At 56.8% G+C, this 57,671-nt stretch carries 46 protein-coding genes (1 of these 46 running past the window's edge); 26 read left to right on the forward strand and 20 right to left on the reverse strand.

Annotated elements, in window-relative coordinates; translation table 11 throughout:
* On the reverse strand, positions 1-1,592 hold a 1,592-nt coding region (locus tag KQI65_08130; protein ID MCB2204702.1), incomplete at its 3' end, for a hypothetical protein.
* Between the two features lie 210 nt (positions 1,593-1,802).
* Between KQI65_08130 and KQI65_08135 the strand changes: the two genes are divergently transcribed.
* Entirely contained in the window at positions 1,803-4,358 is a 2,556-nt protein-coding gene (locus KQI65_08135) for a T9SS type A sorting domain-containing protein (GenBank protein MCB2204703.1), read from the forward strand.
* A 369-nt stretch (positions 4,359-4,727) separates the two neighbouring features.
* Positions 4,728-5,216 (forward strand): 5-(carboxyamino)imidazole ribonucleotide mutase, encoded by a 489-nt coding sequence (gene purE / locus KQI65_08140; GenBank protein MCB2204704.1) that lies wholly within the window; start codon positions 4,728-4,730, stop codon positions 5,214-5,216.
* 145 nt (positions 5,217-5,361) lie between these two features.
* On the opposite strand, the gene KQI65_08145 is transcribed toward purE, so the two are convergent.
* Positions 5,362-5,553, reverse strand: a complete 192-nt coding sequence (locus KQI65_08145) for a 2-hydroxymuconate tautomerase family protein (protein ID MCB2204705.1) — start codon at positions 5,551-5,553, stop codon at positions 5,362-5,364.
* 139 nt (positions 5,554-5,692) lie between these two features.
* Here KQI65_08145 and KQI65_08150 point away from each other — a divergent pair, with 139 nt between their 5' ends.
* From KQI65_08150 to KQI65_08180, 7 genes are all read left to right on the forward strand, one after another.
* Positions 5,693-8,932, forward strand: a complete 3,240-nt coding sequence (locus KQI65_08150) for a T9SS type A sorting domain-containing protein (GenBank protein MCB2204706.1) — start codon at positions 5,693-5,695, stop codon at positions 8,930-8,932.
* A 34-nt stretch (positions 8,933-8,966) separates the two neighbouring features.
* Positions 8,967-11,900: a serine hydrolase gene (locus KQI65_08155; GenBank protein ID MCB2204707.1), complete on the forward strand. Its 2,934-nt coding sequence runs from the start codon at positions 8,967-8,969 to the stop codon at positions 11,898-11,900.
* Between the two features lie 94 nt (positions 11,901-11,994).
* Positions 11,995-12,552, forward strand: a complete 558-nt coding sequence (locus KQI65_08160; protein MCB2204708.1) for a DUF4287 domain-containing protein — start codon at positions 11,995-11,997, stop codon at positions 12,550-12,552.
* Between the two features lie 76 nt (positions 12,553-12,628).
* Positions 12,629-13,444: a M48 family metallopeptidase gene (locus KQI65_08165; protein ID MCB2204709.1), complete on the forward strand. Its 816-nt coding sequence runs from the start codon at positions 12,629-12,631 to the stop codon at positions 13,442-13,444.
* Between the two features lie 5 nt (positions 13,445-13,449).
* Positions 13,450-13,938 carry a hypothetical protein gene (locus KQI65_08170; protein MCB2204710.1) on the forward strand — a complete coding sequence of 163 codons (489 nt, stop codon included), beginning with the start codon at positions 13,450-13,452 and terminating at the stop codon, positions 13,936-13,938.
* A gap of 70 nt (positions 13,939-14,008) precedes the next feature.
* The gene (locus tag KQI65_08175) at positions 14,009-16,132 is read left to right on the forward strand and encodes a S46 family peptidase (protein MCB2204711.1); all 2,124 of its coding nucleotides are present in this window, start codon (positions 14,009-14,011) and stop codon (positions 16,130-16,132) included.
* Positions 16,133-16,178: 46 nt separating this feature from the next.
* Positions 16,179-16,700 (forward strand): hypothetical protein, encoded by a 522-nt coding sequence (locus KQI65_08180; GenBank protein MCB2204712.1) that lies wholly within the window; start codon positions 16,179-16,181, stop codon positions 16,698-16,700.
* A 69-nt stretch (positions 16,701-16,769) separates the two neighbouring features.
* Here the strand turns inward: KQI65_08180 and KQI65_08185 are convergent, their stop codons facing one another.
* Positions 16,770-18,893, reverse strand: a complete 2,124-nt coding sequence (locus tag KQI65_08185) for a thioredoxin domain-containing protein (protein MCB2204713.1) — start codon at positions 18,891-18,893, stop codon at positions 16,770-16,772.
* A gap of 144 nt (positions 18,894-19,037) precedes the next feature.
* On the opposite strand from KQI65_08185, the gene KQI65_08190 reads away from it, so the two are divergent.
* Together KQI65_08190 and KQI65_08195 are read left to right on the forward strand one after the other, a co-directional pair.
* Positions 19,038-20,297, forward strand: coding sequence for a DUF445 domain-containing protein (locus KQI65_08190; protein ID MCB2204714.1), 1,260 nt, complete (start codon positions 19,038-19,040; stop codon positions 20,295-20,297).
* A gap of 7 nt (positions 20,298-20,304) precedes the next feature.
* Complete coding sequence (locus KQI65_08195) at positions 20,305-21,117, forward strand: RNA methyltransferase (protein ID MCB2204715.1); 813 nt, start codon at positions 20,305-20,307, stop codon at positions 21,115-21,117.
* A 34-nt stretch (positions 21,118-21,151) separates the two neighbouring features.
* On the opposite strand, the gene KQI65_08200 is transcribed toward KQI65_08195, so the two are convergent.
* The 7 genes from KQI65_08200 to uvrA all read right to left on the reverse strand — a co-directional run bounded on the left by KQI65_08200 (position 21,152) and on the right by uvrA (position 28,695).
* On the reverse strand, positions 21,152-22,219 hold the full coding sequence (locus KQI65_08200) for an Omp28-related outer membrane protein (protein ID MCB2204716.1): 1,068 nt from the start codon (positions 22,217-22,219) through the stop codon (positions 21,152-21,154).
* 37 nt (positions 22,220-22,256) lie between these two features.
* Positions 22,257-23,162: a DUF58 domain-containing protein gene (locus tag KQI65_08205; GenBank protein ID MCB2204717.1), complete on the reverse strand. Its 906-nt coding sequence runs from the start codon at positions 23,160-23,162 to the stop codon at positions 22,257-22,259.
* Positions 23,163-23,171: 9 nt separating this feature from the next.
* A complete protein-coding gene (locus tag KQI65_08210) occupies positions 23,172-23,672 on the reverse strand; it encodes a tetratricopeptide repeat protein (protein ID MCB2204718.1) in 501 nt (166 codons plus the stop codon).
* Between the two features lie 82 nt (positions 23,673-23,754).
* Complete coding sequence (locus KQI65_08215; GenBank protein ID MCB2204719.1) at positions 23,755-24,462, reverse strand: TSUP family transporter; 708 nt, start codon at positions 24,460-24,462, stop codon at positions 23,755-23,757.
* A gap of 82 nt (positions 24,463-24,544) precedes the next feature.
* Positions 24,545-25,435, reverse strand: coding sequence for a DMT family transporter (locus tag KQI65_08220; GenBank protein ID MCB2204720.1), 891 nt, complete (start codon positions 25,433-25,435; stop codon positions 24,545-24,547).
* Positions 25,436-25,450: 15 nt separating this feature from the next.
* Complete coding sequence (locus KQI65_08225) at positions 25,451-25,822, reverse strand: VOC family protein (GenBank protein MCB2204721.1); 372 nt, start codon at positions 25,820-25,822, stop codon at positions 25,451-25,453.
* Between the two features lie 41 nt (positions 25,823-25,863).
* The gene (gene uvrA / locus KQI65_08230; protein ID MCB2204722.1) at positions 25,864-28,695 is read right to left on the reverse strand and encodes an excinuclease ABC subunit UvrA; all 2,832 of its coding nucleotides are present in this window, start codon (positions 28,693-28,695) and stop codon (positions 25,864-25,866) included.
* A gap of 31 nt (positions 28,696-28,726) precedes the next feature.
* Here uvrA and KQI65_08235 point away from each other — a divergent pair, with 31 nt between their 5' ends.
* Together KQI65_08235 and KQI65_08240 are read left to right on the forward strand one after the other, a co-directional pair.
* On the forward strand, positions 28,727-30,028 hold the full coding sequence (locus KQI65_08235) for a hypothetical protein (protein ID MCB2204723.1): 1,302 nt from the start codon (positions 28,727-28,729) through the stop codon (positions 30,026-30,028).
* Positions 30,029-30,040: 12 nt separating this feature from the next.
* On the forward strand, positions 30,041-30,679 hold the full coding sequence (locus tag KQI65_08240; protein ID MCB2204724.1) for a NusG domain II-containing protein: 639 nt from the start codon (positions 30,041-30,043) through the stop codon (positions 30,677-30,679).
* A gap of 53 nt (positions 30,680-30,732) precedes the next feature.
* Here the strand turns inward: KQI65_08240 and KQI65_08245 are convergent, their stop codons facing one another.
* Together KQI65_08245 and KQI65_08250 are read right to left on the reverse strand one after the other, a co-directional pair.
* Complete coding sequence (locus KQI65_08245; protein MCB2204725.1) at positions 30,733-31,611, reverse strand: Spx/MgsR family RNA polymerase-binding regulatory protein; 879 nt, start codon at positions 31,609-31,611, stop codon at positions 30,733-30,735.
* Positions 31,612-31,661: 50 nt separating this feature from the next.
* Complete coding sequence (locus KQI65_08250; protein ID MCB2204726.1) at positions 31,662-32,483, reverse strand: 3'-5' exonuclease; 822 nt, start codon at positions 32,481-32,483, stop codon at positions 31,662-31,664.
* 171 nt (positions 32,484-32,654) lie between these two features.
* On the opposite strand from KQI65_08250, the gene corA reads away from it, so the two are divergent.
* The 3 genes from corA (at position 32,655) to KQI65_08265 (ending at position 35,711) form a co-directional block, all read left to right on the forward strand.
* Positions 32,655-33,746, forward strand: coding sequence for a magnesium/cobalt transporter CorA (gene corA, locus KQI65_08255; protein ID MCB2204727.1), 1,092 nt, complete (start codon positions 32,655-32,657; stop codon positions 33,744-33,746).
* 74 nt (positions 33,747-33,820) lie between these two features.
* Complete coding sequence (locus tag KQI65_08260) at positions 33,821-34,117, forward strand: isoamylase early set domain-containing protein (protein MCB2204728.1); 297 nt, start codon at positions 33,821-33,823, stop codon at positions 34,115-34,117.
* Positions 34,118-34,325: 208 nt separating this feature from the next.
* Positions 34,326-35,711: a tetrathionate reductase family octaheme c-type cytochrome gene (locus tag KQI65_08265; protein ID MCB2204729.1), complete on the forward strand. Its 1,386-nt coding sequence runs from the start codon at positions 34,326-34,328 to the stop codon at positions 35,709-35,711.
* A gap of 90 nt (positions 35,712-35,801) precedes the next feature.
* Here the strand turns inward: KQI65_08265 and KQI65_08270 are convergent, their stop codons facing one another.
* A complete protein-coding gene (locus KQI65_08270; protein ID MCB2204730.1) occupies positions 35,802-36,335 on the reverse strand; it encodes a peroxiredoxin in 534 nt (177 codons plus the stop codon).
* A gap of 249 nt (positions 36,336-36,584) precedes the next feature.
* On the opposite strand from KQI65_08270, the gene htpG reads away from it, so the two are divergent.
* Complete coding sequence (htpG, locus tag KQI65_08275) at positions 36,585-38,465, forward strand: molecular chaperone HtpG (GenBank protein ID MCB2204731.1); 1,881 nt, start codon at positions 36,585-36,587, stop codon at positions 38,463-38,465.
* 203 nt (positions 38,466-38,668) lie between these two features.
* Here htpG and KQI65_08280 read toward each other — a convergent pair whose 3' ends face one another.
* From KQI65_08280 to KQI65_08300, 5 genes are all read right to left on the reverse strand, one after another.
* Complete coding sequence (locus KQI65_08280; protein ID MCB2204732.1) at positions 38,669-39,880, reverse strand: VWA domain-containing protein; 1,212 nt, start codon at positions 39,878-39,880, stop codon at positions 38,669-38,671.
* Between the two features lie 78 nt (positions 39,881-39,958).
* The gene (locus KQI65_08285) at positions 39,959-40,702 is read right to left on the reverse strand and encodes a VWA domain-containing protein (protein MCB2204733.1); all 744 of its coding nucleotides are present in this window, start codon (positions 40,700-40,702) and stop codon (positions 39,959-39,961) included.
* On the reverse strand, positions 40,692-41,837 hold the full coding sequence (locus KQI65_08290) for a hypothetical protein (protein MCB2204734.1): 1,146 nt from the start codon (positions 41,835-41,837) through the stop codon (positions 40,692-40,694). The genes KQI65_08285 and KQI65_08290 overlap by 11 nt, the downstream gene beginning before the upstream one ends.
* Positions 41,838-41,903: 66 nt before the next feature.
* A complete protein-coding gene (locus tag KQI65_08295; protein ID MCB2204735.1) occupies positions 41,904-42,464 on the reverse strand; it encodes an RNA polymerase sigma factor in 561 nt (186 codons plus the stop codon).
* 39 nt (positions 42,465-42,503) lie between these two features.
* A complete protein-coding gene (locus KQI65_08300; protein MCB2204736.1) occupies positions 42,504-42,818 on the reverse strand; it encodes a hypothetical protein in 315 nt (104 codons plus the stop codon).
* Positions 42,819-42,897: 79 nt separating this feature from the next.
* Between KQI65_08300 and KQI65_08305 the strand changes: the two genes are divergently transcribed.
* The 6 genes from KQI65_08305 (at position 42,898) to KQI65_08330 (ending at position 50,431) form a co-directional block, all read left to right on the forward strand.
* A complete protein-coding gene (locus KQI65_08305) occupies positions 42,898-44,364 on the forward strand; it encodes an FAD-binding protein (GenBank protein MCB2204737.1) in 1,467 nt (488 codons plus the stop codon).
* A gap of 33 nt (positions 44,365-44,397) precedes the next feature.
* Complete coding sequence (locus tag KQI65_08310; protein MCB2204738.1) at positions 44,398-44,904, forward strand: gluconate 2-dehydrogenase subunit 3 family protein; 507 nt, start codon at positions 44,398-44,400, stop codon at positions 44,902-44,904.
* The gene (locus KQI65_08315) at positions 44,901-46,355 is read left to right on the forward strand and encodes a GMC family oxidoreductase (protein ID MCB2204739.1); all 1,455 of its coding nucleotides are present in this window, start codon (positions 44,901-44,903) and stop codon (positions 46,353-46,355) included. Before KQI65_08310 ends, KQI65_08315 begins: the two co-directional genes overlap by 4 nt.
* 10 nt (positions 46,356-46,365) lie before the next feature.
* Positions 46,366-47,820, forward strand: coding sequence for a hypothetical protein (locus KQI65_08320; protein MCB2204740.1), 1,455 nt, complete (start codon positions 46,366-46,368; stop codon positions 47,818-47,820).
* Between the two features lie 56 nt (positions 47,821-47,876).
* On the forward strand, positions 47,877-48,614 hold the full coding sequence (locus KQI65_08325; protein ID MCB2204741.1) for a hypothetical protein: 738 nt from the start codon (positions 47,877-47,879) through the stop codon (positions 48,612-48,614).
* Positions 48,615-48,742: 128 nt separating this feature from the next.
* Positions 48,743-50,431 (forward strand): M2 family metallopeptidase, encoded by a 1,689-nt coding sequence (locus KQI65_08330; protein MCB2204742.1) that lies wholly within the window; start codon positions 48,743-48,745, stop codon positions 50,429-50,431.
* Between the two features lie 83 nt (positions 50,432-50,514).
* Here the strand turns inward: KQI65_08330 and KQI65_08335 are convergent, their stop codons facing one another.
* The gene (locus KQI65_08335; GenBank protein ID MCB2204743.1) at positions 50,515-52,356 is read right to left on the reverse strand and encodes an alpha/beta fold hydrolase; all 1,842 of its coding nucleotides are present in this window, start codon (positions 52,354-52,356) and stop codon (positions 50,515-50,517) included.
* A 167-nt stretch (positions 52,357-52,523) separates the two neighbouring features.
* Between KQI65_08335 and KQI65_08340 the strand changes: the two genes are divergently transcribed.
* Positions 52,524-54,656 carry a S46 family peptidase gene (locus KQI65_08340; protein MCB2204744.1) on the forward strand — a complete coding sequence of 711 codons (2,133 nt, stop codon included), beginning with the start codon at positions 52,524-52,526 and terminating at the stop codon, positions 54,654-54,656.
* Positions 54,657-54,724: 68 nt separating this feature from the next.
* The gene (locus KQI65_08345) at positions 54,725-55,501 is read left to right on the forward strand and encodes an MBL fold metallo-hydrolase (GenBank protein MCB2204745.1); all 777 of its coding nucleotides are present in this window, start codon (positions 54,725-54,727) and stop codon (positions 55,499-55,501) included.
* Positions 55,502-55,557: 56 nt separating this feature from the next.
* On the opposite strand, the gene KQI65_08350 is transcribed toward KQI65_08345, so the two are convergent.
* Positions 55,558-56,394 (reverse strand): energy transducer TonB, encoded by an 837-nt coding sequence (locus KQI65_08350; protein ID MCB2204746.1) that lies wholly within the window; start codon positions 56,392-56,394, stop codon positions 55,558-55,560.
* Between the two features lie 317 nt (positions 56,395-56,711).
* Here KQI65_08350 and KQI65_08355 point away from each other — a divergent pair, with 317 nt between their 5' ends.
* Positions 56,712-57,671, forward strand: the 5' portion of a protein-coding gene (locus tag KQI65_08355) for a hypothetical protein (GenBank protein MCB2204747.1). It continues 108 nt past the right edge of the window; only the first 960 of its 1,068 coding nucleotides appear in the window; the start codon lies at positions 56,712-56,714; its stop codon lies beyond the right edge, outside the window.

Consider the following 57,671-nt stretch of genomic DNA (forward strand, 5'->3'; position numbering starts at 1 on the left):
CCGGAGCCGTCGCCCCCGTTGCCGTTTCCATTCCCGCCGTTATTGTTGTTTCCGTTGCCGGAGCCGTCACCCCCGTTATTATTCCCATTCCCGCCGTTATTGTTGTTTCCGTTGCCGGAGCCGTCGCCCCCGTTGCCGTTCCCATTCCCACCGTCATTGCCGTTGTTGGTCAGTCCGGCATCGGCGAAGGTGTTGTCGTCGCCTGTCTTGATGGTGGTGGCGTCAGGATAGTAGCCCTGTTGCTCGGCGAAAATGCCGATGTCTTTTTCATCGGTGCCTTCCGGGAGCGTGAGTACGTACTTCCCGGTTTCGGGATCGGGTTTGGCGCTGGCGATGATGTCACCGGTTTTGAGATCCTGGGCGATGATGTTTGCATCAGGAAGGGGATTGCCGTCCTGGTCCACAGCATCACCGGTCACGACAGCGACGGATTCCTGCGGACGCACGGCTTTCGGCAGCGTAATCTGGTAGATGTCGTTTTCGCCCAGGCCGTCGGCCTGATTGGAGGTTGAGAAGAACGCGTACTTGCCGTCCGGGGTAACTCGGTAGCCCCAGTCGTCGTCGCTGCCGTTGACGTCCTTCCCGAGATTGATCGGTTCGCTCCACTCAGTCCATGTGCGCGTGTTGGTCCGGACGGATTTGAAGACATCCATTTTTCCGAGTCCGGGGTGTCCGTCAGAGCTGAAATACAATGTCTTTCCATCGGGGTGCAGGAAGGCGGAGCGCTCGGCGTAGGGTGTGTTGATGGTCGGACCGAGGTTGATCGGGGGCTGCCAGTACACGCCCTGGCGCACGGCGACGAAGATGTCGGTGTTGCCTGCGACGCTGCCATGGTAGCGCGTGTTTTTCGGGACGCGTTCGCCGACGACGCCTTCGCGGTCGGATGTAAAGAGTACGGCGAAGCCATCTGCAGTCAGGAAGGCATCGGAGTCGTAATACTTGCTGTTGACCATGCGCGGGAAGTGCTTGATCTCCGACCAGCCGTCTTTTGTCTTTTCGAAATAGTAATTATCCCCGCTGCCGACATGTCCCTTGAACCCGCCGTAAAGGAGAATAGTCGTCCCGTCGAAGGAGAGTCCGTTAATTGTCTCATGATCCGGTGTGTTGATGCGCGGACCGAGATTCACCGCCGGCTGCCATTTGCCATCCTTGTACTCGGAGACATAGATATCGAGTTTGCCCTCGCCGCCTTCACGGTCACTGGCGAAATACAGTCGTGTGCCGTCGACGGTAATCGAAGGTTTGATATCATCACCGGGGGAATTGACTCCGCTGCCGAGATTCTTGATTTCGATATCGAAGGAAGGCTGTTCAAGAATGCCGATAATGGCGTCGAAACGCTTTTCCATGCCCGGGAAGCGGGAGCGATAGCGTTTGAAGACGTCGATGGCTGCGGGCCAGTCCTTACTGTCGATCGCCGGTTTCGCCAGGCGCTGCACGGCGACGAAGGCATCCTCCGACGGAGCCCATTTTTCTATGTATGCTTGATAGTCATCGGAATCCTCCATTTTGAAGATGTCCTTCGAAAGGGAGCAGGCGGAGAGCAGCACTGCCCCCGCGATCAGGAGGATGGTGATTCGGAATTGGCGCATGGAAATGCTCATTCTGATATACGGTATTCGAAAAACAAAAGTACGAGGGCTTTTGCTCCCGATGCAAGGTGAAGTGACGTGCAGTCATCGGTGCATCTCCGTGCCGGGGAGGATGGGGATCACAGCTGTCATTGTCTGGAAACGCACAATTCAGTAGGTTTTGCAGACTGCGACCGTCCGCGTTTCCTACCACCACACGCAGATACCGACATGAAACGATTGCTGCTTTTTCTCCTGTTCCTGACTGTTTCGCCACTTTACGCCCAGCAGAAAGATGACGTCACGTTCATCGACAAGGATCCTGCCGGCTGCTGTTTCGATTTTATGATCGTGAACACGCATGAACCGGAGTCCCCTATTGATAAAATCCGCGTACGCTCCATCACTCCGGGTGTGTCCATTCTCTCCGGATCCACGGGTCCCTGGCAGGTCGGTGATGAGGGACCAGTGGCTGTGGAATTCGAATCAGGCGGGATCGATCTCGAGGTTGGCAACATGCTCGAGGGTTTTACGCTGTGTTTCGAGCGTATTCTCGGCGTAGGACAGCAGTTTCGCGTTGTGTGGGAAACCGAGCTCGCGGGACAGCTTGCCAGCAGTGACACCGTGGAACTCGAATGCGAACCCCTGCAGTCGTTCTGTGACAGTATTCTGGTCGTACCGGTTTCCCAGCCGGGACAGCCTGTCGGCAGCTGCTGCTACGACATTACCATTCAGAATCGCCGGACCCCGCAGCGCGCGATTGACGGACTCACGCTGCTGCCTTTTGATGCAGGAATTGAATTCGTCGGAAGCGCAAGTGGTCCGTGGGACGTCAGCACGCAGTCTGCGGGACGCGTCAGTTTCGTGGCGCAGAACGATTCGCTGAATCCCGGTCAGGATCTCGGTGGTTTTCGCGTCTGCGTCAAGCGCACGGACGGACAACCGGGTCCCGCACGCCTGCTCTGGCGCACGCTCTCGGGACAGTTGATTCGCTGCGAAGGACTGGCGACCACGTTCTGTCAGCCGCATGAGGAAGATGCGCCGGATGATTTCCTGCACACGGACCTCGGGGATTGCCGCCACCTGTTCGGCTTCCGCAACACCCATGTCCCGCGTTCGACAATAGATGGGTACAGGATCAGCGTCCTCACCACGGGTGCCCGCATTGATTCCACCTTCAGTATTACCGGCTGGAAACACGATTCACGCACATCCACGACTGTGCAGTTCAAAAAGAATGACGCGCCACTGGCATCCGGTGATTCCGCCATCGGCTTCCGCGTGCTGTTCACGCCGCCGTCGTCCGGCAGTTTTCAGATTTCACGCTGCACGCTGAGCGGTTCGACGGAAATCACCTGTGACACACTCACGCTTCAATGCACGCCGGTGGTGGAAACGCGCTGTGACTCGCTGTTCATCGATGCGGACGAAGCGGCCTGCAGCTATGAGCTGGGCCTGGTCAACCTGCATCAACCCGCGACCTCGATCAGCGATTTCACCCTGCGTCTTCAGACGCCTGGCGCGAAACTCGTTTCAACCGCCGTTCCTTTTGAATGGTTTATCGTCGACAGCACAGCAACCGAAATTCAGTTCGCCACTTCAACTGCCATCGTACCGGCAGACGGCATGGTCAGCGGTTTCCAGGTTCACGTGACTCAGCCCGCCAATGCGAGTGCCGTGCAGTTCGAATGGTGCACGGGATGGAAAGATTCCGTGCTGTGCTGCGGCGTGGACAGCGTGCGCTGCACTCCTCCGGATGCACGCGGCGACAGCGTGGTGTTTGCATCCGCGCAGGATTACTGCAGCTATGATTTCTCGGTCACCAACCAGCACATCCCGCAATCGCGTATCGACGCGTTTACCGTCACACTTGAAGATCCCGCAACACTGCTGCTCAACGCGGAAGCGCCTGGAGGCTGGACCATTGATACGCTCTCCGAAGCACAGGTGCGTTTCATGGCTACAACAGGGGGAATCGACTTCGGCGAAGAGGCTTCCGGCTTTGTGCTGCATCTGCTGCCCACCTGGGATGAGACGCGCATTCCTTTTACCTGGTGTACGGAGTACGACGGCAGTGCCGTCTCCTGCGATACCGGCAGCGTTTCCTGCGAACCCCAGGTTGTGTCCTGCGATGTCGTCGACCCGGTTTCCAATGCCGAGCGTCCCTGCTGCTTTGAATTCCGCGTCGAGAACGAACATCTTCCACAGAGCAGCATCAATGGTTTCAATCTTGAGATTCTCACCCCGGATGTGACCTTCTTCGCTTCGACCGTGGAAGACGCCGAAGACTGGACGCATACGATCTCGGGCAACCGTATAATCTGGCGCAATCCTTCGGGAAGCGTTCTTCCGGGTGAAATTCTAGAAGGACTCCTCGTATGCTTCGACAACAATGCCATTGACAACGGTGATTTCACGGTACTCTGGCAGACGGTGTCGAACGGACTCGTGCTCTGTGAGGATACGCTGACGGTCAAATGCGACCGCACGCTTTCGGTAGAGCGCAATGACGGCGTGCTTCCGGGCTCGCTCAAGCTTTATCAGAACTATCCGAATCCATTTAATCCCACCACGACCATCAGGATTGACGTCCCGCGTCCCTCCGACCTCACGCTCAGTCTGTATGACGCCACCGGTCGCCTGGTGATGGACCTCGGTTCGGGACATTATCTCGCCGGAAGTTACACGATTCGGCTCGATGCCTCGGAACTGCGCAGCGGAACGTATTATTATCAGCTCCGCAGCGAGAAAAATGTACGCACGCGTCCCATGCTTCTCCTGAAATAAGCAATTATTTTCTTTAGCCTTAGAGGGCTCCCCACATCGGGGAGCCCATTTTTTTTGAAAAAAGTTGAATTAATTTTGTCCACCCCGGGCATTCCGTCGGTAATATATGATGAGGAAAGGGAGGGGACAGGCGGGAGCGGTCAACGCGGGAGAGGGAAGAAGCTGGTGAGGGAGTCACCGAGGGGGAAAAGGGAAAGGAGGGCCCGCGACAGTGTAGGGAGGTGGCGTTTCGGCTTTGCCTGTATACGTGCCTGCTTGTCGCGGGCGCTTTTTTTTGTCGAAAATTGGTTTTCGGAGAACGATTTAGCCGTTTTCCGGCGTTATTCTTTTTTCAAGGAATATCGCACACTCATCTCGGAGGTTACCCTCATGTCTGACCAGCAACCGAAAGTCATCGTTCTCATGGGCAGCAAATCTGACTGGGACATCATGCAGCACGCTGACGAAACGCTTTCAAAATTCAACGTACCGCATCTCTGTCGCGCCCTTTCGGCGCATCGCACACCCGGCGCAGTGATGGAGCTGGTTTCCGCAGCGGAGGGAAATGGAACGGAAGTGATCATCGCCGCAGCCGGTGGTGCAGCACATCTTGCGGGCGTCGTCGCCGCGCACACGCTGCTGCCGGTTCTTGGCGTTCCCATGAAAAGCGCTCTCGACGGCATCGATTCCCTGCTTTCCACCGTCCAGATGCCTGCAGGCATTCCCGTCGGCACACTGGCCATCGGGAAGGCTGGCGCCATCAATGCCGCACTGCTTGCCGTTGCCATCCTGGCCAGGAAGGATGCGGATCTGCGTGAGCAGCTGCAGAAGTTCCGTGATGAACAGACAGAAAAGGTGCTGAACACGACTCTGCCCTGATACGCGGCTTCAACGGGCGAAAATATGCAGAAAGCGGGTACGCGTTTCCATGCGCATACCCGCTTTCTGCATATTCTGCAAGCAGCCGCTGTCTTTTGCCGCGGCGCAGGCACCTGGCTCGATGCTGTCACGAAGGATTTCCTGATCAGCGGCCCAGTTCTTTGGCCGTCTTCCCGCCGATACCATACTCTTCCTTTCCCATTTCCTGAAGAATCACCCGAACCGATTCTTTCGGGACCTTCAGGGTTTCGACCACGGTGTCGGTGAGATTGCGAATGAGCAGGCGTTTCAGCTCGTCGTCTCTTCCCTCAAGGATGTGTGCCATGATAATGGGCATGCCGATTTCCTCCGTGTCATAGCAGATCTTTTTGTTTTCGGACAGCTTTCCCGTCCGTTACCTGTTGAATATAGGTAATTTGTGTTGTACAATTGAAGTACAGCTTGAATCCCTGTCTCCACCATCTTCTGCAGTCACCATGAGATCATTCCTGCTGTCTTTTCTTACCGGCATGTTGCTGTGCGCGATGTCATTGTCCGCACAGCCTGTACTGAGTGTTTCCATTGATATCCCTGATATCAGCGTCGATCCGAATACCCAGGCCTACACGCCGCTGCCTCTGGAAGTAACGGCGACGATTTACAATACAGGGCAAAGTGCGTCACAGCAGCTGAGTGCGCGTGTTGTGCTCACGCCGGGACTCTCCCTCGATACGTCCGAGCAGGATGCGAGTATCAAGGCGCCGGTCCCGGATATTGTCGCTGCCGGGGATTCCGCGAAAGTGGCCTGGAAGATTGTCTATCCTCCCGCATTCTCACCCGAGAACTACAGGGTGTTCGTGTGGCTGAAATCGTCACCGAACGACAGCGCGGTGACTTCCGAATTGTTCACGGTGCCTGCAATTGCTCCTCCTGATCTCCGTCTCACAGCATCGGGCATTCCCGCGCTCAGCGTCCGCGTCGATTCGCTGGGATACGACGGAAACCCTTTCGATGTGTATTACCGCTTTTCCAATGCCGGCGGTACCGCAGCAGACAGTGTCTCGGTCGAATTGCTGCTGCCGCCGGGATACGAGCTGGATCCGCCGTCACAGGATAATCCCATGCGCCTGGCGCAGCCACTTGAACCCGAAGCGCAGGGGGGACAGAAGCTTTATGAACACTGGAGTGTGCGATACACGGCAGCAACCCGCAGTGTGCGCAATGATACGTTTGTGATTCGTGCGCGGGGGAAAGATCTCGCCGGTGGCTGGCTGCAGTCGCTCGACAGCAGCGGTATTCAGGTACCGGGCATGAACCCGACCGTCACCATCAGCTGGCATGGACCGGGCAGTCTGCAATACGACACGGCGTCCATTTATCATCCTCTGCCATACCCGCTCATTCTGCGCCTGACCAATCCGAGTGAGCAGTGGACGCTGCTCGGAAGCGCACTTCTCGATATTGCGGGGGAAGGCTGGTCGTGCACCGACCCATTCTCGCGCCTTCTTCCAGCGCTTGCCCCGAACAGCTATCTCGAGTTTACATGGGACGTCGATGTGGAGCGCCGTTCTGCTCCGCGTGAGCTTGATGTGCATGTTGATGTGACGGACGATGAAGGGTATACGCATCGTGGACAGCGTTCGGTGCAGATTCCCGGGAAACCGTATGCTCTTTCCGTGGAGGAACTGCAGCTGCCCGATTCGCTGCCGCGGTCACCTGACGGAACGCAGCTGCTGTCCGATGAAATACCAGTGCGCTTTCGCGTGCGAAATGATGCCTGGTACAACACGCGCTTCGTGTACAGCAAACTGCAGACGCAGGGCACGGGCATCGTTTCCGCGCCATGGAAGGAGCAGCAGCATGCGGATTTCCTTCTGCCGGGAGGCAGCAGTCCTGCTGCGAGGGATACCTTCATCGTTGAACCCGCACTGAAAGACAGGGTAGTGGGCGTGCACCTGCTCGCCGTCAGCGATCGCGGAGATACCGCGCGAGCGAGCGGCAGTGTGCGCATTCCCGGTCTGCAGCCTGTGCTCGAACTGCGGCGCCGTGGTCCCGATGCATTGCAGTATCAGCCTGGCGGTACATACACCCCGAATCCCTTTTCACAGGAGTACATTCTTTACAACAGGGGCTATGTGAAGGTGCGTGTCGATTCCCTCATCCTGCGCTATCCGATGGACGGTGTGAGTACGCCGCAGCCGCTGCGCAGGGATATCGGCTTCGACCTTGTTCCCGGCGACAGTCTGCTCACGCGCTGGGATTTCTCGGCGTATGTTCGCGACACGCTGCGGCGCATCCCGATGCACGTGACCGCGTATGCGAGCAGCGAGTATGCCGAGGCCCTGCAGCATATTGTGGAAATACCGGCACTGTTCCCTGTGCTGGAAACGGAAGTGCGCGGTCCCGATACACTCGCGTATGACCCCGACAGCTTGTACACCCCCAATCCATTCACGCGCACGCTGCACGTGCACAACGGCGGTACCGCCGATCTGCAGCTCGACAGCGTGCGGCTCGAATGGGATGATGCGCTTCTGCATGCCGTCTCACCTACGCTGTGGAATGCGGGGGCCGTCCTGCCACCGGACAGCAGCCTGGCAATCCCCTTCACTCTGCGGGCGGATGCGCATGAGGTGGAAAAGACGGCGACGCTGGAATTCACCATCCACCACGGTGGATCGAAGAGTGACGTCTCCACTGCCACGGTCTTCTTTGCCGCCCTGCGGCCAGGACTCGATGTCACTGTCCTTGGCAACGCGCAGCTGCTGAAAGACGCTTCCAGCATTTATCGTCCCGATCCGTTCCTGAAAACAGTACGCGTGGCCAACAACGGCACCGCGGATCTGCAGCTCGATTCCATCGCCGTCTCCATCACCGATCCGCTGCTCAGTGTGATCGAAGGCAGGGTGCAGGCGACGCCTGTTGTCATCGCGCCCGGCGCATCAGAGGAAGTGGAATGGCACTTTCACGCGGCTCCCCATGCCTCCAGCGGGAAGGTGGTCATCCGTTTCACCGTATTTCACAGCGGCGGAGATGCACTGCCTGTGCAGGACGACATCTTCATTCCCGGAGAGCTGTTCTCCTTCGATCTTCAGGATGTGCATATACCGGATCGCCTGGTTTCGCGGGCGGATGGACAGGGATACGAAGACAATCCGGTTGTCATCGATTTCAAGGTTGAGAATGCCGCATGGTTCTCATCGCTCTTCTCCAACGTCCTGGTGCGTGTGGAAGGAGAAGGTGCCGACATGCTGACCGCGCAGCCACGAAATCCTGCGCTCGCGCTTAATCCCCAGGCTTTTTCTCCCGTTATGCGTGATTCCTTCTTCGTGTTTCCGGCGACGTATGATCGCGTACTGCGCGTGTCCATCCTTGTGGAGAACAACAGGGGCCTGGTGGATAGCATCGCGCAGGAAATCTTTGTCCCACGCGTGACGTCCACCTCCGCGGATTCTCCGCCGGTGGCAGGCGCGCTTGCGCTGAAGGCGCTGTATCCGAATCCGCTCTCTCTGAACGGTGCGCGCGTGCTGCACGCGACACTGACCAGCAGGGAATATTTCCAGTGGGAAATCTATGATCTGCTGGGACGACGGTTTCTTGCCTCGCCGGCGCTTCCACCCGCTCCGCGGGAAACAACATTGCGCGTGCCACTACAGAATCTGCCGGCAGGGACATACGTGTTCCGACTCACGACGCCGAGCCGTCAGGTTTCGTCCTGTTTCGTAATTCTTGACTGAGAACGCTGCACAACATGAGACACGACGTCGCCTGATGTTCCGTCGACTCCATATTCTCGCGCTTCTCTTCCTGTTCGCCACAGGATGTTCGCTGCTGTCGAAAGCGCCGCAGAAGGCCACATCTCCGGGTACTGTTCCCGCACCGCCGGATTCAGTCACGGTCGAGCAGCATATCGCGGTACCGCCGGACAGCCTGCTTCAGGACATTCCCGTGCGTGGCTATCCCGTCTCGCGCTCAGCGTGGATCGATCAGACGCTGGCGCGGCTCACTCCCCGTGAACGAATTGCCCAGCTCCTCGTCCCATTTTCCTTTACCAATCTTGAAGAAAAAACGCTGCGTACGCTCAGGCATGCGGTGCGTGATCAGGGGGTAGGCGGTGTGCTTCTTTCACGAGGCACCGCGGAGGACGCACGCGCGCTCGTGGATTCCCTGCAGCAGTGGAGTGCGGTACCACTGCTGATCTCCGCCGATTTCGAAAATGGTCCGGGAATGCGGCTCAAAGGTGCGCTGGAGTTTCCTTCGATGATGGGACTCGGTGCCACGCGCAGTCCTGATCTCGCATACCGCGCAGGCAAGGCTGTTGCCGAAGAGGCGCTGGATCTCGGTTTCCAGATGAATTATGCGCCCGTCGCCGATATCAACAGCAATCCCGCGAATCCTGTGATCAACATCCGCTCTTTTGGTGGTGACCGCGAGCTGGTGGCCGATATGGCGGAGGCCTATATGCGTGGCATGCAGGACGGCGGACTTATCGCTACCGCCAAACATTTCCCGGGTCATGGAGACACGGATACCGATTCGCATACCGGATTGCCGCTCACCGGAGCTGCGCGCGAGCGGCTCGACAGCCTTGAGCTGTTCCCGTTCCGTCGCCTCGTGCATGCCGGCGTGCTCGGTGTGATGACGGCGCATATCGCTGTGCCCGCGGTGACCGGCGACAGCACACTGCCTGCGACGCTGTCGCGTATCGTGCTCGACTCACTGCTGCGAACGACAATGCAGTTTCGCGGGCTCGTCGTGACCGACGCGATGAACATGAAAGCGCTGACGCGAACCGGTATCCCGAATCTTCCCGCCGCGGCACTGCGCGCAGGCGCGGATGTGCTTCTCATTCCCGGCGACATTGACGAGAGCATTGACTCGATTGGTGCCGCAATGGCTCGAGGTGAACTCGACAGCATGCTCGTCATGCGTTCGGTGCGCCGCGTGCTGGGCTTCAAGCAATGGGCGCAGAAGCACCGCATGCCTGTCGATTCCACTCGTACACGTCTCGAACGCCGCGCGCGCAACAGGCGTCTTGCGGAACGCATCGCTGAACGCGCTGCCACGCTGCTACGCAACGATGACGGACTCCTGCCCCAGTCACTTGCGGGCAAACATATCGGCGTCATCAGCGTCGTGCGGCGCAGTGAACCAGCGGCAGCGGCTGTGCTGCGAAGGGAACTCGAGGCACGCGGCGCCATGGTGAGCAGTGTCCTTCTGCCCAATCGCAAGGCAAAGGAAGCCGCCACCTGGATGCGCGATTCCCTTTCACAGATGGATCTGCTGCTGGTCTCTTCCTACATTACCGTCGCCGAAGGCAGCGGGAGTATCGGGTACTCCGATGAGCAGCAGGAACTGCTGCAGAAGGAAGCATTGCGCCAAAAACCTGCGGTGCTTCTCGCCTTTGGTTCTCCGTATATCGTCGCCATGTCCGACGTCTTTCCGGCACAGTTGCTCCTGTATGGTGATGACGCGCCTTCGGTCCGCGCTGCCGTGAAAGCGCTGAGCGGAGAGATCGAAGCGACCGGACAACTGCCCGTGCATATCCCGGCGCGCTTTGCGCTTGGCAGCGGACTCCATATGGACGTCGTTCCCGCGCGTGCAAGCACGGATGCTGCATTTGCGGGCGTGGATGCACTTGTGCGCGATAAAATTGCGGAACATGCGTTTCCGGGTGCGCAGCTTGCGGTGATCTGTGGCAGCCGGGTGCTGTATTCCCGTAATTACGGCGCACTGACGTATGACAGCGCTTCCCCACCCGTCACATCGGAGACGCTGTACGATCTCGCCTCCCTTACGAAAGTTGTGGCGACGAGCGCGGCCGTCATGCGGCTGGTTGATGAAGGACGTCTCGCACTCGACAGCTGTGTAGCGTATTATCTTCCCGAATTCGGCGCACATGGGAAGGAACATATCACCATTCGCAATCTGCTTCTGCACAACAGCGGACTCGAGGCGTACAGGTTGTTCTATCAGCATACGTCGTCAGGGGAAGTGGTGCTGGACAGCATCATGCAGGCTGCGCCCGTGTATGCAACGGGCAGCCGCACGGTGTACAGTGATCTCGGTATGATCACCCTCGGCAAAGTCATCGAACGTATCACCGGTTCTTCACTTGATCGCTATGTGCGGGAGCAGTTCTGGCAGCCCCTCGGGATGCAGCACACCATGTTTCTTCCCCCTGATTCCCTTCGTGCGCAATGCGCCCCGACCGAGGTGGATGATTACTGGCGGAAGCGTCTCGTACAGGGGGAAGTGCATGACGAGAACGCGGCATTGCTCGGGGGCGTGGCGGGACATGCGGGCGTGTTCTCCAATGCCGGGGATCTCTCCCGCTACGTACGTATGCTCATGAACGGTGGATCGTTCGATGGCGTGCGCTATTTTGACGAAGCCACTGTGCGGCAGTTTACGACCAGACAGTCGACCGCGAGCACGCGAGCACTGGGGTGGGATACCCGATCCGTGTCGGGTTCATCTTCCGGCCACTATTTTTCCATGAAGTCGTACGGGCACACGGGTTTTACCGGAACCTCGATCTGGGTCGATCCGGTTGCCAACATGGCAGTCATTTTCCTCACCAACCGCGTCTATCCCACACGCAGTAACAAGAAGCTCCCCCGCTTTCGCTCTGTGCTGCATGATGCCGTACGCGAAGCCATGCAGGAAATGGATGCGGATTGTACCACCGGCAGCACGCCGTAAGCTGAACGAGCGCCTGCGCACGCGGACGGCCACAGGTTGGCATTTTCCCGCACCGCATTGTACTTTGTCCTGTCCCTCACAAGACCTGTTGCAGATGAAAAACAAGCGTGGAATATCGCCCACGATCAGCGACGACGCTGTTCTGAAAAGCACGGGAAAGTCCTGGAAGCAGTGGTTCGCCATACTCGACGCCGCCGGTGCGCAGCTGTGTTCGCATAAGGAAATCGTTGCTTTGCTGCGCGAAGAGGGCGGACTGAACGGATGGTGGCAGCAAATGGTCACCGTCAGTTATGAGCAGGCACGGGGCATGCGGGAAAAGCATGAGAAAACGGACGGATTTCAGATCGGGGTCAGCAAAACCATTGCAGTACCCGTCGCGAAGGTCTATGGTGCCTGGGCGGATGGCAGGACACGGAAACGTTGGCTGCCTGAGACCATTACCATTCGTAAAAAAACGGAAAACAGCAGCCTTCGCATTACGTGGACAGACGGCAGTTCTTCGCTCGATGTCATGTGTTATGCGAAGGGTGAGCAGAAAAGTCAGGTGACGGTCAATCATGGCCGTTTGCCGGATGCGGAGGCAGCGGAGATGGCGAAAGCAGAATGGCGCGCGCGCCTGACCAGGCTCAAAGACATGCTCGAAAAGAAATAGATGCCAGCATGGAAACCTGAATGCCTGCATCGCGGTTGAATGAGTATATACATTTTCACCTGAAGGGAGCCTTCCCATGATTCGCACACGTTTGCTGATACCCGTCAGCCTTCTCCTTGTCTCGGTATTCTTCCTGTCCGCCTGCGGTACCGTTCCGGTAACCGGACGCCGGCAGCTCAACCTGATCCCCTCCTCTACCATGCTGTCCATGAGCGCGTCGCAATACGGCGAATTCATGCAGTCGCACCGCCAGAGCGGTGACATGAGCAAAGTGCAGATGGTACGGCGGGTCGGGACTGGAATCAAGAACGCCGTAGAACGCTATTTCGCGCAGAAAGGAATGTCGGATGAACTTTCCGGGTACAAGTGGGAATTCAACCTCGTCGAGAGTCCGGAAGTCAATGCCTGGTGTATGCCCGGCGGAAAAGTCGTCGTCTACACAGGCATTCTTCCCATCACGAGGGACGAAACTGGACTGGCAGTGGTGATGGGACATGAAATTGCCCACGCCATCGCCGAGCATGGAAATGAACGCATGAGCCAGGGTTTGCTGACACAGCTTGGCGGCATGGCCCTGTCTGAAGCGCTCTCGGAGAAACCGGAGCAGACGCGCGCACTCTGGATGACGGCGTTCGGCGTCGGCGCCCAGGTCGGGGTTCTGCTGCCGTTCAGTCGTCTGCAGGAGAGCGAAGCAGATGAGCTGGGACTGATTTTCATGGCCATGGCGGGATATAACCCGAATGAGGCCGTCGGATTCTGGCAGCGCATGGCGGCGATGAAAAACGGTTCTGCTCCGCCGGAATTTCTCAGCACGCATCCTTCCGACGAGACGCGTATCAGGGATATCCAGAAGGCGCTGCCGGAAGCCATGAAGTATTACCGTAAGCACTGATTTCGATGCTCGCGTTCCGCATTGTGATACTGCAGCGGGTTGCTCTTGGCATCCCGCTGCTTCTGTTTCTCTTCAGTCATGCCCGGGCGCAATGCGAGATCGATGCATTGCAGTGGATGGCAGGGAGCTGGGAGCTGGAGGGGAAGGCTGAGACGGAGGAACACTGGACATCGGCTGCGGGGGGCATGATGCTCGGAATGCACAGGGATGTGAAGGGATCCCGCAGTTTTTTCGAGTATCTGCGTATTGAACAGCGCGCTGACAGCGTTTTCTATATCGCCGCGCCAATGGGGGGCAAGACGACGGAATTTCTGCTGGTCGAGTGCAGTCCTACTTTCGTCCGCTTTGAAAATCACGCACATGATTATCCCGTGCGCATTGAATACGAACGGCACGGCAGGGGCGGACTCACAGCCCGGATATCCGGGGTGAATGGGAGGGACGCTAGAAGCTGGCGTTTCGTGCGTCGCAAGAAAGGCCTGCTTCAGGACTGACATTTCGCCCGGGCATTGCGTATTTTCTTTGTTCCACACCTTGTCGTTTCACAATCGACGGATACCATCCATGTCGCTGCGCCGCTGCATCCTTCCCCTGATTTTCATTCTTGCATTCACTTCCCAACTCCTTGCCCAGGAACAATCCGAGTTCGTTCTGGAAAACGGAACGATGTGGACGTTTGATCGTCCACCTGTCGAATATTTCACCCAGACCTATGGCTTTACGCCCGAGGCATCCTGGTTTGAGGATGTCCGCATGTCCGCCCTGCGATTTGCGAACCATTGTTCCGCATCCTTCGTCAGTAACAGCGGACTCGTGATGACAAACTATCACTGCGGCATCGATGCGGTAATTTCCGTCTCGAAACCGGGAGAGGATTTGCGCAAAGACGGTTTCTATGCTGCGCGTCAGGAGGATGAACGCCGGGTTGACGGACTGTATGTCGACCAGCTCGTGGAAATCATCGATGTCACGGAGGAAGTCGCCGGCGCGATGGCCGCCGGGGAAAGCGCGGAACAGGCTTTTCAGCTGCGCGACAGTAAAATCGGCGAAATCGAGGAACGGCTCAAAGGCGATGACATGTATTGCCAGGTGGTCACGTTTTACAGCGGAGCGCGTTACTCCGCGTATCGCTATCGCCGCTACGACGATGTGCGCCTGGTGTTTTCAAGCGAACTTTCCTTCGCCTTCTTCGGCGGGATCTACGATTTCTGGTCCTACCCCCGCTATAGCTTCGACTGTGACCTGTTTCGTGTCTACGAGAACGGCAAGCCGCTCAAACCCAAACATTATTTTCGCTGGAGCAGGGAAGGTGCGGCACCGGGTGACCCCATTTTCGTCGTCGGGAATCCGGGACGTACAGGCCGCCTCGTCACCGCGGATATGCTGACATTCGAGCGCGATATTCGCGTGCCCTACCTCGTGCAGCTGCTGACCGATCGCAAGGAGATCCTCGAGCAGTGGATCAAAGCGCATCCGGAAGATGCCGCCGGATATTTCGATGAATTTTTCGGTGTGGTCAATGGACAGGAGGCGTATTACGGCCGTCTGTTGGGACTGCAGGATGATGAGCTGATTCAGCGGCGCCGGGATTTCGATACGCGTTTCCGGGCGGCTGTCATGAAGGATGCCGCCATGGCGGATGAGTTCGGCGACCTCTGGACAGAGATTGCTGACAACACCGCGAAGCGTCGCACTGTCGGACGCGACCTGCTTGCGATGCGCACGAACGGACTTGGCGTAAGCGCGCACGTCGCACGTGCAGCACAGCTTGTGATGTATCTCGAACAGATGAAGCTGCCCGAGGAGGAGCGCCAGGAAATGTACCGCGGCAACTCCGCGACACTTATTCGCCGTAAACTGGCACAGCCCCTGGAAACCGTTGCGCAGATAGAGCGCATGACGTTGCAGCGTCAGCTCGCGCTCATGCAGCATACGCTCGACGAAACCGATCCCCTGATGAGCGAAGTACTCGGTGGATTGACGCCGGAGCAGGCGGCAGACCGTCTCCTTGAAGCGAGCGTGCTTGACGACAGCGCAGCGGTTGCAGCGCTGCTTGAGGATGAACAGGCCTTCAGTTCCGACCCGTTTCTCCCGCTTGCCGCAGAGATGCTTCGCCGTGCAAAGACTGCGGCCGCGACGAGTGCGCCGCTGGCAACGCGTCTCGAGGAACTGCGCGGCGACATGGGACGCGCCCTTTACGCAGTGTACGGCGACCATGTGCCGCCCGATGCCACGTTCACCCTTCGCATCTCCGACGGTGTGGTCAGGGGTTATGTATACAACGGTACCATCGCTCCCCCGATCACAACCTTCCACGGGATGTTCGACCGCAACATTTCTTTCGCGCAGTCGGATCTGGCATGGGATGCCATGATGAATGGCAACGCTTTCGATCTTCCGCCAAAGTGGAAAAACGTACCCGGGGATTTCGACGCGGACACGCCGATGAACTTTGTGTCCACCTGTGATATCATCGGAGGGAATTCCGGGAGTCCTGTCATCAACGTCAATCGAGAGATCGTCGGACTCGCATTCGACGGAAATATTGAATCCCTGCCCGGTGAATTCATCTTTGCGCCGGATAAAGGGAATCGCACCATCTCAGTGCATTCAGCTGGAATCCTGGAAAGCCTCCGGCATGTGTATAAGGCCGATCGCATCGTGAGTGAGATCGAGTCCAGCCGCTGATGCTTTCATGGCAGATCAATCTATCGAAGAGGTGTCTATGAAATACATGAAACCCGGCATTACGTTACTGCTCGCATTTATCTGCGTGGCCTCTCTGCAGGCGCAGGAACTGGACAAGGAACTGCGCGTGTTCGAACCCATGGTTGGAAAAACCTGGAAGGGGAAACTCAGTGAAGATGGAGCGGAAAAGGAAGCATGGGATGTCTCACGCTGGGAGCGCGCGCTCAACGGAAAAGCCATCCGCATTCTCCACTCGGTCAACGACGGAGAATACGGGGGCGAAACCATGCTGTACTGGAATCGTGAGAAAGAGGAACTGCAGTTTTATTACTTCACCACTGCCGGTTTCATGACGCATGGCACGATCGTGGCCAATGAAGATGGTTATACCGCGCATGAAAAGGTCACGGGTAATCAGAATGGCATCACGGAGGTGCGCAGCCGAAGTGTGCTGCAGGAGGATGGATCCATGCTCGGGACGAGCGAGTATCTCAAGAACGGAGAATGGGTACCGGGTCACTCCATCCACTATCATGAAGATGCGTCAGCCGAAGTGAAGTTTCGCTGACCGGTTCTGCGTTCCGCACACGCCTGCCGGACAGTTCACGCGGATCATTGGCGGAGTGCATGCATAGGATCACTTCCTCAGGCGTGGACCGAGTGCGGTGGCGCGCTGCACCGGAAGATCGCAGGCAAAATTTCTGCACACCCAGGCCGTCGGCACATTGTCGACGGCCTTCATGTCTGCGACAAACGGAACCAGTGCGCTGAGAGCATCGCCTTCCTCATCCGTACGCAGAAGGATGACGCTGTTCGGTAGGAAATGTTCACGGACCACAGAGAGCAGCTCTGCTGCCGCCTCTCGCGTAGGGGCAGCGAGGACGATCTCCTTTCCCGCGGCGCGGGCGAAATCCCAGGCCATGAGCATGACGGTACTGCCGGTGGGTGTGCGGGAGATCTGTGCGCCGAATGCGTGCACGATGCCCTCGGCCCGCGCTTCAAAATCACTGCGTCCCGTCATGCGCGCGAGGCGCAGCAGGCTCAACGCCGCGACACTGTTGCCAGAGGGCAGCGCGCCATCCTGCGCATCCATACTTCGTACCAGCAGCCTCTCGGCATTGTCCGCAGTAAAGAACAGGGCCGCACTCTCTTCATCACTGAACCTGCGCAGCATTTGCTCCGCAAGTTCCACGGCGGTGCGCAGCCAGCGTACTTCAAACGTCGCCTCATACAGGTCGATCATTCCTGCACAGAGAAACGCATAGTCCTCCAGGAAGCCGTCGATGCCCGCGCTGTCTCCACGCAGCCTGCGCAGCAGGGTTCCGTCATCCCGCAGCATGTGTGACACGAGTGCGTCCGCTGCCCTGCGCGCCATCTCCGTCATGCGCGCATCATCGAAGGCACTGCCAGCCTGTGCGAGCGCGGAGATCATGAGTCCATTCCACGCCGTGAGGATTTTATCATCGAGCGAGGGGTGGACGCGTCGGGATCGATACGCGAAGAGGCGGGATTTCGCGGCGTCGACCCGAGCCAAACCTTCCTCAAAAGAAATGTCATGCCGCTGCGCCCATTCGTATGGATCGACAGCGATATGCAGGATGTTCTGTCCCTGTTCGAAATTCCCTGCAGCTTCCACCCCGAAATATTCCGCAAGCATTTCCGCATCCGCCCCGGCGATGCCGTCGAATTCCGCCTTCGTGAACACGTAGAATTTTCCTTCGACCCCTTCGCTGTCGGCGTTTTCGGCAGAGTAGAACATGCCGCGTGTGTCTGTCATATCGCGTTCGATATAGGTGACGAGTTCTTCGGCAATCTGCCGGTAGGCGTCCTTTCGCGTCACCCGCCATGCATCGGTATAGGCGGAGAGCAGAAGCGCATTATCGTACAGCATCTTTTCAAAATGCGGAACCAGCCATTTGCTGTCGGTGGAATATCTGCAGAAGCCGCCACCGAGATGATCCCAGAGTCCCCCGCGATACATGCGCAGCAGCGTTTCCTCCACCATGCCCAGAAGCTCCGCATCATTGTCGGCCGACGCACGGCGCAGCAGGAAGCTGAGCGTGTGCCCCATGGGAAATTTGGGCGCAGCACCGAATCCACCCCAGCGGCTGTCGTAATTGGATCGGAATCCGTTGACGGCGCGTTCGAGAATATCGTCCCCGATTTCATCGGCTGTGGGACGCAGAGCGTCACGCAGCTGTGATTGCAGCTGCGCACCGATACCGAGTATTTTCTGTCTGTCGTTTTCCCACGCGTCGCTGAGGGACTGTATGACACGCATGAAGCCGGGCCTTCCGAAACGATCTTCCGGCGGATAGTACGTTCCGGCGAAGAACGGCTGCTTGTCCGGTGTGAGAAACACCGTCAGCGGCCATCCGCCCGCACCTGTCATCGCCTGGCAGACTGTCATGTAGATATCGTCGATATCCGGCCGTTCCTCCCGGTCGACCTTGATGGAAATGAAATGTTCGGCGAGATAGGCGGCAACGCGCGGGTCTTCGAACGACTCATGTTCCATGACATGGCACCAGTGGCAGGTGGAGTAGCCGATGGAAAGGAATACGGGTTTATCCTCACGCTGCGCGCGCTCGAAGGCTTCATCGCCCCAGGGATACCACTGTACGGGATTCCGCGCGTGCTGCAGCAGGTAGGGACTGGAGGTGAAGACCAGGCGGTTGAATTCCTTTCCCCCATCCGGTGGAAGGGTCGAGAGATCGGGGAAATCAAACACTCCGTCGCGAATCTTGCCTGTCTGCGTCATAGCTCTCCTTTGTGTGTTCTCTTTATGCAACATCTGCATATTGTTGAGGATTCCCCGGCGTTGCGCTGCCCGGCGCTGCACTGCCCGGCGCTTGCCAGCGGGAAGGGACTGCAGTATGTTGTCAGAGATTACTGTGGATAGTATATGAAACGCACGACACTGCTCGCACCGGTGTCGCTTCTCACCGCGACACTGCTTTTTTTTATCACGCTGCCATTCGAACAGGCGTTCCTGGGCGGACTGCTGCATGCGTTCGCCGAGGCTGCGATGATCGGGGGACTGGCTGACTGGTTTGCCGTCGTCGCGCTGTTTCGTCATCCCTTCGGTCTTCGCATTCCCCATACGGCCATCATCCCCAAGCATCGCGCCAAGCTGACCGGGGGCATCATCGACATGGTGCAGAACCGCTGGCTCACCAAGGAAACCATACTCGAGCATTTTTCTTCCTGGAGCATCTCCTCGGCACTGCTCAGGGCTCTTGAACGCGAGGAAAACCGGGCCTCGCTGCTGCGCTTTCTACGCGGCGTTCTTGCCGAGCTGCTGCGTGATGTTGAGGACGAGCGCCTGGCACGAAACATCGGCGCCATGCTGCGCACACACGTCCAGACCGACGATCTGCTCCGCTGGATGCGTGCCGCTGCGACGCGCGGCATCGAAGGCGGTTGGCACCGTGCACTGTTCACGCATGCCATCGGACAGGCAGCGAGCTGGCTGGAGACGCCGGATGTGCGCCGCGTCATCATCACGCAGCTGCGCAGGGTGGCGGAGGACTATGCGGACAATCCTCTTCGTCGCCTCGGCAAGTGGATGGCCGAGAGTACGAACACCCTCAACTATGACGATCTTGCCGAAGCCATCGTTGCCACGCTGAACGAGGAGCTGCGCCGCATGCAGGAAGATGAGGCGCATCCGGCGCGCGCTGATTTCGAGCGCTGGCTGACCGGCGCTGTCGCGACGCTGGAAGACAACGGCCTGCTGCGCGAGCATGTGCATGCATGGCGCATGGAAATGTTCGAGGGAGAACAGGCGACGGAACTGCTGCGGGCACCGATTGCACGTGTGCGCGACTGGCTGCTGCGCGATATCGAGGCGGAACACTCCATCATCATGCAGCAGATCGCCGCTGCGATGGACCGTGGACTCCAGCGCTTTGGATCCAATCCCGATGCGCAGGCGCGGGTGGATACATGGTTGCGTGAGCGGGCGGCGGATATCGTCGAGCGCTATCATGGAGAAATCGGCGCTATTGTCGAACGCAACCTCGCCCGTCTCGACGACGAACAGCTGGTGCGGCAGATAGAAGAAAAGGTCGGCGGAGACCTCCAGTTCATCCGTGTCAACGGCGCCGTGGTCGGGGGAATGGTGGGTGCGATCATTTATCTTTTCAAATATTTCGTGATGTAGGAAGCACATGCAGCTGCAGCACATCGATACACTCGACCTCCCGGAACTGGAACCCTACCGCACCCTGCGCGAGCGCACGCAGCACTGGAAAGGCGATCATGTCGTCGCCGAAGGAGAAAAAGCTGTGCGCGCACTGCTGCAATCCGAGCTCGTGCCGATTTCGCTGTTGATGAACCAATCATGGCTGCATGCGCTCGAACCTCTGCTGCAGGATCAGCGCTACGCCGCCACGACAGTGTATCTCGGTGATGACGCGCTGCTCGATGGCATCGTCGGCTTTTCCCTGCATCAGAGACTGCTTGCCGCCGCGCCGCAGCCTCCGAATCCCACACTCGAGGATCTGCGCGGTGGCGCACACGGCAGGAAGGTTCACGTGGCGCTGGAGGGACTGGCGGATGCGGAAAATATGGGGATGATACTGCGGAATTGTGCGGCGTTCGGCGTCGGCAGCATGGTGGTGGGAAGTGACAGCTGCAGTCCCTATTTGCGGCGTAGCGTGCGCGTATCGCTGGGCAATGTGTTCTCGCTGCGCATTCACCGCTGTGAACATCTGCTCGAAACGCTGCAGCGCTGCAGGGAGGAACTCGGCTGGCGCATTGTCGGGACAACACCGCGGGGTGGTGCGCACGTTCTGCGTGAGCAGCGGGAGATGGGTGGAGAAATCTGTCTGCTGTTCGGGAGCGAGGCGGAAGGACTGACCCCTGAAGCGCTGGCGTTGTGCGATGAACAATTCACCATTCCCATGCGCGGCGGGGTTGACAGCATCAATGTCGCCAATGCCGTCGCCGTGTCGCTGTATGAAGCGACACGGCACGGCTGACGAATTTCAGGGAAATGATTCGGGGGAGGGGAAATCAGAGTTCGAGCTTTGCGGCCTGCAGCACTTCCTTGCTGCCCTTGCTCTGGAGAAAGACGACGGCTTCGAGATGATCCGCATTCCATTCGTCATCAATGGTAATGCTGCGCTGGAAGGTCGACAGCTGTCCGTTTCCGATGGTTACGGTTTCACCCTGGGCGTCAGGATACATGCGACGCATAACTTCATAGTGAATATTCTCGGCGTTTCCGTCGTTGTATTCTATCTCGCTCTCCGTCACCGCAGTATGCAGGCGCAGATCGGAATATCCGGACGTACTGATTCCCGTTACTCGAATGGTCAGGGAAATGACATTTCCTTCTTTTGAACTCTCGAGCTCGATCTTCGCGCCGGCAGGTTTCTGCATATCCACGTCGGTGGAAGAAATCCAGTTTGACGCTCTGTTCGAAATCATTTCTCCACCGACCCAGCCGTTCGGTGCACCGTACTGCGCAGGCGGAATGGGATCGAAGAGATAATCCACGCGCGGCTTCGACCACTCCGAGCTGTGATGCCACAGCTCGTCGGTGGAACGCGGCCACCAGACGTGATACTTGATGGTGGCGACACGTTCCCTGTACACTGCTGACTGCATGGCGGTATGCCAGGTTTCATTCTGGGGTGCACAGGGACCGCAATTGGCACTGGTGACGATTTCCATCAGGGACATGCGTGGCACTTCTTCGACCTGTGTATCACCTTTTTTAAGGGTCAGCTTGGTCTGCCCCATATTGCCGGCGGCGTCGTAGGCAACGGCCTTCAATTCATGGCTGCCTTCGGATAGCGGTTCTGCCTCGAAGCTGCTCTGCCAGGGTTCGCCGGTCAGTGTGGCGAACACTGTGCCGTCGAGGGAAATCTCGACTTTCTGTACAGCATCATTGTCCGAGACGGTGACAATGACGTCCACCGTTCCGACGGAAAGGGAATCCGCACTTGTCGGGGTGGTGAAACCGATGGTGGGAGCCTGGATGTCTTGACCCGGTTCGTTTACGGCTTTCACGTCGCAGCCCTGCAGCGCCATGGCGAGCAGGAAGACGGTGAGAACGGGGTAGCGGAAATATTTCATGGGAGGTACCTCTGTAGCAGATTCAACGGGAGAACGGTTATCCCCCTATTTTGCGTCGTTTGTTCAGGTATTCAAACAGGGCGGTATCGAACGGGGTTGCGGTATCGAGCAGGACGTAGTCAATGCGCTGCTCGCGGCATTCCTTCTTGTAGCGGGCGATGAAATCACGCATGGCTTCCTGGTAAGCACGCTGTATCTGGTAGGGCTGCGTCATCATCTCTTCATTGTTTTCCATATCCCGGAAAATCGCGTCACGTCCGAAATCGAAATTCCGTTCCCGCGGATCAAGGATGTGGAAAAGGATAACTTCGTGCTGGTTGTAGCGGAAATGTTTGAGTGCGCTCAGCACCTGGTCGGGATCGTCGAAGAGATCGCTGAAAATCATGACGAGTCCGCGGCGGTTCAGCCGTTCGGCAGCCATGTTCAACGCGCGTCCCGTACCCGTGGCATGTGCCGCCTGCAGCTTTTCAAGTTCGAGAAGAATGGTCTGCAGGTAGACTTTCGTGGAATGCGGCGGCATGAATTTCTGCAGCTGCTCGTCATAGGTGAGCAGTCCCACCGCATCCTGCTGCCGCATCATCAGGTATGACAGGGCGGCGGCGAGGTAGGAGGCGTATTGCAGCTTCGTGATGTTGCCTTCGGACTTGAACTCCATCGAACGGCTGGTGTCGAGAACGAGATAGCTCTTGAGATTCGTCTCTTCCTCGAACTGTTTGATGTAGTACCGGTCGGTACGACCGTACACCTTCCAGTCGATACGGCGAATTTCGTCGCCTGGCATATACTGCCGGTGTTCGGCGAATTCGACACTGAAGCCGTGATAGGGACTTTTATGCAGGCCCGTGATGAATCCTTCCACCACCAGGCGTGCCCGCATCTCCATGGTGGAAAGGCGGGAGACAACATCGGGACGCAGATATGTGCTTCTGTTGTCCTGTCTCATGGGCAATGGTTATTCAGAGGCCTGCGGCGAAGAGTTCTGCAGGGATTCGAGCAGCTCTTCCGGCGTTTTCCCGAGGTTTTCGAGTTCGAAACGCGCGGTTTCCGCCATGGAACTGTCCGGATACTGCTGCAGATATTTTTCATACGCCACGCGCGCGCGCTCGTAATTCCCGAGCTCGTTTGCATACGTGAAGCCGGCTATGAAAAGCCCGCGATGCGCAAACGTGCTCTGCGGATATTTTTCAGCGACCAGCTCGTACGTCGTCGCGGCCTTGAGTTTGTCTTTCTGTTCGTTGTAATACAGTGCTGCGGAACGGAACAGCGCCTCCGGTGCTTCTTCTGCATCCGGTGTGTCCTTGACGATTTGCTCGTACAGAGCGAGTGCGTCAGTTGCCTTCCCGTCTTCCTCGAGACCGCGTGCCTTGGAGAACATGTCACCACTGTCACTGCCTGAGGAGCAGGCAGCGAAAAGCACGGCGGTGATGGCAAGAAGAGAAAGTACAGTTTTCATGCTTGTGCCAAAGGTTGTGAAGCAAAACAACTTATCACTTGGTGTGGCAACAAGCAAGGTAGCTGGACGTCGCCCCACCGCGTCAGAAAAAGACAATTTTTACCAGCAATCCCATGAGAACAGCGCCAAATACAGGTTTGATTACCTTGCTGCCGCCGCGGATCGCAAGTCCCGCTCCCGTCCATGCGCCGGTGAGATTCGCCACGCCCATGGGCAGCGCGATATGCCAGTACAGCTCCCCGCCGACCACGAAAGCCAGGATGGCGGCATAGTTGCTGGCGAGGTTGAGGAGTTTCGCATGCGCCGTGGCCCGCAGAAAACCGAAGCGGAAAATAAGCACGAAGCCGAAAGCGAGGAAAGAGCCGGTTCCAGGACCGAAGAACCCGTCGTAAAAGCCGAGTACAAAAGCGAACAGTCCCGCGATAAGGTAATGCATGCGACGAAGGTCCCGCTTCTCGTCTTTCATCCCGAAATCCCTGCGAAGGAAGGTTACCGCAGCAACGATGACGATGAGAATGGGTATGATGGCGTTGAGCGAGGAGGCCGGGACACGCAGTACCGTCCACGCGCCTGAGTAGCTGCCCGCAAAAGAACACGCGAAGCCCAGGATCCCGAGGCGCAGAAGGACGTATCCGCTGCGAATGTATCGCAATGTGCTTACCGTGGTTCCGATGGCGCTCTGAACCTTATTGGTCGCAAGTGCGATATGTGGCGGCACACCCGCCGCGAGCAGGGAGGGCAGTGTTATCAACCCGCCTCCTCCGGCCATGGAATCCACGAGTCCGCCCATGAACCCGGCGGCGATGAGAAACAGGTATGTCAGCCAGTCGGGAGTCGTTGTATTCTCCTGTCAGTATTTCCAGGAAACCGGTTCAGCGAAGGAAAAGGACGGCCACACCAGCCACCGCGACGACGGCGCCTCCGATGGCGCGCAGGCTCAATTTTTCATGGTAGAAGTACCGCACAAGGGGAAGCATGATGATGGGTGGCAGTGCCATGATGGTCGTTGCCACCGCAACTTCAGTATACGCGATGGCGATGAAGCTGAAGGTGATGCCGAGAAAGGGACCCAGCACGGCACCTGCGGCAGTGTATCCAAATGCGGTCGGATTGTTCTTGTACACGGTGAACGGGTTGCGGTACCAGCGCAGCAGCAGCGCCGCGGGGAGGAAGATAATCACGGCCGTACCGATGCGCACGGTGGTTGCGACGAGTCCGTGAATGGGAGCCTCGACGAAGGCCAGCTTGGCGAATATCAGTCCTGAAGCCTGTCCCATCGCACCGAGCAATGCGAACAGCAGTCCTTTCGGTGTCACGTTGTACCGCTCCGCGGCGGCGGGACGCCGTTCGAGTACGACGATGGCCACACCGGAGATGGTGACGACCATACCGATAATCACCTGCAGCGAAAGCGACTCATCGAGGAAGGCCAACGCCATCAGGGCGGTAAACCCGGGAACGAGCGACATCACGAGCATGGACACGCGTGCACCGATATCCTTGAAGGCCCGGAACAGGAAACTGTCGCCGAGCACGAGTCCGACGATGCCGCTGTACGTCAGGTTGAGCAGCTGCGAGGATGACATGCGCAGGTCGAGCCCCATGACCAGAACGGAAAGCAACAGCAGCACGAGCGCAAGTATCATGCGTGAAATATTCACCTGAATGGAGCCGACGCGTGTGGTCGCCTCGGTGAATACCATGGATGTTCCCGACCACAGAAATGCGGTCAGCAGTGCGCTGAATTCTCCAAGAAAGGGCATAAAATAATGTGCCGGTTAGTGCGGGGAATGCAGTGCGATGCGATTTCCTTCCGTATCGCGGAAGACCGCCATGTAGCCGACGTCTTCGGAGATCTGCGTTTTCGGCATCAGCACCTGCGCGCCGCCGGCTTCCGCACGCGTGAGCATGGGATTGAGATCCTCACCGGCGTTGAGATAAATCATGACGCCCTGTTCGGACGGCATGTACCATTCATGTTTGACGATGGCGCCTGTGACGCCTTCCTCCTGCCAGTTACCCAGGAAACCGAACAGCGCGCCGCCGATTTCCTGCTCTTCGATGGTGATGCCGAGCAGCTTCTCATAGAAACGCTTGGCCCGGTCGAATCCCTCAACAGGGATTTCAAACCAGCTGATAGTGTTTGCCATATGTTCTCCAGTGCTTAATGGACGCCTGAAACAGTGTTGTGCTATCCTGCTGCCAGGATTTCGCGGAGGAAGCGGCCTGTGTAACTCGAAGCGACCTTGGCAACGTCTTCCGGTGTACCTTCAGCAACGATTTCTCCACCTTGTTCGCCGCCCTCCGGACCAAGATCTATCAGCCAGTCAGCACATTTGATGACATCGAGATTGTGTTCGATGATGAGTACGCTGTGACCGGCTTCTATCAACGCGTTGAAACAATTGAGCAGTTTGCTCACATCGTGGAAATGCAGTCCTGTCGTCGGTTCATCAAAAATGAACAGGGTGTGTCCGTCGCTGCGTGAAGACAGGTGCAGCGCAAGCTTGAGACGCTGCGCTTCCCCGCCGGAAAGCGTCGTGGCAGACTGTCCCAGGCGCATGTATCCGAGTCCGACATCGTCGAGCACCTGCAGCTTGTTCGCCACGCGTGGGACGCTTTCGAAGAACACAAGGGCTTCGGTCACCGTCATGTTCAGCACATCTACAATATTCTTTCCGTTGAAACGGATGTCAAGGATTTCCTTTTTGTAGCGCGTGCCCTTGCAGGATTCACATTCGAGATAGAGATCCGCCATGAACTGCATTTCCACCTTGATCGATCCATCGCCTTCGCACACGTCGCAGCGTCCCCCGGGCACATTGAAGGAAAAGGCGCCGGGAGCGTATCCGCGCAATTTCGCAGCCGGGGTGGAAGCGAAGAGATCCCGTATGCCATCGAAAGCCTTCAGATAGGTGATGGGATTTGAGCGCGGTGTGCGTCCGATCGGCGACTGGTCCACCATCTCTACATGCTTGATGCGCTTGTGACCGGAAAAGCCCGAGAAACTGCCGATCTCTTCCTCGAACGCGCCATCGATTTCCTTTTTCAATCCACCATACAGGATATCATGCACCAGCGTGCTTTTCCCCGAGCCGCTCACACCGGTGACGCAGGTGAACACGCCGATCGGGATGCGGACGTCGATTTCCTTAAGGTTGTTCTGCCGGGCCTGCTGAATCGTCATGCGGCTTTTGCCTTTACGGCGGGACGTTGGAATCGGAATGGTGAGTTTGCCGCTGAGGTACTGACCGGTGAGCGATTGCTTTCTGCGCTTGAGCTGTCCGAGCGTCGTCGCGGCTACGATTTCTCCACCGTTTTCGCCGGCGAGAGGACCAATGTCGACGATCATATCGGCGACCTGCATCATTTCGGCGTCGTGCTCGACGACGATTACGGTATTCCCGCTGTCACGGAGCGACTGCAGAATGCTTATGAGGCGCGTGTTGTCGCGCGGGTGCAGACCGATCGTCGGTTCGTCGAGAACATACATGGAGCCGACCAGTGAGGAGCCGAGCGACGTGGCGATGTTGATGCGCTGCGCCTCACCACCCGAAAGGGTGTGCGAGAGGCGATCCATGGTCAGGTAGCCGAGTCCGATTTCCGTGAGGATGCGCAGGCGCTTGCGGACTTCCGTCATGATGCGTCCCGCCACATCCATCTCGAAGGCAGTGAGTTCCACGTCATCGAAAAACGCATGCAGGCGATCAATGGGCATGCTGACCAGGGTGCCAAGACTGCGTCCCGCAACACGCACGGCGAGCGCATGAGGCTGCAGCCGTGAACCACCGCAGCTTTCACAGGTGGTGTACCCACGGTACCGTGCCATGAGAATGCGGTAGTGCATCTTGTAGTTCTTGGATTCCACCATCTTGAAGAAGCCGCGAATCCCCTTGAAGCCTTTCGCACCGTCCCAGACAAAATCCCTTTCCCTGTCCTCGAGTTCACGATAGGGCACATCGAGGCGGATGTTATGCTCATGCGCGACGCGTTCGAGGTCGCGCTGATGCTTGCTGTGCTTTGGAGTGCTCCAGGGCTGTACCGCTCCTTCACCCAGGGTTTTGTTCACGTTGGGAACGACGAGATTCGGATCGATGCCGGTTGTCCGGCCGAAGCCCTGGCAGGTGGGACAGGCACCGGCGGGACTGTTGAAGGAAAACAGCTGCGGTTCGGGTTCGGCATACGCCGTGCCGCAGACGCTGCAGGCGAAGCGGGAATTAAACGCCCATTCCTCGCCATTTTCGAGCAGTCGCACGCGCACGTAGCCGTCCCCCTCGACAAAGGCGGTTTGCAGGGAATCAGAGTAGCGTCCGCTGTCCTTCCCCGCACGCCACACGAGGCGGTCGACGAGCACCAGGACTTCGTCTTTCTCCACCTCCAGTGTGTCAGTTTCCTCGAGATTGATCAGCTCGTCGCCGACGACAATGCGGATGAAGCCCTGCTTGCGCAGATTCTCGAGTTCATCCTCCATACTGTGTCCCTCATGCGCGTGCATGGGAAACATGATGTACAGCTTGCTGCCGTCTTTCAGCGTCTCGAAGCGCTCCATGACCGTTCGCACGGAGTCGCGCTGCACGAGCTCACCGTCGTTCACGCAATATGTCTTGCCGATGCGCGCGTACAGCAGGCGCAGATAATCGTAGACTTCCGTGGTGGTGCCCACAGTGGAGCGGGGATTGCGGCTCGTGGTTTTCTGCTCGATGGCGATGGCGGGTGCGATGCCCTGGATGAAATCCACGTCGGGTTTGTCCATGCGCTCGAGAAACTGCCGGGCATATGCGGAAAGGCTCTCCACGTAGCGGCGCTGTCCCTCCGCATAAATGGTATCGAACGCCAGGCTCGATTTTCCGGAACCGCTCACCCCGGTGATAACGATCAACGATTGATGCGGCAGCTCGATATCGATGTTCTTGAGATTGTGGACCCTTGCGCCCCTGATGATGAGGGAAGAAGCGGCGCCTGTCGCTTTGGATGCGGCTGAGCGCTTTGCTTTCCCTTTTGTTGATGCTTTTTTCGCTGGCATGGGTCCTTGCTTCGCTTGGAGTGGGAACAGAATGTACAAACCAAAAAATTACGCGGGGGAAGCGGAAATGCAAAATGCCTGCTATATTTCCTGCATGAAAACCTCGGTACTCATGGTTGTGCTGCTGCTCGGATATGTCGGCACATTGCGTGCGCAGGAAGATACGCAGGAAATGACGCGCACGGTGATGTATGCGGACAGCGTGCACAATGCGTGGCATGCGGTGCTGGCGGACGATGATGCGGATCGCGTGTTTTGCGTCTGGTCACTGCGCACTTCCGATTCCACGCGTATCCTCGGCACAATGCTGCATCCCTTTCAGCGGGAAGCGCTGCATGCCGTTCCCCTCAGTACCGGCAAGAGCTGTGAGCAACTGCGTCCCGCCGCGGCATTCCTTGGCGGCGGCGGCATCATTGTCGCATGGCAGGAAACCTGCGGCACGCATTCCGCGATACGCATGCGTTTGCTCGACGCGCAGGGTCGTCCCGCGGGCGGCAGCATTGCTGTCAGCGATCCGTGCTGCAACGCGGTCATGCCCGCCGCGGGGAGCAGTGGGAACGGTGCCGTCCTCACCTGGCAGGATTATCGAAACGGTGCAGTGGATGTGTATGCGCAGCGCATCGACGCGGAGGGACAGCGCATGGGTCATGCGTTGATGGTGAACGATGATTCTTCCCGTGCCATGCAGGGCGCTCCACGAGTCGCGGCCGACAACGGTGCACATCCCCTGCTGATCTGGCCTGACAATCGCGTTGATGGCGCGTGGAAATTTTACGCTGCCGTACTTCAGGGCGACGGAGTCGGCACAAATCTCCTCGTGGATTCCGCCCAGCGCAAGGCCATGACCACGCTGCCCGCGGCGCTTGCTCTGCCGCCGGATTCGGCCCTGTTCGCATGGAAGGATTACCGGGAGGGACACAGCAATATCTACCTGCGCAGCGCGGATCTTGGCAGCAGCAGTCTCAGTGCAGCAACCCGGCTTAATGATGACAGCACCGACCGATGGCAGCGTCTCGTCGTGCTCGACAGCGATGGTGGTGAACGCGTGGTCGCATGCTGGGAAGATCATCGCAACACGGAACGCAACCAGAAGGGCGATATCTATCTGCAGTGGCTGACCAGGGATGGAAGGAGCGTCGGTGCAAATCAGAAAGTGAACACGCGGGACGACCGCATTCCCCGCAAGATGCCGAAGGTCGCGATGCTGCGCGACGGTACATTGCTTGTCGTGTGGCATCAGGGGGATGAAGGGCGGTTTGACCTGATGGGACAGTGGTATGCACCATCAGGCAGCAAGGCGGGAGAGCCATTCTGTATCACCTGTGAGCATTAAAACGGAACACGTATGGACAGGAGAGAATTTTTCAAACTCGGCTTTCTTCAGGTGAAGGACCAGGCGCGCAAATCTGCACCCGAGGTTATTCGCAATAAAATTTCCCAGACCCTGATTGATGTCAGCGTGCTCACCGAGAACGTTGACAAGGCGGAACGGCTGGCGGAGGAATACCTCGCAGAGTATTTCGGAGAACGCTTTCTCCGCCTGCGGCAAAGCCATCTCAGTGGTACCCTCCCCGGCGGTATCGTGCTGTTCGAAGGCATTCGCCGGCGGGATTTCCATGATGGTGCTTCACTGTTTTATGCGGCACTGCGTGATCTCGAAGAGGAGCTGCAGCTCGGGGAACTGCAGAGCGATCCGGTGCTGCTGCGCTATGTCAACCGCATACCGGATTTCAGTCGCACGGCGGAAGTGTACAGGGATGGGAAACTCGTGCAGGCTATTCCGCTGCATGAAGATGCGGAGTATGATCTTGAGGGACATGACGGGGGACACCTGCTTGTGGTCGTCAGCGACAGGCGCCTTTCCGTGCAGTCCGCTTCCTGCAGGTATGGCATCTGTGCCGCGCATCCGCCTATCATCACTCCGGGACAACGCATTACCTGTGTTCCCAATCGGCTGAGTATTGCGATCGGGCTGCAGCAATAAAAAAAAACCGGAGACGTGTTGTCTCCGGTTTTCAGTACCTCGGGAAAAGACCGCTATTTCACGGCTTTCTTGATCGCCGCTTCATCGAAGCCGATGGTGATACCTTTCTTTCCTCTCACCAGGGGACGTTTGATGAGCATGGTGTCTTTGCTGAGCGCATCGACAACCTGCTCTTTGTTCATCCCGTCGACCTTGTCTTTCCATCCTCCGGTCTTGTACGAACCACCGCTGGTGTTGAACGCCTTGCGGTAGCCGTCCATACCTTTGAGTGCTTCGCGCAGCAGCGTTTTAGGCGGCTGCTCTGTTTTCAGGTCCTTGAAGACATACGGTACCTTGTTGCCGTCGAGGAACTTCATTGCCTTGCGGGTGGTCCCGCAGGTCTTGATGCCCCAGACTTCGGTACTTGCGGCTCGACCGCGTTGCGTCGCTTTTTTATGGGCCGCAGACTGGTTCTTTGCTGCGGCCCTTCTAGGCGAAGCTTTTTTCTTGGTCGCTTTTTTCGCCGTACTCTTCTTGGCAGGGGCTTTCTTCTTTGCGGCAGCCTTCTTCGGCGCCGCTTTCTTCGTGGCCTTCTTCACTGCTTTTTTCGCTGCTGCTTTTTTCGGCGTTGCTTTCTTCACAGCCTTCTTCGCAGCTTTTTTCGGCGCAGCTTTTTTCACGGCTTTTTTCACGGTTTTCTTCGCGGCAGCCTTCTTCGGTGCAGCTTTCTTCGTGGCCTTCTTCACCACTTTCTTCGCGGCAGCTTTCTTCGGTGCGGCTTTCTTCGTGGCCTTCTTCACCGCTTTCTTCGCCGCAGCTTTTTTCGGCGCAGCCTTCTTCACTGCTTTCTTCGCAGCCTTCTTCGGCGCAGCTTTCTTCACGGCTTTTTTCACCGCCTTCTTCGCCGCGGGTTTTTTCGCAGCGGGTTTCTTCGCTGCTGCTTTCTTGGCCATATTCAGTCCTCCTTGAAGTGAGATGTGGGTGTGGGTGACAGTGTGTCACATTATCCGTTCTCTTGCGCGAATAAGGATGGAGGCCCTTCAGGAAGGGAGCCTTCCAGGGCCTTGCGAATTACCGATTTCGTCGATTCATGAAATCCTCCATCGAGAATCCAATGGAGATAGTCGCGATCACGATTGATAAGCTGCTGTAATGATGTGCCACGGTATTTGCCAAAGGCTATAATAACATTATTTCCTTCCCACACAAGTTTGCCTTCGGCATCAACCCATGACGGGTCTTTCGGATGCACCACTTCTTCAAGTGCGGCAATATCGGAAGGGAGATCTTCATAGTGCTGCAGCTGCGCGGCGAGAATATCCGCTGTCGCCTGCGCATCCGCCAGTGCACCATGCGCGCCTTCGTGTTCGCGCTTGCAATAAAAACGCAGAGCTGCGGAGAGATCGCGCGGTTCCTTCCGGTGGAAGATCGTCTGCACGTCGATCACGTGGCGTCCTTCCATCGGCAGTGTTCGCTGGCAGCGCTGCAACTCGAGCTGCAGCAGCGGAAGATCAAAGCGTCGTACGTTGAAGCCGCTCAGATCACAGCCGTCGAGAAACGCGAGCAGCGTATCGGCGAACTGTGTGAATGTGGGTTGCAGTGCGACGTCGGCATCGGTGATGCCGTGCACCGCCGTGGCGTCGGGGGGAATCGGAATTTCAGGATTGATGCGGGAGGTGAGTTCGCGGACGGTGCCGTTCGGGAGGTACTTCAGCACTGCGATTTCGACGATGCGATCGCTCCGGATGTTCACGCCCGTGGTCTCGAGATCGAAGAAAGCCAGGGGACGCGAGAGCTGCAATACGTGCTGCGTCGGTGTCGACATTCTGTTGTCGATCGCACCTCCGTATGCGTGGGAGAATGAAACCGTGTTGTTTGCGGTTTTCTTTCATGAACAATTTACGTAATAATGCAATGAACAGAAAAATATGCACAACGGGAAAGAGGAAACCGCGCAGCACTGGCGCGCAACCGCGTTCGTGTAACGGAGGACAGTATGGTACGGAAGCAATGGCAACGCATCACTCGCAACAGAATTCCCCGCCTGCGGAAACGCAAGGAAGCGGGACTCCCACCTGGCACCGTCATCTATACCGGCGAATCGCGTGAAGGCACCGCCGAGCTGCGCTATCTTCGCTACACACCGGAGGTCGTGTATGAAGAAGTCATCACCCCGGATGACCTTCCCGCACTGGCTGATCGCGAAGGCGTGCAGTGGCTGCGCGTCGAAGGTGTGCATGATGTCGAGATGCTTGAGCGTATCGGGGCGGCCTTCGGACTGCATGCGCTTACGCTCGAAGACATCAGCAATGCGTCGCATCGGCCCAAGTTCGAACAGTTCGAACAGTACCTCTTCATTGTATTGCGTCATCTGCGCGATGACAATGGTGAAGCGCTGGATGAAGAAAATATCTGTCTGCTGCTGATCGGGAATCTCGTTCTTTCCTTCAGCGATTCCGAGCAGAAGGTGTTCGCACCGAACAAAGAGCGCATCGGTGCGGCGAACGGACGCTTCCGTGCGCGCGGTGCGGATTACCTCCTCTATTCGCTGATCGATTCCGTCGTCGATCACTACGTGCTCATTCTCGAAAACATGGATGATGCTGTCGAAGAACTGGAAGAAGCGGTGCTCGGCAATCCGTCCCGCGAGATCATTACGCGATTGCATGATCTGCGCCGAAGCCTCACGCGTCTGCGCCGCGCCGTGCTGCCCCTTCGCGACGTCGTCATGCAGCTGCAGCGGGAAGAGACGGAAATGGTCGGCAGTGATATCACGATGTTCCTGCATGATGTCCAGGATCATCTCAACCAGGTACTCGACATGATTGAGAGTGATCGGGAGACCATCGGAGGATTGATCGAACTGTACATGACGCATGAGAGCAACCGGATGAACGAAGTCATGAAAGTGCTGACCGTGATTGCCACGGTGTTCATACCCCTCACCTTCATCGCCGGAATTTACGGGATGAACTTCGAGTACATGCCCGAACTCCGCACGGCCTGGGGATACCCCGCCGTGCTGACGCTGATGTTCGGTATCGCGGCAGGCATGTTTCTTTTCTTCCGTCGCCGGGGATGGCTCTAGTACTGATTTTTTCGCCGCGCTGTTGTATTTTTGTTCTGTCACAATTCGTTTCATGTTGATGCAAGCAAAGGACCATGCCCAAGAAGAGTTATACCCGAACCGGTCGTTCCTGCCGGGTGACGTTCTATCTCCCTGCCGAAGTGCAGGCGCAGCGCGTTGCCCTGTGCGGGGAATTCAATGACTGGGATGCCGAGGCGCATCCCTTGCGCGTGCGAAAAGACGGGACACGCTACATTTCCCTGAGCCTGGATGCGGGTCGTTCGTACCGTTATCGTTTTCTCGTCGATGGAGATCGTTGGGAGAACGACTGGAATGCAGATGCCTATGCACCGAACGAGTATGGAAGTGAAGACAGCATTGTGCATGTCTGATCATCATGGCAATCTCAATTCAACAGGGCGTCTTTCGGACGCCCTGTTGCGTTTTACACTGAACCTTCCAGCGGCAGGGACGCATCCCATAAATGGCGGACAACAAAGGCTTATTTCGTGCTTGAGGTCAACCTGTTCAAAACAGTACCTTTAAGTATCGCATCCCTGCAGCCTCCGCCATCGTCAGCACATCTACAGAGGAACGTCCATGAGAATTACCGCTATCGCGCTGTTGCTCCTTTTCTGGGCCGGCAGCATCGCAGCCCAGGATCATGCCGATTTTATTGAGGGACCCTTCGATTCTCCGCAGGAAATTACGGAAACATGTCTGACCTGTCATGAGGATGTAGGAGAGGAGGTCATGGAAACCGAGCACTGGACGTGGCTTGGTCCGGAGTTCGAGGACGGGGAGCATGGCGTCATTCAGCTGGGGAAACAGCGCTTCATCAACAATTTCTGTATCGCCATTCCTTCCAACTGGCCGCGCTGCACGAGCTGCCATATCGGGTACGGCTGGAAGGACGCCAGTTTCGACTTCGATGATCCCAACAATATCGACTGTCTCGTCTGCCACGATCAGTCGGGTACGTATAAAAAAACTCCCACGGCGGCCGGTATGCCCGATGAGGATGTGGACCTGGTGACCGTAGCGCAAAGCGTGGGATTGCCGACGCGCCGGAACTGCGGCGTCTGCCACTTCGATGGCGGCGGCGGCAGCGGCGTCAAACACGGGGATCTTGACGACAGTATGTACGAACCGTCAGAGGAACTCGACGTGCATATGGGCGGCATGGATTTCGGCTGTACCGAATGTCACACAACAGATGCGCATCATATTGCGGGGGCCGGACACAGTTCGATGGCGACAAACAGCAACCACATTGCCTGCACCGATTGCCACGACGCAGAGGTGCATGAGAAATCGCTGCTCAACGATCACGTCAAAACCCTGGCCTGTGAAAGCTGTCATGTGCCGACGTTCGCGCGTGAGGAACCGACGAAAGTCTGGTGGGACTGGTCGAAGGCGGGAGAGGATCGCGAGGGTTCGGAAGAACAGTTCGGTCGCGAAACCTATAACAAGAAGAAGGGCGAGTTCGTCTGGAAGAAGAACGTTGTGCCGACATATGTATGGAGCAATGGCGGCGCCGAATACTATGTCATGGGCGATCGCATCGATCCGAAGCATCCCGTTGCGTTAAATCATATTACGGGCAGTATCAAGGAAGTCGATGCGCGCATCGCGCCGTTCAAAGTCATGCGTGGCAAGCAGCCGTATGACACCGGGAATGCAACGCTCATCGTTCCACATCTCTTCGGCAAGGATGGATACTGGAAGACGTTTGACTGGGATTCCGCTTCCCGCAAGGGAATGGAAAGCGCCGGACTCCCGTACACCGGTTCCTACGCCTTCGTCGAAACGGAAATGTACTGGCCGATAAACCACATGGTCGCCCCTGCAAAAAATGCCCTGCACTGCACGAGTTGTCATGGGAAGAAAGGGGAACGGCGACTCGACTGGAAGGCCCTCGGCTACAGCAAGGACCCCATCACGAAAGGATCGCGTTTCAAGCAGGGTCTGGTCGAAGAAGAATAGGTTGCAGCTGCTGTGATAAACAAAAAGCCCCGCAGTATTGCGGGGCTTTTTGCCTCTTCTCTGAAATTTCTTACCTCATGCGCCAGCTCATCAATTCAGAGTGAGCTCACCGGCGGTCCAGTTACAGGGGGTCAACTTTCCGGTCTGCAGTGCCTCGAGAACACGAAGTGTCTCCTGCACGTTGCGGCCGGTCCCCAGGTCATTGACGTTGACCCATTTGATCACACCCTCGGGGTTGATGATGAACGTGGCGCGCAGGGCGACACCATCCGTCTTGTCGAGAATGCCGAGCGCAGAGGTGAGCTCGTGTTTGACATCTGCCAGCATCGGGAACGGAAGTTCCTTCAACTCGGGATGCGTGTTGCGCCATGCGAGGTGTACCCAGCGGCTGTCCGTGCTGCCGCCGAGAACCTGTGTATTCAAGCGTTCAAACTCAGCATTGGCTTCGCCAAACGCTGCGATTTCAGTAGGACATACGAAGGTGAAATCTTCCGGCCAGAAAAACACAACCTGCCATTTGCCGGCATGCGTCTCATTGGTGATCTCCGTGAACTCCTGTCCGGGTTCGCGACTCACAGTGGCCTGAAGTTTGTACTCGGGAAAGTTATCACCTACAGTTAGCATCGAAATATTCTCCTCACAAAAAATGATAAAGAATGTTGCGGTTCGGTTCCGCATTAAGATGAATCCGATCATATATCACCGGAATCACATAACAGGAAAACACTTCGGTGCGGACAAGAATTCCATGAACGTGAATTTTTTCCATGCTCGCGCCTCGTGGCAGGGCAGAGATCCATAGGTTGAATGAAATGGGGATTCCGTGCTAATTTTAGAGATGTATCGTACGCAACAGTAACAGGAGAAGAATCCATGTCTGATCAGAAACATGCTGCGGCAGAGCAGTTCGAGTACAAGGCGGAGATGAAACAGCTTCTCCACCTGATAATTCACTCCCTGTACAAGCATCCGGAAGTGTTTCTTCGCGAGCTGGTATCCAACGCTTCGGACGCGCTCAACAAGGTGCGTTTCCTGCAGGTGCAGAACGCTGCTGTACATCAGCCTGATGCCGAACTGCGCATAAAAATTGAGATCGACGAGAAAGAGCATGCGCTGACGATTGAGGACAGCGGCATCGGCATGACGAAAGAGGATTTGATCGAGCGCATCGGGACGGTCGCGAGTTCAGGAACACTGGATTTTCTCTCGAAGGTCAGGGAAGGCGAGCAGAAGCTCGATGGCAGTGAACTTATCGGGCAATTCGGTGTGGGCTTTTACTCGGTGTTCATGGTCACCGATGAGGTGACGATAGAGACGCGTCATGCGGATGAAGACGCAAAAGGCTGGCGCTGGACCTCACAGGGCAGCGGGACGTTTACCATCGAGGAAATCGAAAAGGCGGATCGCGGGACGCGTATTTCCTTCAAGCTGAAGGAAGATGCCCAGGAGCTCGCCAGCGACTACCGGGTGAAAGACATCATCAAGAAATATTCAAATTTCGTCGATTTCCCCATCTATGTCGGAGATGACAAGGTCAACAGCGTCACGGCGCTCTGGCAGAGGAAGAAAGAGGACATTACGAAGGAAGAACTCGACGAATTCTACAAATTCGTAGCGAACGATTTTCGTGAGCCTTTCGATCACCTGCACTTGCATATCGAGGGACGTGTCAACTTCAAGGCGCTCATTTTCATGCCGTCGGAGCCGCCCTTCGGGTATTTTGATCCGCGTGAGGAAAAGTCGCTGCAGCTGTATGTCAACCGCGTGTTCATCCAGGACGACTGCAAGGATCTCGTACCCGAATATCTGCGCTTTGTCAAAGGCGTTGTCGACACGGAAGACCTTCCGCTCAACGTTTCCCGCGAAGTCACGCAATCGAGTCCGGTAACCGCAAAGATGCGGGAGATCATCACCAACCGCGTTCTCGGCATGCTTGAGGACTGGACCAAATCCGACGCGGACAAGTACAACACCTTTTTCCAGAAGTTCGGCAATTATCTCAAGCTGGGCATCACCACGGAATTTGGCAACAAGGATCGAATTGTGGAATTGCTGCGTTTCGAGACCAGCAAGACCGAGAGCGGGAAATACACATCGCTCAAGCAGTACGTCTCCGATATGGGAGAAGAGCAGAAAGAGATCTACTACATCACGGGCGAGGGACGTGATGTGGTCGAGAAAAACCCGAACCTCGAGTATTTCCGCAAGAATGCCATTGAAGTGCTCTTTCTCACCGATCCGGTCGATCTGTTTACGGTGACCTCTCTGCCGGAGTTCGACGGGAAGCCCATCGTCTCCATCGAAAAGGCGGACATCAATATTGCGGATAAGAGCACGGAAGAAGAGGTCGAGGATACGCTTAAAGGCAAGGAGGCGAAAGACATCCTGACGCGCATGAAAGAAATTCTCGGTGATCGCGTGGAGGATGTGATCGAATCGCGCCGCCTGGTCGACAGTGTCGCGACACTCGTCGTGGGCGAGCAGGGAATGGATGCGCAGATGGAACGTATGATGAAGATGATGAACAAGGATTACAGCGGAGCGAAGAAAATTCTCGAAGTCAACCTCCGTCATCCGCTCATCAAGAATCTTGCGGGTATCAATGCGCAGGATCATGAGTCGCAGCAGCTGAAGGAGGCTGTTGAGCAGATCTATGATGGCGCCCTGCTGATTGAGGATAATCTGCAGAACCCGATGGACTTCGTGCGCCGCGCAATGGACGCCATGGAAAAAGCGACACGCGCACAGGGCTGACGCAACTTACCCAACGGCAGGTGGCACCCTGCAGATATACCGATCGCAGAATATGCAGTTTCTGCATAATCTTCAGCGACTGTTTATGCACTTTCTGCATATTTTCCCAGCATTAATTATGCAGTTTCTGCATATTTCAACGCAAAGAGGCTGTCCCCGTGGACAGCCTCTTTGCATTTCAGCCCCTCGATTCTTCGCTGTTATCAGCGCACCAGCATCATGCGGGATGTGACGACGTCGCCGCTGCTCAGGCGATAGAGGTACATGCCGCTGGCAAGACCTTCGGCCTGGAACCGGACGTTATACGAACCCTGCGCCCTGAAGCCGTCTACGAGCGTGGCAATGTGCCGGCCGAGAATGTCGAAGACTTCCAGGGTGACATGCTGCGGGGCGCTGCTGCTGATTGTGAATGGAATGCTGGTTGCCGTTCCGCTCGTGAAGGGGTTCGGCATGTTCTGCTCCAGTGAAAGCGATGCCGCGGCGGCGCTGACCGGCTTGACCGCGGTCACGCCCTGCAGGGCAGGCTCACTGAAACTGGCCGTCGCTTCCTCTGCGCAGGCCTGTACGCGCACTTCCAGCGTGTGAATGGTTGCATCGGGATCGGGGGTCTTGAATGCGACGGTGTGCTCGTCGAATCCGCGTCCCATGAAGTTGGCAACTTCCGTAAAGATCTGCTGCAGTTCGGATGCATTCGGTGTCTGGAAGTAGAGCCCGCCGGTCTGTGTCGCAATCGTGTCGAGGACGTAGCCGTTGATCGCACTGCCGAGTCCGATGGTAAAGACACGAATGTTTTTCTGCTGTGCGTAGGCGATGACATCGCCCGGGCTGCGAACACTCGCATTGTCAGCACCATCGGTCATGACGACGACAGCCTGCTTGGGATTGACTCCGTTGGTCGAAATTTCATCGATGCCAGCATACATTGCATCCCAGACGGCGGTAGCGCCACCGGCTGGCAGTCCGTCAACTGCAGTTGTCAGAAGCGGGGTGAGCGTCGTCATCTGCTGCGCCATGTTGATGGACTGGTTGAACCAGATGACGCAGGCTTCGTCGACCACGCTGTCCATGAAAGCCACGAAGGCCTTGCCAGCGGCCTTGGCGCCGGCGTTGCCTGCGCCCGACATACTGCCGCTGGCATCGAGCACAATTGCCGCGGAAAAATTGTTGCGCACCGCGGGAGAGGAGCTTTCAACGATGGAAAATTCCTCGACGGGCTTTCCATTGTCCGTGATCGTGAGGTCTGATGGATTCAGCATGTACTGCACTTCCCCGTCGCAGGTAATGTACAGCGTCAGATGTGCCTGGGTGTTCCCCTGAATTTCATGTATCGTCGTGATACGTGCAGTGGATTGTCCCCAGGCTGAAGTAGTAAGGATCATTGCGGCAAATACAATGATACTCCCAAAGAATTTCATAGAGATACCTCCTCGTTAAAGGTAGATGGGACGGTTTCCTTTTCGGGATGTCGTCCCTGGCAGTGTATTACCGCGTGATTAGGGTCGTCGGAGAATTGCCGCGATCTCACGGTATATGCCGTTGAGGGAAGACAGCAGGGGTTGTGCGTAATGTCTTCCGCCAGTGATATCCGTGATATTGCGCAGCACATGTTCGTGACTTTTCAGGCGCATGGTGATGGTAAACACCATGATGCCGTTGCGTTCCGCATAGTCGAGTACGTTCGCGGGTGTACCGAGGCTGCTGGAATTGTCGTCACTGTCAGTAATCATGATGATTGCTCTGCGCGCATGAGTGGCGCGTGCCGTGAGCTCGAGCATGGCGTAATACATGCCGTCCCACATGGCGGTGCCGCCCGTCATCGGCAGCGCATTCACCGCAGCGCGCAGTGAATCGACATCCGTTGTGATATGCTGGCGCACCGTGGTGACATTGTTGAAATACACCACGGCCCCTTCATCCACGCTTCCGTCGAGCGAATCGAGCAGTGCCTCCGAGGCTTTCCGCAGGTACTGATTCATCGCCCCGGAAATGCTGCCGCTGGCGTCTAGTACGAGCACTGCGGAAAAATGCGAAGGTACCCAGGTCCCGCTGGTAGTATCCACCGGAATATCAACCGAAACTGCCGTACCGATGGAGTCACCGGGCAGAATCGCAATATTGTCCTGATACTGATTCCGCGGCGTGTCGATATCCAGTGGAGAATCGCAGGCGCTGACAATGAAAAGAATTGTCAACGCCGGCAGGAAAAAGGATAGTATGGCAGAACGTTTAGAACTCATATGAGAGACCGTAGGTCAAACCCAGTTTTTCGGTTCTGAACCAGTTATTCTGGAATTTGTACATAAGGACGCTGCCTTCTGCGCCCACCACAAATGCGATGCGGTCGAAGGGCTTGAGCTTGAGTCCGGCTACCGCGCGACCGAGGGGACCGAGTCCTACACCCTGATCGAGATTGAAAGCGCCGCCGGCCTGAAGTTGTACGAAGGGGTAGACGTGGGGGAGCAGGGCATCTCCGTTAAACTGGTATACCGCCGTCGCCCAGTACGCCAGTGGATTTTGCTCGTACCCCACGTCTTTACCCGCTTCGATTCCTTGCGTCTGTATTCCGTTGAAGCGCTGTGGAAAGGCCTCCTGGCCGGTTTCCACGCCAATGCTGTGATGATCTGACAGTGCGTAGAACACACCGAGGTTGACATTGCGGAACCAGGATTCCGACTGCGACACGATCGCGGGGGCCGGATACGACCGCAGGGCGACATTGCGTGCCTGCAGGGTGAGTCCGCTCGGCGTCGGCAGAAGATCATAGAAGAACACCTGCTCGTGCGGGACTGAACGAGCATGCGGATCACCGCTCACATCCTTCAGTCCGTCGATCGGACGCAGATTCAGCTTTCCTTCAGCCTTCGCGAGTGCTGCCAGTGCCGAGGGCAGTGCCTGCGGCTTGACGGGGACCGCTGCCACTGGCGGCGCGGCCGTCCTTGCAACGGGTGTGCTCACGGCAAGATCACTGAGTGCAGGAAGTTCCTGCACGGTCAGTTCCGTTGCGGGCGAGGAAATCACACGCTCGGTGTTCTGCGAAACTGGTGCCGGGAAGAGCATATACAGCATCACGGCAGCAGTTACGGCGAGCATCGCCGACCCTCCCGAAACCCAGATGCTGCGCAGCATGCTGTTTGCAGCAGGTGCCGCAGCGGCAGCGCTGGACGTGGAGGGAATACTGAAGCCGAGTGCGCCGAAGACGGCGGATGTCGCAACCGCAGGCGGGGTGAACGCTTCCGTGTCGTGCTGTATCGCCTTGCGGATGGCGAGATTGTCCTGCATTTCCCCGCGGAGGTCGGCATTCTCCGAGAGCCTGCGGAACAGCACCTCCTCATGGGCGCCGTCGAGCTCTCCGTCGAGGAAAGCATGCAGCATGCGCTCGTCCATAAAATCCTGATGTGCATTCATCGTTCTGTACCGAATCTCTAACGTAACATGTATTTATTCACTGTCTTCACTGAATTCGCGGATGTAAGGTGCCAGGATATCCCGGATTTTCTGCTTTGCCCTGAAAATGCGAACCTTCACATTTGAAAGGGAAGAATCCACCACCTCTGCTATTTCCGCGTAACTGAGCCCTTCATACTCCCGCAGGATGAATACTTCGCGATAATCGTCGGGTATCATATCCAGCGCTGTGGTGATCAACTGCAGGAATTCGGATTGTTCCGCGGACTTCGGGGCGACGAGGTATTGGTAATCCTCGAATTCCACCGTCCTTTTTTTGTTCCTGCGGGTATTCAGACACAGATTCCTCGCAATTTTCAGCAGGAAACCGGGCACATTCGTCATTTCCCTGTCCTGCTTCGCACATTCGTAAAAGCGAATGAACGTTTCCTGATACACATCCTGAGCCTCGTCACGATTTCCGAGAAAACGAAGGCAGTAGGCATACACCCGTCCCGAGTACCGGGCGTACAGCTCGGAGAATGCGGCCTCACTTACCTCCTTTCCGCTCTGAAGGCGGGAAAAAAGCTCGGCGTCCGGTATGGTATGTGACATGTTTCCGGACATGTGGCGACGGTAACAATGTTCTCAATATCAGTCGTTCATTCGCATGTGCGCTGATGAACTCGCATGTGCGCTGATGAACTGCGTGCAAGAAATATAACACTTGAGAAACTCGAAGGTTACAGGGATTTCTGCGTACCCTGAACTTTCTCTGTTCGATTTGTTGACATTAAGCTCAAATCTTGCTATAATTTCCCGCAACCCTAAGTGAATAATTGTTAGTGCTTTGAGGACTGTCGCCCCAAAGCGTCCCAAGCCCTCTGTCTTTCCAGGGACAGCAGTATTTGCAGTTTCTGGACGAAAACCGCGTTTTTTTTCGATGGTCATCGCGTCAGTTTCGTCCATTTTGGAGCTCTGCGATTCACTGCAAACCGGGCCGCGGCACATTTCAACTGCACCACAGAGAAAGGTGCGTAGAGCCAGCATGAAAATTGAAAGCAGGAAGCAATGGAGCAACATTGCCGGCAATCAGCAATCCGTTCCAATGCTGAGTTTCTGGCCGGAGAGCAGGGAGGACATTGCCGAGATCATTCTGCGCGCGGAACAGGACAACCGCCGGGTCCGCGCCGTGGGGTCGAGCCATTCATGGTCCGATGTCGCGAGAACGGAAGATTATCTCGTTTATCCCCAGAAACTCAATCGCGTACTCGACGTTCACAGCTATCAGCTGCGTGAGCACACGCATATCAATCCTGATTTTCTGATGTACGTACAGTCCGGCATCACAATTCGAGAGTTGAACGATGTGCTTGACGGGAAAGGACTCGCGCTGATCAACCTGGGGGGGTATGACGGACAGACGGTATGTGGTGTGACATCCACTTCCACGCACGGATCCGGGATACAGATCGGTCCCCTCAGTGATTTCATTCAGTCGATGGAAGTCGTCGGCGATCACGGGAAATGCTATCGCATCGAACCCTCGGTGGAATCGGGCAGGGCGTTGACGGACCCCGAACAGTTCCGCGCCGCATTTCCCGACAGGGAGAAATTCGAACTGGTGCAGGATGATCAGTGGTTCAACGCTTCGCTCGTCGGCATGGGCTGCCTGGGCGTTATCTATGCCGTGGTGCTCAAAGTGCGCAGCGCGTTCCTTCTGCGTGAGACCCGGACGCTGACCACATGGCGCGCCGTCAAGGAGGATTTGAAAAACGGCGGCATCTATCACAAGAAAGACCACTATGAGCTGCTGCTCAATCCCTATGTGGTCGATGGGGAGCATCGCTGCCTGATCACGCATCGCGTTGAAACGGAAAAACCAGGGGACAGATCGCGCAGCATCTACGTGAAGTACAAGGCGGTGCTCGATGTCTCCGCCTGGTTCAGCAAACTGCTGGCCTGGCTCTGGCCCTCGAAAATCAAGAACACGCTCAATTCCGCAATCGGGGCGCTCGAGGACGATGATTATACGGAGAAGAGTTACCGGGTCTTCCATATCGGTGAGGCGAACGATATTCCCGTACTCTCTTCGGAGTTCGCCGTGCCAGTGGAACGCGACATGTATATCCGTGCCATTGAGATTCTTTTTGAAACCGCGGAGAAGCTCGGGCGAGAGGAACATCTATATCTGACCGTGCCCCTGGCCGTGCGCTTTGTCCACGCGACCGACGCCCTTCTGTCGCCGCAGAACAGACGTGATACCTGTATGCTGGAAGTCATTGGACTCAAAGGCGTGAAAAATACCGTACGCATCATGGCGGCGATCGAAGAAGCGCTCAGGCAGGTCGATGTGCGTCCCCACTGGGGCCAGCTCAACCACATGCAGGCGAAGGATCTGCGCGACATGTACGGAAGCAACCTGGAGAGGTGGCGAGAGGTGTATCAGCGCCTGAACGGGCAGGGGACGTTCTCCTCCGCCTTCACCGCGCGCATGGGTTTTGATCAACACTGAGGCGGCGCACGCGCCGGAAAGGAAGATACAGACATGCCTGAGTATCAGCCCCGCTTCTTCAACCACGATGACTTTGAAGGACTGATCGCCATCATCGATACGATGATCGAGACCAAAGGACAGGATGCGGTGCTTCCACGGATGGCTGCGCAGAGGGTGGACGAGTATCTCTCCAGCGTGGACGCGCCGGCGGTGTCAGCCATCCGGCTCGCCATCGACGCGATCGATTCGTGGTACATGCCGCTGCTGCTTGCCTTTCAATTCGGGCGCTTTCGGGATCTCTCCGTGCAGCGCCGGCGAAAAGTGCTCGAGCGCATTATCGATGCCAAAGGACTCTTCAAACTCATCGCGCTCACCCGTGATGGTGCCAGGGATGCAGCCCGCACCTTGAAACTCCTCTCCTCCGTCGGCTACTACAGCAGTCCGGAAGGCATGCGACAGGTTGGATATCTCCCCGTGGAGGAGCGTCCCCGGTTCAGGGAACTCGACCAGGCGCCGCCACAGTACCCGGATCCCTTTCCGCAGGGAGGTGCACAATGAGAAAGGAATATGATGTGGTCATCATCGGGTCCGGTGCCTCAGGCAGCGTCATGGCATATCAGACCATACGCAACAATCCGGGCATCAGCATCGCCGTCGTCGAACGCGGCTTTCGTGTGCACCCGCAGAGTTTCCAGCATGATTCCCTGCGCATGATGGCGCGCATATACAAGAACGGCGGACTACAGACCACCAGTGACAACGATGTCGTGTTCGCGCAGGGTCAGGCAGTTGGTGGGTCGACGGTCATCAATAACGCCATCTGGTTCCGAGCCGATCTCGAAACACTGCTTCCCCGCTGGGCCAAAAAGGAAGCGCATATTGACCTTCCTTCAATGCTCGCAGCCTATCAAGAGATTGAGAATGTATTGCACGTGCAGGATATCGATCCCGCCATCGCGAACGACGCATCGGAATTCTTTCTGCGTGGCTGTCGGGAATTGAATATCCGTGCAGGCTACCTGCGTCATAACCGCGAAGCCTGCCTGGGTTGCGGCTGGTGCAATTTCGGCTGCCGCTACAACCGGAAGACTTCCATGCTTGTCACCTACCTGCCCTGGGCGGAACAGCGTGGCGTCGACATTATTGATGGCTGCAGCAATGTGCGTATTGTCCATGCTGCAGGAGAAGGACAGGCGGTGGAATTCCGCGGCGTCGGTACCTCGTTTGATCCCTCCGCCCGTGTGCAGATCAAGGCCGGAAAGATCATCGTCTGTGCAGGAGCGATCGGTTCCAGTGAAGTGCTGCTGCGCAGTGGCATCAATCCCCGGGGAAGAACGGGGAAGAATTTCCATGCGCTGGGCGGCGTACTCGTCTCTGCCGAAGCTCCGGAGGAACTGCATTCCTATGACAAAATCGGTCTCACCTGTGTGGCGCATGCGCATCCCGATTATCTGATCGAATCCTATTTCACACCGCCCGCCGTGTTTTCCCTGAGCATGAGCGGATGGTTTGAGGAACATCACCGGAAGATGCTCAGGTACACGCACTACGCACAGGCAGGCGTGATGGTTGCCACCGATCCCAACGGCAGCATCGGCATCAACAAGAAAGGCGAAGTGCAGATCGATCTCACGTTTTCGCCGCGCGATGTGGGCAGGCTGCGTGAAGGGATCAAGACCATCGGCAGCATTTTCTTCGCGGCCGGAGCGCTCAATGTTATCCCGGCTACATATAAGGGAATGGATTTTCACTCGCTGCAGGAGCTTTCCAGGATCGATGAGGATATCAGGGAGGCGGATGATCTGCTGATCGGATCAGCGCATCCCCAGGGAGGAAACGTCATGAGTGATGATCCGCGGCAGGGCGTCGTCGACAGCGGCTTCCGCGTGCATGGCATGAGCAATGTGTATGTCGCTGATGCCAGTGTTTTCCCGACCAATATCAAGGCGAATTGCCAGGCCACGGTGATGGCGTTGGCACATTGTGCATCAAGTGTGATCTTTTCATGAGAGGGACGTAATGCATATCGTGCTCCACCCCCGTGCCGCGCCCCCGGATCGTTTGCGCTTCTGGGTCGGCGTGTTCGAGACGCGTTCGCGTCCCGCACTCCGTTTTACCATCAACGGTGTCAGGCGCACTCCCACAGCGCTGCGCGAAGTCGCGAGTGTGCGTCCCCCGGAACAGCTTGCCGCAGGATCCAATCCCACGCGCACATGGACGGGAGTCTATGAGTTCGACGCGCTGCATGCAGCTTCGCCCCATCACATCACCGTCAGCGGGAGGGGGGTACGAGCGGAAATGCGTTTTCGTACGCTGCCGGAAAGGCTGCCTGACGAATTCGAACAGAGTTTCAACATACTGCTCGTATCATGTTTCCATCAGCAGGAGGATCGTGCGGGACTCGCAGGCAGAATCGTTTCCCGTCTCCCTTCAGCTCTGCGGCCGCATCTTTCCCTGCTGATGGGAGACCAGGTCTACCTCGACCTGCCGACATTGCAGAATTTTCCCGACGATCTTCCGTGGCTCGCGGAAAAATTTGAACGCGATTATGTGAAGAACTTGAAAGGGGCACCGGGCTATGCCCAGGTGCTCGATGCGGCACCAAGTGCGGCCATTCCTGACGACCATGAATTCTGGAACAACTATCCGCATGTGAGTCCGTTCATCGGCAATTCCCATTCCGCGGGCGGAAGGGCGCGCTGGCGCAGCGCCGCGATGACGGCATACGAAGGATTCCAGCTCGGCTACCCTGCCGCCAGCGGGGAACCGCAAATCTACACGATTGAACCGTTGTCGATTTTTGTCGCCGATCTGCGGAGCCTTCGCGATCCGGACCGTGCCTTCCTCATGACCGAAGGGGCGCATCAGCGATTTGAACAGTGGGTGACCGAGGTGATTCAAAACGGCTGGTATCCCGCCTTCGTCAGCGGACAGTCGATGTTCACCGAGGCAGCCGGCAGCATCGCAGGGAAGGTCGGCGATTATGAACTGCCGAACTACGGCGACTACGACCGCATTGCGCGGCAGCTTCGCCGCTTCGCGGATGCGGGCATCCCCACCCTCTGCCTTACCGGCGATGTGCACTGGGGTCGCATACTGGAAAGCGTCGATGCGCGCACGCAGCAGAAGAGCTTTTATGAAATCATCTCCTCCCCGTCGTCACTCGTGACGACTGTGGGATCGGATCAGTTCAGTGCCGTGAAAGCGTTTTTCGTCGGACTCTTTTCCGATCCGCCTCCCTGGCCGCGGCATTCCGATCCCGCGTCGCCACCTGAGTATTTCGCTCAGGATGCGCTTTCAAAACGCTTCCGGAACAGGCCGCTCTATGGACACAGGGGCAATCATGTCGTCCTGCTTCAATGCAAGCGCTTCGCGGGAGGCATCAAGGTAAAACCCAGTTACTGGCCGTTGAGTGACGATTCGGAGCAGAATCAGCCGCGAAGGCTGCCGGTCATACAACTGGTCCGAAGATAATTGCACGTGGAACAAGGACAATTGCACAAAATCGCAGACACGCAGAGGAAAGCATCATGCTTCATATACTGACATCAACCGCCGCCCGTCCCAGTCCTGGATTCAAGGAAGCGAAACGGAAGCGTGGCGAAAACAATCTTCAGTGGATTCAGCGCAACAGAACGGAAGGAGACGGGGTGCCGATACTCCTCGTCGGCGGACGCGGACCTGTCTCCTTCCGGTTGCGCACTGCACAGGCACAGCTCAGGCATACGCTTGAACCGAGCCACTGGTCGCACTGCATGCTCCTGGATGAAGCGGGGAAGTCCATCGGCGCAACGAAGGTTCATGAGATCAGTCTCGAGCCGCCCGGGGGATTCGGTTTTCCTCCGCCCACAAACGGGTTGCAGCAGGGAAGTCTCAAACAGTATGCTTCGGCCGACGCCTGGCCGAATATCGCGCTGCTCGAAATTCCGGTCGCGCGCAGGGAGATCCGTGCTGCCATGAAACGCTACCAGATGCAGCGCGCCGTGCTCGATACGGTAGAACTGATGCTGCGCTGGCTGAGCTGGGCCTGGGGCGTCGGGACGCAGGGGAATCCTCTGCTCGAAAACCACGGCATTCCTTCCGCCGCCATGCTCGAAGTGCTGTTCGGTGCCGTGGGATTTGATCTGACTCCCGGACTCGAAAGCCGCGCCAGCTGTCCCGAAGCGATCTGGCAGGCTGCGAAATGGTGGCACGATTTCTACAGCAAGCAGGAGCGCCAGGCTCCTGTCGGTGCGTGGTGTGTCGATCATCGAATGGATTTCCCCTGAGGATAATGCAGCAATAGGCTGCCGCCTTTTCCCTCCTTATTCACAGCAGTTCCGGAAGATCGGAATTCCGGACGCTGCTGTGTATTTTTCCTTTCTACATATTTGCCTACGCTCATCATGGAGGTTTCATGCATCGTTTGCGTGGTATTGTCAGTGTCATCCTGCTTGCGGGTTTGATGACAGCCTGCGGAACATCAGAAAAGGACAAGATGGAAACGGAACTCAAAACATTTATCGCAAAGTTTGAATCGGAAGTGAAGCCGCTCAGCAAGGAAGCGGGCATTTCGTATTTCGACGCCACGATATCGGGGAATGAGGAAGACTATAAAAAGGCCGCGGATCTGGAGCTGGAGTACAGCAAGGTGTTCGCCAACAAGGAGGATTTTGCGACGCTCAAACGCATACGGGATTCCCGCGCCGTGCAGGATCCCCTGCTCGCACGGCAGCTTGAAGTGCTGTATCACGCCTATCTCGGCAAGCAGATCGACGAAGCGAAACTGGAAGCAATGATCCGCCTGCAGACGGAAAACGAAAAGAAATTTTCCACCTTCCGCGCCACGGTCAATGGAAAGCAGTATACCGACAACGAGATTGAAGAACTGCTGAGCACGTCCACCGACAACGCGGAACTCGAAGCGGCCTGGCGCGCAAGCAAGGAAATCGGTCCGGTGGTTGCCGACGACGTCCTGCGCCTTGTGAAAATGCGTAATGAGGCGGCCCGCGAAATGGGGTTTGACAACTATCATGCGATGCAGCTCGAACTCAGCGAGCAGGATCCCGAGGAAATCGCTCTGCTGTTTGACGAACTCGACGAGTTGACGCGCGGCACTTTTGCGGAGTTGAAGGCAGACATGGACGAGAAGCTCGCGGCCCGCTATGGTATCGCGGCGGAGGATCTCATGCCCTGGCATTACCAGAACCGCTTTTTCCAGGAAGCACCGAAAGTGTACGACACTGATCTCGATGTCTTTTACAAGGACAAGGACATCGTCGCGCTGGCGGAGTCGTACTATGCGGGACTGCAGCTTCCGATTGACGACCTGGTCGCAAAAAGCGATCTGTATGAAAAGGAAGGGAAATACCAGCATGCGTACTGCACCGACATCGACCGTGAGGGTGATGTGCGCGTGGTATGCAATATCAAACCGAACTACAACTGGATGAACACCACGCTGCATGAGTACGGACATGCGGTGTATGACAAGTTCAACGATCGCTCCGTGCCCTGGGTGCTGCGCGAGCCCGCGCATACGTTTACCACCGAAGCCATCGCCATGATGTTCGGCCGCCTGGCCAGCAATCCGACCTGGCTTGTCGAGGTCGCCGGTGTTCCCGCTGAGGATGTCGAAGCCGTCGCATCAGATATGACCGCGTCGCTGCGCCTCGAGCAGCTGGTGTTCAGCCGCTGGGCACAGGTGATGTATCGTTTCGAGAAGTCCATGTACGAAAACCCGGACCAGGATCTGAACGCGCTGTGGTGGGAGCTCGTCGAACGCTACCAGATGCTGCACAAGCCCGAGGGACGCAATGCGCCGGACTGGGCGACGAAGATTCATGTCGCACTCTATCCAGCCTATTACCACAACTACCTCATGGGCGAACTTCTCGCTTCCCAGCTACATGCAAAGATCTGCCGCGACATCGTAGGCGATGCCGATATCTCGCGTGAGGTCTATGCAAACAATCCCGCCGTGGGACAGTTTCTCGTCGAGAAGGTGTTCAAGCCGGGTGCGACCATGCACTGGAATGACATGATTGAAAAGGCCACGGGCGAAAAGCTTACGGCACAATACTATGCGAAGCAGTTTGTGAACTGATCACGCTGCGATTCGCTTCTCATGGAACGGCCCGTGCAGTGTCACACTGCACGGGCCGTTTTCCTTTCACATGTCTTTGCAGATCAGCGAAGCAGAAGCAGCTTCACCCTGTCCACATGTCCGCCGCTGCGCAGCACGGCGAAATACATGCCCGTCGGAAGTGCCCCGGAAGAGAAAGCGGCGTCATGCATTCCCGCCTGCAGCGGACCGTCCTGCAATACGCGCACTTCACGTCCGCGGCTGTCATATATCGAAAGGCGGCAATTCCCGTTGTGTGCTGTCACGTAGCGAATATGTCCCGCCGTGCGCACAGGCTGCGGCCAGCTCGCCGCGATATGCGCATGATCGGCGACAGGCTGCGCCGTGACGGAAGTAGGGATTTCATAATCGAAATAGAGTTCGAAGTATGACCAGGGCTCGTCTCCTCCCGTGGAAAACCGGGTGATGGAATTCGATACGGGACCCACGACATAGTTGCCGAAGTTATTCTGCTGATCGGGGAGGAGAGCGATACCCGCACTCACGCGCGCCTCAATCAGGTGCCCAGCTCGCAGCGTGTGCATGACGGTATTCAGTTCAACCTCAACGGTGGTGTCGGCCGTGCCGGGCAGCTGCACGTGGGAGCGCGTGATGGATCTGCGTGTATTGTTGACCGTATCGACATCGTAGAGCAAAAGGTTGAACTGTATCTGCGCACCGGTACCGCCGCCACGGACGACCCATTTCCCCGGTCGCGTGCTGATGCGAAAAGGAAGCTCCCTGTTGAGCTCAAACGCTTGACGATATGTCTGCGTGGTTGAGCCCAGCAGGTTGACGTAGGTGAAATTCTGGTTGTTTTCGCTGCGATCGGGTTCGTAGTGGAGTCCACGCCGCGTGAAATAAAATCGCACGGGATACATGCTTTCGGGAAGCATGCTGCCGTTGCCGAGCCAGTGATCCTCCTCGTTGGCAGCATAGACGCGATGCGTACCTGTCGACGCATCGATGAATGTCACCGCGCTGTCAGGGGATGCCACCCCGGCGAATTGCTGCTCATCCTTGAGCCAGTATGCGAGCCAGCGATTGAGCACGTCATTGACATACGCCTGCTGCTCCGGCTGCGTGGGCAGTTCGTGTGCCGCGGGATACAGCACGATGCGTTTGGGTGCGGAGATATTCGCGAACTGGCGCAGCCCGGCGTTCTGATCGAAGAACTCGTCATAATAGCTGATGAACATTGCGACGGGAGTGGTGACGGATTGTTCACGTTGTTTGGTGGAGTGAGTGTGCAGGAAGGGCTCCAGGAAGCTGAAGTCTCCGCTTTCGCGGGCGTGGTTGATGGAGTCCTGGACGGACGTATCGAAACGTACGGCGGTCGACAGCCAGGCAGCGGCAAATGCCCAGTTCATTGCATTCGCACCGAGCCAGTTTTCCTCGCAGCGTCCATTCGCGATGAAAGAGGCGACGGCTCGAACGCCCATATCGTACGCTGCGGCGTTCCACGCGTGTAATCCCCCCTGCGACCCACCCATGACGGCGACGCGTTCGCTGCGCACATTCGGCAGGTTTTTGGTGAAGGCGATCAGTTCACGGAGATCGCCAAGAATGCGACCACTGGTGAAGAAATCAAACTCTCCACCCGACGCACCCTGTCCCCGCACACTGTACCCGGTGACCGCATAGCCCTGCAGCGCGAGTCCGATTGCCGTTGCGCGAAGCTGATCTTTCGATCCTGCGAAGCCATGGACGAGCAGCACGGCGGGATATCCCTCAGCTGGCGGAGGTAGCAGTGGATAGACATAGAATGCATCAAGCTGTACGGCATCACTCATTTGCAGTGTCGTGTCTCGCACGACCTGTGCGCGGAGCGGCGGAGATGTCACCAACAGCAGCGCGACACATGCGAATGCACCAGCACATGCGAGTCTGGCGTTTCGAAAGCGCATGGAAGCCTCCTTCCTGAATTATGTTGCGTGTGCAATGTCTGCATGATACGAAAGTCTCGTCCCCCGTTAAAATGCCGCAGTTCCGCTCCCCTGTTATTTTCCGTATCTTTATCATTCCGCGCATCGCGCGCGCCACGTTCATGCTTCTTTACCGGAGGTTCGCACACATGCTACGACGTACGCTGCATGCAATCAGTATCACTCTCGCCTTGTTCCTGACCGTTTCCCTGACTGCGGATGAAGGTATGTATCCGCTCAGTGAGATCTCCCGCCTCGACTTGCAGTCGAAAGGACTGGAGATTCCCGTTTCCGAGATCTACAATCCTGACGGTGTCAGTCTCGTCGATGCCATCTGCCAGGTCGGCGGCGGCACGGGGGAATTCGTTTCCGCGGACGGACTGATTCTCACGAATCACCACATCGCCTTCCGCGGTGTCACCAACGCCAGTACACCTGAGCATGATTACCTGCGTGAAGGCTTCACGGCCAGTACACGTGCGGAAGAGCTGCCTGCGGAAGGCTATGTCTGCCGGATCACGGAAGGCTATCGCGATGTTTCCGCGGAGGTTCTCAACGTGGTGAAGGACTTCATGACTCCCGCCGAGCGCAGTGATGCGATTCGTGCGAAGATGCGTACGATCGCGACGGATGCAGAAAATGGACGCGAAAACATTTCCTGTGAAGTCTCCGAGATGTTTCCCGGGAAAACCTATGTGCTTTTCACATACCGTATCATCAGGGATGTGCGTCTCGTGTACGTTCCGCCCCTCAGCGTCGGGAACTACGGCGGCGAGACCGACAACTGGATCTGGCCGCGGCATACGGGCGACTTCTCCTTCCTCCGCGCCTATGTGGCGCCCGACGGCAGCACCGCCGCGTACAGCAAGGACAACGTCCCCTTCGAGCCGAAACGTTTTATCAAGGTTGCCCCGGAAGGTGTGAGCAAAGACGATTTCGTTTTTATCCTCGGGTATCCCGGACGCACGTACCGTCACAAGGTTTCCGAGTATATCGCACTGTATGAGAAGACCATACTTCCGTATCTCAGTACGCGATATGACTACATGATTGAAACGATGGAGGATGCTTCCCGTGACAATCGTGCGCTGCAGCTGGAGTTTGCGAACATGATCAAGGGACTGGCGAACGCAACGAAGAACTACAAGGGTAAGCTTCAGGGACTGCGCCGACTCGATCTGGTCGCCAAGCGGCGGGCGGAAGAGGAGAAGCTGCAGTCCTTCATCACGGCGAACGCCGCGCTCAGCAGCAAGTACGGCACGGTGCTGCAGGATCTTTCGCAGGTGTACCAGGATTACAATGCTACCGCTCTGCAGGAAATCATCGTCACCCTGCTGGGACGCAACGCGTACCTGAGCCTTTTCGCTTCCGTGGAGGCCGCCATTGAAAAGGGTGATCTCGACGATACGAAGCGCGGGCGGCTCAAAGAGGCCATCGACAGCCAGTTCGCCTCGATGGCACAGGATGTGGAGAAGGATTTCCTCGCCACGCTGCTTCTTGATTTCTCGACCCTTCCCGTCGGTCAGCAGCCGAAGGAACTGGCCGCCATCGTGCCTGATGGCGACATGAAGCGCAGGGAAGCTGTCGACGCCGTGCTTGCCCGCTTCGCTGAGAGTCCTCTTTCCACTGCTGAAGGTGTGAAAGCCATGGCAAGCTGGGATGACAATACCATCAAATCATCGAAAGATCCCTTCATTCAGTTCGCGCGTCAGCTGCAGCTGATGAACCGGACCATCATCGAACGCCGGAAAACCCGCGACGGCGAACTCAAGCGTCTGGAAGCGGAGTTCATCGACGCCAAGATGGCGTGGCAGCAAAAAGATTTCATTCCCGATGCCAACCTCACCCTGCGTCTCACCTACGGGTACATTCGCGGCTATGCACCCGCCGATGCCACGTATTATTATCCGCAGACGACGCTGACCGGCGTGATGGAAAAGAACACCGGTGAGGAGCCCTTCAATGCGCCCGAGCGACTGGTGGAGCTTTACAACACGGGTGCCTACGACAAGGCGTTCGAAGATAAGGTTCTTGAGGATGTCCCGGTCGGCATGCTTTACAACATGGACACGACGGGAGGAAACTCCGGGAGTCCGGTACTCAACGCCCGTGGCGAACTGGTGGGCGTCAATTTTGACCGCGCTTATGAAGCGACAGTGAACGATTATCAGTGGAGCGAAACCTACAGCCGTTCCATCGGCGTGGATATTCGCTACGTGCTGTTCATCGCGAAATACCTGGGCGAAGCCGACTTCCTGCTCCGTGAACTGGGCGTCAGCTGATTCTCCCCACATCACAACATTTGCGGCGCAGGAGCCTTCCATCCTGCGCCGCTTTTATAGAAGGCAGTATGCATATCATCGTCCTGAATTCCGGAAGCAATGGCAACGCCGTATACGTGGAATCCCGCAGCAGCGGAGCCGGCATTCTTCTCGATTGCGGCATTTCACGCCGCCAGATTGAATTGCGCATGAAAGTGCACGGACGCTTTGCCCAGCATCTCAGGGGCGTGTTCATTACACATGAGCACGCCGACCATGTGCGGGGACTTCCCGTACTCACCCGGAGCTATCCCATCAGCACGTACATCACCGAGGAGACCTACAGGCGCATGCATCGCAATCGTCCCTACAAGGGACACCGCTTTATCGCCCACGGGGAAGAGGTGACCGTGGAAGACATGCGCATTCAGGCCTTTCCCAAAAACCACGACGCCGCGGATCCCGTGTATTTTCTCATCACGGTAGGGGAGAAGCGTTTTCTGTACGTCACCGATCTCGGGGAGCACAACGAGGAGGTTGCCACGAAGCTTGCGTCGGTCGATGCGGCATTGATCGAAAGCAACTACGATGAAGGGATGCTGGAGGACGGACCCTATCCCGCGTATCTGAAAGCTCGCATTCGATCAGAGCACGGACACCTCTCGAACCTGCAGGCGATGGAGCTGCTGCGGGCGCATGCGAACAGTCATCTCCACACGCTCATTCTCGGCCATCTCAGTGAAAACAATAACACACCTGAGCGCGTGCAGTATGAGGTCGACCGGCTGCTCGCCGAGCGCGCAGACTTTCGTCCACGTGTCGTCATCGCCTCACGCTACACCGTCGGGGATGTACTGACCATATAAAAAACGTCCCTCCGTGGACGCGAAGGGACGCTGGAATCTCTGAGAGTGGAGAGAGATCAGAGATAGGATTTCTTCATTTCAAGTTCCTGCGTAAGACGATCGACACTGCTGCCGGAGAGTGTGCGCGCATTGATGACGCCGGATCCCGGCCCTGCAGCCTGCACACGGGCACTGCGGCGATCCTGCAGATCACGACGCCAGTTGCTGTCTTCTGCATCCGCCACGGGCGCGTCGCCGCTGCGGTTCAACTCGATTTCCTTGTGGATGCGCAGAATCGCGTTTTCCTTTTTCTCGGCCAGAAGACGGTGAATGCTTTTCGCCGCTGCGACTTTCTCTTCCATCTGACGCTGAATTTCCCTGATCTTGCTTTCGGATGCTTCCGTACGCGCCATCAGAAAATCTTCGAATTTCTTCATCACCAGTTCATACTCCTGCTGCACACGCGCCAGCTCGAGGCGTGAATGCCAGTATGCTTCGGGATCCGAGGAGAGAAGGAAATAGAAGGGAACGGAGATGCGAAAGTCTCGCGGCAGGCCTTTTACCGTGGCGAACCCAGCGGGGAAGTGCGCTTTCATCGCGCTGATCAGCGCGGCATTGTCGAGCTCCGCAATACCGGAACTCACGGAAATTTCACTGTAGACCACTTCGCCTTCGGAGGTGACGTACATTTCAATTTCCACAACACCTTCCACGCCTTCGTTGAGCTGCCCGACCGGGTAATCCGGGAGCATGAACTCAGGCTGCATGGATGATGTAAAGCGGATGTCCTCACCTTCTTCGGGGAGTGTGAAGAGCGGAGGAATGAAGCCGCGGGATGATGCGTTCTGAGCCTGTGTATATGTTAACGCAGTGACTGCGGAGAACAGCAGAAAGAGGTAGAAGAATCTTTGCATAGAACCTCTCCAGTGGTAGGGTCTTGTGCAGTTCAGGCGAGACCTTCCTGAACGGGTCTATGCACGTTACACGGAAATCCATTTAAATGCAATGCTGCCATGAGTAGATCATGAGTTTTTTGTAAATAAAATTATCCGGAAAGTGAAATCCGACAAAAATACAGTCGAAAGTGTGAAGAATAGTCACTATTTTCAATGACTTACGAGAATTGCTTCACGAACGCAGTGGCACGGGAATCGCCTGAATGCAGCGTTGGTTGATGAGGTACTTACATGGAATTTTATCCGATCGACGTGCGGGATCGGATGCTGCGGATGTGATATTTCCACTCCTCGGCAGAATTATCACCGCGGTTGTTATTATCACGGTACAGGGACAGTTGAATGCTCAGCCGTTTTTTTATCATGGCATGGATCGGGGCAGTGAGGCGCAGTATTCACCGCTGACGGTACTTCTCAATGGAGGGTATGATATTCTGCAACTGGACAAGTATGCCCAGGATATTTTCAAATATCCGCTGGCGCGCAATGCATCCATTGTTGGAGAAAACCTCGGGCGTCCCCTTCCCCTGATCAATCATTACGGTTGGGGACGCTGGCTGCGGACGGAGGTGCTGCCGCTGAATTTCAGCAGCGGGGCCAGCTGGTGGCCTAACTACCAGCTGCACTTGATCGGGGGTGGCATGACGTATCGCAGACTGCAGGAATGGTATGCGCAGCATGAACTGCCGCTGCCGGAACTCTGGTCTGCCGCAACGGTGATGGGGTATCATCTGCTGAATGAAATGGTGGAGAACAACAGCGTCGAAGGTGAACTGATCGATCCGATCGCGGATATCTATCTGTTCGATATCGGCGGCATCCTGTTGTTCAGTTCCGATGCGGTCGCACGCTTCTTCAGTGAAGAACTGCATATGACGGACTGGTCACTGCAGCCGACGCTGATGGCGACGGACGGGACGCTGCGCAATGTCGGACAGTACTTCGTCGTGCGCTACGATCTGCCGTTCTGGGAACACTACGCCGTGACGTATGTCTTCGGACTCAACGGCATGGCCGGACTCAGCCGCCGCTTTGAGGATGGGAATGCGGTCTCGGTGGTGATGGGACTGCGGGCGCGCGATATTTTTGAGGACGATGAAAATCCCCTCGCGCTGAATGCGAAGCTCACATGGAATGCAGCTGTATACTGGGATATGGAAAATTCCCTGCTCGCATCGCTGGTGTTCAGCGGGATTTCATCAAACGTGATGACGTTGAATGTATATCCCGGTGTG

The sequence above is a fragment of the bacterium genome (assembly GCA_020444325.1).
Classification (GTDB): domain Bacteria; phylum Bacteroidota; class Ignavibacteria; order SZUA-365; family SZUA-365; genus BM516.

Coding starts and splice junctions, on each gene's coding strand:
- KQI65_08185 (MCB2204713.1), bottom strand. CDS start 18,893: ATGACGCAGACAGGCAAGATTCGCGACGGAGTGTTTGATTTCCCCGAT.
- KQI65_08265 (MCB2204729.1), top strand. CDS start 34,326: ATGAGAATTACCGCTATCGCGCTGTTGCTCCTTTTCTGGGCCGGCAGC.
- KQI65_08280 (MCB2204732.1), bottom strand. CDS start 39,880: ATGAAATTCTTTGGGAGTATCATTGTATTTGCCGCAATGATCCTTACT.
- KQI65_08225 (MCB2204721.1), bottom strand. CDS start 25,822: ATGGCAAACACTATCAGCTGGTTTGAAATCCCTGTTGAGGGATTCGAC.
- KQI65_08150 (MCB2204706.1), top strand. CDS start 5,693: ATGAGATCATTCCTGCTGTCTTTTCTTACCGGCATGTTGCTGTGCGCG.
- KQI65_08180 (MCB2204712.1), top strand. CDS start 16,179: ATGAAACCCGGCATTACGTTACTGCTCGCATTTATCTGCGTGGCCTCT.
- KQI65_08145 (MCB2204705.1), bottom strand. CDS start 5,553: ATGCCCATTATCATGGCACACATCCTTGAGGGAAGAGACGACGAGCTG.
- KQI65_08270 (MCB2204730.1), bottom strand. CDS start 36,335: ATGCTAACTGTAGGTGATAACTTTCCCGAGTACAAACTTCAGGCCACT.
- KQI65_08210 (MCB2204718.1), bottom strand. CDS start 23,672: ATGAAAACTGTACTTTCTCTTCTTGCCATCACCGCCGTGCTTTTCGCT.
- KQI65_08160 (MCB2204708.1), top strand. CDS start 11,995: ATGAAAAACAAGCGTGGAATATCGCCCACGATCAGCGACGACGCTGTT.
- KQI65_08315 (MCB2204739.1), top strand. CDS start 44,901: ATGAGAAAGGAATATGATGTGGTCATCATCGGGTCCGGTGCCTCAGGC.
- uvrA (MCB2204722.1), bottom strand. CDS start 28,695: ATGCCAGCGAAAAAAGCATCAACAAAAGGGAAAGCAAAGCGCTCAGCC.
- KQI65_08300 (MCB2204736.1), bottom strand. CDS start 42,818: ATGGACGAAACTGACGCGATGACCATCGAAAAAAAACGCGGTTTTCGT.
- KQI65_08295 (MCB2204735.1), bottom strand. CDS start 42,464: ATGTCACATACCATACCGGACGCCGAGCTTTTTTCCCGCCTTCAGAGC.
- KQI65_08335 (MCB2204743.1), bottom strand. CDS start 52,356: ATGCGCTTTCGAAACGCCAGACTCGCATGTGCTGGTGCATTCGCATGT.
- KQI65_08245 (MCB2204725.1), bottom strand. CDS start 31,611: ATGGCCAAGAAAGCAGCAGCGAAGAAACCCGCTGCGAAAAAACCCGCG.
- KQI65_08330 (MCB2204742.1), top strand. CDS start 48,743: ATGCATCGTTTGCGTGGTATTGTCAGTGTCATCCTGCTTGCGGGTTTG.
- KQI65_08260 (MCB2204728.1), top strand. CDS start 33,821: ATGCCCAAGAAGAGTTATACCCGAACCGGTCGTTCCTGCCGGGTGACG.
- KQI65_08165 (MCB2204709.1), top strand. CDS start 12,629: ATGATTCGCACACGTTTGCTGATACCCGTCAGCCTTCTCCTTGTCTCG.
- KQI65_08345 (MCB2204745.1), top strand. CDS start 54,725: ATGCATATCATCGTCCTGAATTCCGGAAGCAATGGCAACGCCGTATAC.
- KQI65_08200 (MCB2204716.1), bottom strand. CDS start 22,219: ATGAAATATTTCCGCTACCCCGTTCTCACCGTCTTCCTGCTCGCCATG.
- KQI65_08205 (MCB2204717.1), bottom strand. CDS start 23,162: ATGAGACAGGACAACAGAAGCACATATCTGCGTCCCGATGTTGTCTCC.
- KQI65_08155 (MCB2204707.1), top strand. CDS start 8,967: ATGTTCCGTCGACTCCATATTCTCGCGCTTCTCTTCCTGTTCGCCACA.
- KQI65_08290 (MCB2204734.1), bottom strand. CDS start 41,837: ATGCTGCATGCTTTCCTCGACGGAGAGCTCGACGGCGCCCATGAGGAG.
- KQI65_08215 (MCB2204719.1), bottom strand. CDS start 24,462: ATGGGCGGACTCGTGGATTCCATGGCCGGAGGAGGCGGGTTGATAACA.
- KQI65_08310 (MCB2204738.1), top strand. CDS start 44,398: ATGCCTGAGTATCAGCCCCGCTTCTTCAACCACGATGACTTTGAAGGA.
- KQI65_08195 (MCB2204715.1), top strand. CDS start 20,305: ATGCAGCTGCAGCACATCGATACACTCGACCTCCCGGAACTGGAACCC.
- KQI65_08350 (MCB2204746.1), bottom strand. CDS start 56,394: ATGCAAAGATTCTTCTACCTCTTTCTGCTGTTCTCCGCAGTCACTGCG.
- KQI65_08170 (MCB2204710.1), top strand. CDS start 13,450: ATGCTCGCGTTCCGCATTGTGATACTGCAGCGGGTTGCTCTTGGCATC.
- KQI65_08240 (MCB2204724.1), top strand. CDS start 30,041: ATGGACAGGAGAGAATTTTTCAAACTCGGCTTTCTTCAGGTGAAGGAC.
- corA (MCB2204727.1), top strand. CDS start 32,655: ATGGTACGGAAGCAATGGCAACGCATCACTCGCAACAGAATTCCCCGC.
- KQI65_08320 (MCB2204740.1), top strand. CDS start 46,366: ATGCATATCGTGCTCCACCCCCGTGCCGCGCCCCCGGATCGTTTGCGC.
- htpG (MCB2204731.1), top strand. CDS start 36,585: ATGTCTGATCAGAAACATGCTGCGGCAGAGCAGTTCGAGTACAAGGCG.
- KQI65_08175 (MCB2204711.1), top strand. CDS start 14,009: ATGTCGCTGCGCCGCTGCATCCTTCCCCTGATTTTCATTCTTGCATTC.
- KQI65_08250 (MCB2204726.1), bottom strand. CDS start 32,483: ATGTCGACACCGACGCAGCACGTATTGCAGCTCTCGCGTCCCCTGGCT.
- KQI65_08235 (MCB2204723.1), top strand. CDS start 28,727: ATGTACAAACCAAAAAATTACGCGGGGGAAGCGGAAATGCAAAATGCC.
- KQI65_08135 (MCB2204703.1), top strand. CDS start 1,803: ATGAAACGATTGCTGCTTTTTCTCCTGTTCCTGACTGTTTCGCCACTT.
- KQI65_08305 (MCB2204737.1), top strand. CDS start 42,898: ATGAAAATTGAAAGCAGGAAGCAATGGAGCAACATTGCCGGCAATCAG.
- purE (MCB2204704.1), top strand. CDS start 4,728: ATGTCTGACCAGCAACCGAAAGTCATCGTTCTCATGGGCAGCAAATCT.
- KQI65_08220 (MCB2204720.1), bottom strand. CDS start 25,435: ATGCCCTTTCTTGGAGAATTCAGCGCACTGCTGACCGCATTTCTGTGG.
- KQI65_08190 (MCB2204714.1), top strand. CDS start 19,038: ATGAAACGCACGACACTGCTCGCACCGGTGTCGCTTCTCACCGCGACA.
- KQI65_08285 (MCB2204733.1), bottom strand. CDS start 40,702: ATGAGTTCTAAACGTTCTGCCATACTATCCTTTTTCCTGCCGGCGTTG.
- KQI65_08325 (MCB2204741.1), top strand. CDS start 47,877: ATGCTTCATATACTGACATCAACCGCCGCCCGTCCCAGTCCTGGATTC.
- KQI65_08340 (MCB2204744.1), top strand. CDS start 52,524: ATGCTACGACGTACGCTGCATGCAATCAGTATCACTCTCGCCTTGTTC.